This window comes from Paenibacillus planticolens (genome assembly GCF_013141725.1).
GTDB classification, from domain to species: domain Bacteria; phylum Bacillota; class Bacilli; order Paenibacillales; family NBRC-103111; genus Paenibacillus_E; species Paenibacillus_E planticolens.
Genome location: NZ_WHNZ01000007.1, coordinates 346,029 through 403,699 on the forward strand (window position 1 = coordinate 346,029; position 57,671 = coordinate 403,699).

36 protein-coding genes (2 of these 36 cut by a window edge) are annotated in these 57,671 nt (G+C 46.4%); 14 read left to right on the forward strand and 22 right to left on the reverse strand.

Features of this window, described 5'->3' with window-relative positions; all coding sequences use genetic code 11:
* The 8 genes from GC097_RS02105 to GC097_RS02140 all read right to left on the reverse strand — a co-directional run.
* Positions 1-2,360 carry the 5' portion of a glycosyl hydrolase family 28 protein gene (locus GC097_RS02105; RefSeq protein ID WP_171681683.1) on the reverse strand. Its footprint begins 1,426 nt before the window's first position, so only the first 2,360 of its 3,786 coding nucleotides appear in the window; its start codon is at positions 2,358-2,360; its stop codon lies off the left edge, out of view.
* A gap of 340 nt (positions 2,361-2,700) precedes the next feature.
* Complete coding sequence (locus tag GC097_RS02110; RefSeq protein ID WP_171681684.1) at positions 2,701-4,065, reverse strand: hypothetical protein; 1,365 nt, start codon at positions 4,063-4,065, stop codon at positions 2,701-2,703.
* A 4-nt stretch (positions 4,066-4,069) separates the two neighbouring features.
* Positions 4,070-4,624 carry a sigma-70 family RNA polymerase sigma factor gene (locus GC097_RS02115; RefSeq protein WP_171681685.1) on the reverse strand — a complete coding sequence of 185 codons (555 nt, stop codon included), beginning with the start codon at positions 4,622-4,624 and terminating at the stop codon, positions 4,070-4,072.
* A gap of 146 nt (positions 4,625-4,770) precedes the next feature.
* Positions 4,771-6,447, reverse strand: a complete 1,677-nt coding sequence (locus GC097_RS02120) for an ABC1 kinase family protein (protein WP_171681686.1) — start codon at positions 6,445-6,447, stop codon at positions 4,771-4,773.
* Positions 6,448-6,452: 5 nt separating this feature from the next.
* On the reverse strand, positions 6,453-6,749 hold the full coding sequence (locus GC097_RS02125; protein ID WP_171681687.1) for a phasin family protein: 297 nt from the start codon (positions 6,747-6,749) through the stop codon (positions 6,453-6,455).
* 100 nt (positions 6,750-6,849) lie between these two features.
* Positions 6,850-7,617 (reverse strand): stalk domain-containing protein, encoded by a 768-nt coding sequence (locus tag GC097_RS02130; RefSeq protein WP_171681688.1) that lies wholly within the window; start codon positions 7,615-7,617, stop codon positions 6,850-6,852.
* A gap of 25 nt (positions 7,618-7,642) precedes the next feature.
* Positions 7,643-9,262, reverse strand: coding sequence for an S-layer homology domain-containing protein (locus GC097_RS02135; protein ID WP_171681689.1), 1,620 nt, complete (start codon positions 9,260-9,262; stop codon positions 7,643-7,645).
* A 186-nt stretch (positions 9,263-9,448) separates the two neighbouring features.
* A complete protein-coding gene (locus GC097_RS02140; RefSeq protein WP_171681690.1) occupies positions 9,449-12,883 on the reverse strand; it encodes a glucuronyl esterase domain-containing protein in 3,435 nt (1,144 codons plus the stop codon).
* 285 nt (positions 12,884-13,168) lie between these two features.
* Here GC097_RS02140 and GC097_RS34905 point away from each other — a divergent pair, with 285 nt between their 5' ends.
* A complete protein-coding gene (locus GC097_RS34905) occupies positions 13,169-14,365 on the forward strand; it encodes a sensor histidine kinase (protein WP_171681691.1) in 1,197 nt (398 codons plus the stop codon).
* A gap of 17 nt (positions 14,366-14,382) precedes the next feature.
* Here the strand turns inward: GC097_RS34905 and GC097_RS02150 are convergent, their stop codons facing one another.
* From GC097_RS02150 to GC097_RS02170, 5 genes are all read right to left on the reverse strand, one after another.
* Complete coding sequence (locus GC097_RS02150) at positions 14,383-18,156, reverse strand: hypothetical protein (RefSeq protein ID WP_171681692.1); 3,774 nt, start codon at positions 18,154-18,156, stop codon at positions 14,383-14,385.
* 192 nt (positions 18,157-18,348) lie between these two features.
* Positions 18,349-24,375: a glycoside hydrolase family 3 N-terminal domain-containing protein gene (locus GC097_RS02155; RefSeq protein ID WP_171681693.1), complete on the reverse strand. Its 6,027-nt coding sequence runs from the start codon at positions 24,373-24,375 to the stop codon at positions 18,349-18,351.
* Between the two features lie 139 nt (positions 24,376-24,514).
* Positions 24,515-27,298 carry a glycoside hydrolase family 3 N-terminal domain-containing protein gene (locus GC097_RS02160; RefSeq protein WP_171681694.1) on the reverse strand — a complete coding sequence of 928 codons (2,784 nt, stop codon included), beginning with the start codon at positions 27,296-27,298 and terminating at the stop codon, positions 24,515-24,517.
* A gap of 435 nt (positions 27,299-27,733) precedes the next feature.
* A complete protein-coding gene (locus tag GC097_RS02165; RefSeq protein ID WP_171681695.1) occupies positions 27,734-28,609 on the reverse strand; it encodes a cation diffusion facilitator family transporter in 876 nt (291 codons plus the stop codon).
* A 360-nt stretch (positions 28,610-28,969) separates the two neighbouring features.
* Positions 28,970-29,158, reverse strand: a complete 189-nt coding sequence (locus tag GC097_RS02170; RefSeq protein WP_171681696.1) for a hypothetical protein — start codon at positions 29,156-29,158, stop codon at positions 28,970-28,972.
* Between the two features lie 506 nt (positions 29,159-29,664).
* On the opposite strand from GC097_RS02170, the gene GC097_RS02175 reads away from it, so the two are divergent.
* From GC097_RS02175 to gerPC, 4 genes are all read left to right on the forward strand, one after another.
* The gene (locus tag GC097_RS02175) at positions 29,665-31,089 is read left to right on the forward strand and encodes a DNA/RNA non-specific endonuclease (RefSeq protein WP_171681697.1); all 1,425 of its coding nucleotides are present in this window, start codon (positions 29,665-29,667) and stop codon (positions 31,087-31,089) included.
* 734 nt (positions 31,090-31,823) lie between these two features.
* Positions 31,824-32,042 (forward strand): spore germination protein, encoded by a 219-nt coding sequence (locus tag GC097_RS02180; protein ID WP_246293881.1) that lies wholly within the window; start codon positions 31,824-31,826, stop codon positions 32,040-32,042.
* A gap of 13 nt (positions 32,043-32,055) precedes the next feature.
* Positions 32,056-32,238, forward strand: a complete 183-nt coding sequence (locus GC097_RS02185) for a hypothetical protein (protein ID WP_171681698.1) — start codon at positions 32,056-32,058, stop codon at positions 32,236-32,238.
* A 47-nt stretch (positions 32,239-32,285) separates the two neighbouring features.
* On the forward strand, positions 32,286-32,657 hold the full coding sequence (gene gerPC / locus GC097_RS02190; protein ID WP_171681699.1) for a spore germination protein GerPC: 372 nt from the start codon (positions 32,286-32,288) through the stop codon (positions 32,655-32,657).
* A gap of 362 nt (positions 32,658-33,019) precedes the next feature.
* Here the strand turns inward: gerPC and GC097_RS02195 are convergent, their stop codons facing one another.
* The 5 genes from GC097_RS02195 to GC097_RS02215 form a co-directional block, all read right to left on the reverse strand.
* A complete protein-coding gene (locus GC097_RS02195; RefSeq protein ID WP_171681700.1) occupies positions 33,020-34,231 on the reverse strand; it encodes a macrolide family glycosyltransferase in 1,212 nt (403 codons plus the stop codon).
* Between the two features lie 211 nt (positions 34,232-34,442).
* Positions 34,443-36,038 carry a DUF5050 domain-containing protein gene (locus GC097_RS02200; RefSeq protein ID WP_171681701.1) on the reverse strand — a complete coding sequence of 532 codons (1,596 nt, stop codon included), beginning with the start codon at positions 36,036-36,038 and terminating at the stop codon, positions 34,443-34,445.
* A gap of 190 nt (positions 36,039-36,228) precedes the next feature.
* Complete coding sequence (locus tag GC097_RS02205) at positions 36,229-37,383, reverse strand: AAA family ATPase (protein ID WP_312875595.1); 1,155 nt, start codon at positions 37,381-37,383, stop codon at positions 36,229-36,231.
* Between the two features lie 156 nt (positions 37,384-37,539).
* Positions 37,540-42,924, reverse strand: a complete 5,385-nt coding sequence (locus GC097_RS02210) for a glycoside hydrolase family 2 TIM barrel-domain containing protein (RefSeq protein WP_171681702.1) — start codon at positions 42,922-42,924, stop codon at positions 37,540-37,542.
* A 450-nt stretch (positions 42,925-43,374) separates the two neighbouring features.
* Positions 43,375-44,565, reverse strand: a complete 1,191-nt coding sequence (locus GC097_RS02215; protein ID WP_171681703.1) for a cohesin domain-containing protein — start codon at positions 44,563-44,565, stop codon at positions 43,375-43,377.
* Between the two features lie 341 nt (positions 44,566-44,906).
* Between GC097_RS02215 and GC097_RS02220 the strand changes: the two genes are divergently transcribed.
* Positions 44,907-45,533 (forward strand): C40 family peptidase, encoded by a 627-nt coding sequence (locus GC097_RS02220; RefSeq protein WP_171681704.1) that lies wholly within the window; start codon positions 44,907-44,909, stop codon positions 45,531-45,533.
* 59 nt (positions 45,534-45,592) lie between these two features.
* Here the strand turns inward: GC097_RS02220 and GC097_RS02225 are convergent, their stop codons facing one another.
* Positions 45,593-47,008: a glycoside hydrolase family 18 protein gene (locus tag GC097_RS02225; protein WP_171681705.1), complete on the reverse strand. Its 1,416-nt coding sequence runs from the start codon at positions 47,006-47,008 to the stop codon at positions 45,593-45,595.
* Between the two features lie 190 nt (positions 47,009-47,198).
* Between GC097_RS02225 and GC097_RS02230 the strand changes: the two genes are divergently transcribed.
* The 3 genes from GC097_RS02230 to GC097_RS02240 are packed head-to-tail and all read left to right on the forward strand — an operon-like array spanning position 47,199 to position 50,476.
* Entirely contained in the window at positions 47,199-47,993 is a 795-nt protein-coding gene (locus tag GC097_RS02230) for a DUF6492 family protein (protein ID WP_171681706.1), read from the forward strand.
* Entirely contained in the window at positions 47,990-49,102 is a 1,113-nt protein-coding gene (locus tag GC097_RS02235) for a glycosyltransferase (RefSeq protein ID WP_171681707.1), read from the forward strand. Before GC097_RS02230 ends, GC097_RS02235 begins: the two co-directional genes overlap by 4 nt.
* Positions 49,103-49,135: 33 nt before the next feature.
* Positions 49,136-50,476, forward strand: a complete 1,341-nt coding sequence (locus tag GC097_RS02240) for a sugar phosphate nucleotidyltransferase (protein WP_171681708.1) — start codon at positions 49,136-49,138, stop codon at positions 50,474-50,476.
* Between the two features lie 160 nt (positions 50,477-50,636).
* On the opposite strand, the gene GC097_RS02245 is transcribed toward GC097_RS02240, so the two are convergent.
* Positions 50,637-51,590 carry an NAD-dependent epimerase/dehydratase family protein gene (locus GC097_RS02245; protein WP_171681709.1) on the reverse strand — a complete coding sequence of 318 codons (954 nt, stop codon included), beginning with the start codon at positions 51,588-51,590 and terminating at the stop codon, positions 50,637-50,639.
* A 383-nt stretch (positions 51,591-51,973) separates the two neighbouring features.
* Here GC097_RS02245 and GC097_RS02250 point away from each other — a divergent pair, with 383 nt between their 5' ends.
* The 4 genes from GC097_RS02250 to GC097_RS33825 are packed head-to-tail and all read left to right on the forward strand — an operon-like array spanning position 51,974 to position 52,551.
* Positions 51,974-52,075 carry a sporulation protein YjcZ gene (locus GC097_RS02250; protein WP_171681710.1) on the forward strand — a complete coding sequence of 34 codons (102 nt, stop codon included), beginning with the start codon at positions 51,974-51,976 and terminating at the stop codon, positions 52,073-52,075.
* Between the two features lie 48 nt (positions 52,076-52,123).
* Positions 52,124-52,234 carry a YjcZ family sporulation protein gene (locus GC097_RS33815; RefSeq protein WP_216625613.1) on the forward strand — a complete coding sequence of 37 codons (111 nt, stop codon included), beginning with the start codon at positions 52,124-52,126 and terminating at the stop codon, positions 52,232-52,234.
* 47 nt (positions 52,235-52,281) lie between these two features.
* On the forward strand, positions 52,282-52,392 hold the full coding sequence (locus tag GC097_RS33820) for a YjcZ family sporulation protein (RefSeq protein ID WP_216625613.1): 111 nt from the start codon (positions 52,282-52,284) through the stop codon (positions 52,390-52,392).
* Positions 52,393-52,440: 48 nt separating this feature from the next.
* Positions 52,441-52,551 carry a YjcZ family sporulation protein gene (locus GC097_RS33825; protein ID WP_216625613.1) on the forward strand — a complete coding sequence of 37 codons (111 nt, stop codon included), beginning with the start codon at positions 52,441-52,443 and terminating at the stop codon, positions 52,549-52,551.
* Positions 52,552-52,631: 80 nt separating this feature from the next.
* Here the strand turns inward: GC097_RS33825 and GC097_RS02255 are convergent, their stop codons facing one another.
* The gene (locus tag GC097_RS02255; protein ID WP_171681711.1) at positions 52,632-54,593 is read right to left on the reverse strand and encodes a glycoside hydrolase family 127 protein; all 1,962 of its coding nucleotides are present in this window, start codon (positions 54,591-54,593) and stop codon (positions 52,632-52,634) included.
* 144 nt (positions 54,594-54,737) lie between these two features.
* On the opposite strand from GC097_RS02255, the gene GC097_RS02260 reads away from it, so the two are divergent.
* Complete coding sequence (locus tag GC097_RS02260; protein WP_171681712.1) at positions 54,738-55,631, forward strand: AraC family transcriptional regulator; 894 nt, start codon at positions 54,738-54,740, stop codon at positions 55,629-55,631.
* 100 nt (positions 55,632-55,731) lie between these two features.
* Here the strand turns inward: GC097_RS02260 and GC097_RS02265 are convergent, their stop codons facing one another.
* Positions 55,732-57,671: the end of an alpha-L-arabinofuranosidase family protein gene (locus tag GC097_RS02265; protein ID WP_171681713.1), read on the reverse strand. 2,653 nt of this gene lie beyond the right edge of the window; 1,940 of the gene's 4,593 nt are visible here — the last part of the coding sequence; its start codon lies beyond the right edge, outside the window — the gene reads right to left on this strand; the stop codon is at positions 55,732-55,734.

Consider the following 57,671-nt stretch of genomic DNA (forward strand, 5'->3'; position numbering starts at 1 on the left):
TTGCGATTTTTGTCAAGTACGGCAAAACTGAGCGCACTTTCATTCGCACTTACAACGTTATTGCCTAAGTTCTCAACCGTTAGTCCGGGACTAGCGGTTATTAACTTGTTCGCATCGTCAACGTCCGTAACAAAATTGGCAGATGAGCCTTTCTTCAGGCTGATGACGATGTCGTTTCCATTTTTAAATTTACGCACCTTGAATACCTTGACATCCATGTTATATTTGTCATTGGCAATCGCCACGACGGTAACCGTATGCAGACCAAGAGGCACTGGAACAGATGCAGTGAATTTAATCCTGCCATCTACAGCGGTTTCAAATTTTGTATCCGTAGCTTTGCTTGCCGTTTTGTCAACCGTTACATGAACATCTGCACCGTTAAGGAAATTTGCCTTTTCGGTGTCTATGTAACCGACTACTTCAACGGAGTCGCCGCTCGTATCCACATCATTTGTAATCCCTTCCTGCAGGACACTGCCGCCTGCTGTTACGTCGTTTACCTTTACATTTTCGAGATTGAATACCCTGCCGTTAATGACGACGTTGTCGAACACCAAATTTTTGACACGCCCAACGCTCATCACGTTCGCTATACTTTCAACACCGCTGGCGTTCAACGCCACACCAGTGAATACGCTATCTTTAATAAACATGTTTTCTACCGGTTGACGGTCCACTGTAATGATGTCGATTCCTTTTTTCGCCTCGATATTGTTATCTCCGACAGGAGGCATTGAAGTTGTGAAGTTTGTTATTCCAATATTTCTTATGACCGGCGTATAAGGTCCCGTATCGCTGGTATCCTCATACGTCATTTCTGCACGAATAATGGATTGTCTGGATTTATTGACGCTGCTGTTTCTCAAATAAATATTTTCAATGACTCCTCCGCGCAGTGCACTAGTTTTAAATCGTAGCGGATAATCGAGTTCATCGCTATCAAAGTAATTGCCTTCAATGAAAATGTTTCTGATGCCGCCTGACATTTCACTTCCCATCGTAACGCCGCCATGACCTTTCTTGAACACATTGTTTCTAACGATAATGTTTTCGCTCGGAATGTTGATGCGCCGGCCGTCGCCGTCTCTGCCCGACTTGATGGCAATACAATCGTCCCCTGTGTCAATGACGTTATTTTCAATGATTACATTCTTGCTGGACTCTGGATCGACACCGTCATTATTTGCAAGTTTGCTGTTGATTTTCAGTCCTCGGACCATGACGTTTTCGGATAAAGCCGGATGAACTTCCCACATTGGCGAGTTAATAATGGTCAAATTTTCAATTAGAACATTTTTACTTAAATAAGGCTCAATAAAGCACGGTCTAAGCGTGGAAATACTATCGTCCAATATGCGCTGCTCGGCCGGTATTCCCGCGTCGCCCCATCCAAAGAGTGTTGCTCTAAGCGTTGCTTGGTTAAGCCATCCGAAACTTCCGGTTTTCCATGGAATCCAATTGTAAGCGTCTGCCTGTCCATCTAATGTGCCTTTGCCAGTAATCCCGATGTTTTCCTGCCCGAATGCATAAATAAAGGGAGAAAAGTTCATGGCTTCTACGCCTTCAAAACGGGTCTTTACCAATGGATAAAACTCGTTCTTCTTGGTTCTGACAAATTTCACCGTTGCGCCTTCTTCAACGTGCAGATTAACATTACTAAGCAAATGAATGGCACCTGTATAATAAGGTTCTTTACGCGCGGGAACAACAACACGGCCGCCTCCGTTTGCATTCGCTTCAGCAATTGCTTGCTTGAAAACTTCCGTGTAGTCGGTTACGGTTTGGAATTGAGGGTTTGATTTGGAATTGGAGCCTGCAATGTAAAATTCCTCTTTAATTTCTCTCAGATAAGCAGCATACTTAACATCTGTTATCGCATAATCCACATTTTTAAATACAGGAATGTTTTCTTTTACAGCGTTCTCAATCTGTCTATAAAGCGGTCCGTCCCAATACCCATCTTTGCCCTCTTTCTTAACGGATACGATCTTGTATTCGCTAGTGTCGCTTACATCCTCAGCCGTTACTTTAAGAATATCGCCGGTGGCTAAGGCATCAGACGCTTGTTTGGCCGCACCTGCAGCGGTTTCGACAAGTTTACTTGGATTTGAGCCATCAGCTGCTCTTATCTGAGAAGTCAATTGATAGACCGTTGTTTCATCGGCAACTAATATTTCATGATCTCCCTGTGAAACGACCTCAATATTTGGCGCTGCGCTTGCTTTTACAACCGTTGCCTTGGAGTTGCTTGCCGCATATGTCGCCGAAAAATTGGAAGCGCTACCAAGAATCATCACGAATGAAAAGACCGCTGTAAACGAGATTCTAGAAACAAACCTGCTTTTTTTACTTTTCAATGTTCCATCGACTCCTTATCATTCTCGAATCTCATTATGCGTTAAGCTAATATTCCGTAAATAATGCCGCAGCACTCAGAAAATCTTCACCTCCTATGGTGGAATACACAACGAGATCTTTCTAAGCTCTTCCTAAAAAAGAATGTTTGATACAAATTGTATCTGCACTCTTCTGATTGTACTCACATCCTTTAGAATGCGTAATATAAAATCTTTTCAAATATGTTTGAGATTTTTATATATATATATCCGCAAAAAAGAATCTCACCTCCAAGAACGATGTCTTGGGACGAGATTCGTCGTAGCATTTTGACGCGGTTTTTCAAGGAGACGCACACATTTATCGCAAATCACTCAAAATCCAAGGTCCTTTAACGACAATTTGCGGTTCACCGATATAAAAGGTAATTTCTTTCTGTCCAGGCTTGACATCCAGCCATTCGGATTCCACTGCCCACGTCTTCTCGTTCAGTTTGGTGCTGTAGGACAGACCGACGCCATCCTTCGTGAAAAGCCGGTAATTTTGCAGCGTTCTCTGCAGGTTAGTATCAAAATGAGTATCCACTTCAAAGCGCACACTATCGGCATTTACGCGCTCCACTCGGGTGAAGTCTACGGGGAATCCGGCTAGTTGGCTTGTTACATGAATCTCTTTCGTACCTTCTTCGGGCACCGGCAGGGTAACTTTAACATGCCCCGCTCCAGGATCCACAATCCGAATTGCAGGAATGGCAAGCTGGTAATGGTTCGCTCCGTTCGGATTGTCAAACAGCAATTCGCGCGGCTTGACGAATCCGGTGTCCTTCTTTATCGGCACTGATTGACCTTCATCGTCCGTCAGTTGAAGCTGCAGTCCTTCTGCAATCGGCTCTTTGCCATAAGAATCAACCGTCTGACGTCCAGGCAATTGAGCGAGTAAATTTACTTTGCGGCTGCTTCCGTCCAGAGGGGTCACGATGGAGGTGATTCGAATGCCATTCTGGATGTCGCTCGAGCCGAAGCCGGCAAGATCGTCCGCTGTCTTCGCCTTCGTCAGATGCAGCTGACCGATGATCGTATTGTCAAATCTCAAAGTAGCGTCTTCAAGCCCTTCATATGGAATCTTGCCATCAAAATAATACCCGGCCTGCCAAGGACCGCTGCCTCCCCATGAAGCATTGCTCTGCTTAAATTCAAACTGCCCTTGCTCCGTCTCCAGAATGATACTCTTTACGGCCACTGCAGAAACTTTATTGCCGCTCAAAGAGATTTGTCCGCCTGACCCCTGAATGAGCACTCCCTCCAATGTGATCTCACCGTTCTCTCCAGTGAGCCCCACCGGCTTTGGTAGCACATAAGCCGTTTCTTCGGGAGCCTCGCTCTGCTGTACGAAGCCGAAACCCGGGATAAATTGCAAAGCTTTCTTCAATTCGGCTCTGACGCCTGGCGAGAAGGAGATGAAAGCTGTACTCAGGATAACAGCTGCGCAGGCGGCAGGCAGCCATTTCCGGCGGGAGGCCTTCTCGTAAGGAACTACTTTTTTTAAAGGCTCCAGTGATTCCTCGCCGATATCCAATCGGGCGAATGTCCGACTCTTGATTCGCTGCCATGCGGCTTCTTCCACTCTCTCCTCCGCGGACGGATCAATTTCCTCCATGCCTTGTAATTCCTTCGGATCCAGCCGGTCCATCCATGCGAAAATAGGTTTATCTTCATTTTGAGCCATCCGTTTACTCCAACCTCCCTTCGCCAAGTTTAGCCTTGAACATTTTGCGCAGCCTGTACAGTCGGTTTTCCACCGCTTTGCCGGTCAGGCTCAAGCCCCTCGAGATCTGTTCCACCGATTCGTAGTAAAAATAGCGCCGGTAAAAGATCGTTCGGTCCGGTTCCGGCAGATCATTTACCAAAGCGATCATTTCTGCGGAGGCTTCCTTCGTGATCACTTTGTCTTCAACGCTCGCCCCATCCGCCACTCGGTCCTCGAACGGCCCCGCTCCAGGCCGTCTCAACAGTTTCCGGCGGGCGTCGAGCGCGGAATATTTGGCGAGGATCAGGAGCCAGGTCCGAAAGGAGCCTTTTTCCTCATCATATTCGTCGATACGCCTCCAAGCCGCCAGGAAGACGTCGCTTACACATTCCTCCACATCTTCCGTCTGGCCCGCCCCCGCCAAAATTCGGTTGACGAGGCCATAAACCCCGTTGCCGTATCTGTCCATCAATCCTTCCAGTGCTGACGGTAGGCGGCGGCGCAAGGCATTCGCCAGGTGCTGATCGTCCTCGTTCATGACCTCTCCCTTCCAATCATGATATGCTTCCTAAGTATAACTACGTTGCCGGAATCTGAAACCCCTCAAAATCATACTGAACCGTTTAATTCCCCGGAAATAAAAAAAAGACCGGACACTAGACCCGATCTTTTCGTCCTATTCTGCTAAAATCTGCCCGATTTAAAAATCGACAACAGCAGCCAGATCATCATCAAAGAAGCGACCACGAATCCAACTTCAATGGTTGGCACGTTAAGCAGGAAATTAGGCTTCCGGCCAACGATGGAAGAACCAACAATGAGGCCCATCATAATCAAGCTGAAGGAAAGGAGCACGATGCTAAACGTGATCCGGTTTCCGATGCGATCCAGCTTGCGCAGGATATCATCTGCCTCAGAAACGCTGACGTCCAGGTGCATCTTCCCCTTTTTTATCAGCGAGATGAGCTCTCGGGACTGTCTTGGTAAATTCACCAGCATGTGCCCGTAATCCGTTATATCCTTGAAGATACTCGCAGTCAGATTCTTCGGGCGGAATCGTTCCATCATCAATTGAAGACCGAACGGTTCCGCTAACTTTACGATGCTGATCGTCGGATCCAGCGTTACGACAACCCCTTCAATCGTAACCAACGTTTTCCCTAAAAGGATGAAATCCGCCGGCACGCGAATATGATACTTGTACGCCACCTCGAACAGATCGTTGACAATTCCGCCCAAGCTTACCTGACTAAGAGGGACGCCGTAATACTGCTCTCTAAGCCCCTCGATGTCATAATGCAGCTCCGCCATATCGATATCCTCGTCAATAAACCCGATCCGGTAGATCGCCTTAATCACCCCGTCGGTGTTCTGACGCATAAGCGCAATGATTAGTGAGGAAAAATGATACTTCATTTCCACCGTGAGCCGACCCACCATGCCAAAATCAAGAAAAGCGATCACTTCGCCCGGCAAAATGAGAATGTTCCCAGGATGAGGATCCGCATGGAACAATCCATCCACGAAGATCTGATGAAACAACGCCTGAATGAGACGCTTGGCAATACGGGCTCGGTCATACCCTAAGGCCAGAAGCTGATCCTCTTCATACAAACGGACCCCTTCGATATATTGCATCGTAATGACTTTCCTTGAGCTGTACTCGCTATAAATCTGAGGCACATAAATATGGTCTACATCCTTGAATTGTGCGGCTATTTTCTCCGCATTCCTCGCCTCTTTGGTATAGTCCAGTTCACTTATGAGCGATCGACTGAATTCTGCAATGATTAGCTCCACCTGAAGCCGCCGCGCCCAAGCAAAGCGACGTTCGGCAAGCGCAGCCAAATCCGCTAAAATTTCCAAATCCGTTCGGATCGATTCTGCGGCTTGGGGACGTTGGATTTTGACAGCCACGTGCTCTCCTGTGCGCAATACGCCACGGTGCACTTGCCCAATAGACGCCGCTGCAAGCGACTCCACCTCTAAGTGGCCAAAAACGGCATCGATGCTTTGTCCCAGTTCCGCCTCGATTGTGTCCTGCACCTGATTGTAAGGAAAAGACTTCACTTGATCTTGGAGTTTTTTCAACTCCTTAACAATATCTTCCGAAAGCAGATCAGAACGGGTACTCGCGATCTGTCCCAACTTAATGAAGGTAGGGCCGAGCTCTTCAACGACGTTCTTGATACGCAACCCCAGCGTCTTGCGATCCACATCGTCCTCCACGCGAAATCCTCTTAGCGGGATTCGCAGACGTTGCAGCAGATCCGACTCCTCCACCAGGAAACCGAAACCGTGGCGAACCAGAGCGACAACAATATCCCGGTATCGATGCAACTGCCGTATCCTTCTCCTCATAACGACTATGCCTGCGATTTCTGTTCCATTTGGTCGATGCGCAGCTCTAAGCGCTTGATATCATCCTCCGTCGCCACGTGCAGCTCATCCAGCAGCTTTTGAAGCTGTGCGCGGACGATTCGCTTAAGATCTTCCTGCTGCTCTTCGCCCCTCTGAATTAATTTGGAAACTAATTCCTTCGATTCACTAGGAGCCACTTCTCCCTTTGCCACCAGCTCATTCACAAAGCCTTCCAGCTTTTCTTTGGTGGCAACCGTGATTCCCAAGCCAAGCGAGAATGCGTTCTTGATCCAATCATTCATCTTGCCCACTCCTCTACATATCAACATTAGGCTATATGATTTCCAACAGCTTCCATTGATATGTATGCGGAGCAGACAAGACATTTTGAAGCCGAGCGATTTACTTGATTATTGTCCCACTCGAACTGTTTCCAGCGGCAGGATCCCCATTATCAAAAAAGGATGTGTCTAATATTCTCGCATAAATATACGGGTTTAAATTATGGCTTTGCACATGAAGTTTGATTTTTTCGAGGCCCTCTACATTAAACATAAGACGTTTGACATCGTCATCAGGACTAACGCTGTGCATTTCCAAGACAGTTGAAGCTGCACTTCCCGCAGTGTCTCCCGCATTATAAAGCGAAAATTCCACGTCATACTCACCTGGACTTATGACAGCCGCATCCAGGACGAGCCGCTTGTATTTACGGTCAAGGGTGAAATAAGCGTCCCCATATTGGTCAATCTTTAAAACCTCTTGGTACTGTTTATCTTTTACATTCGTTTCTTTAGGGTCTTTGGTTGGAATCGCGTAGATGTTGTCAATTTCCATCGGCATTGCGAAAATCGGCGTCTTTTCACCCGGTTTGCCTCCAATGTAAATCTTTTGATTAGCAGCATCGTAATCGATCGGTATTTTTAACGCTTCAGCCAGAGCGCGGACAGGCAAATAGTTGTTCCCATTGTAAAAAATCGCTGTCAGCGGTTTTCCATCTTCGTCTCTGGGCTGCCATAGCTCTCCTTTCAATACAAACGATACGCCCCTGTTGAAAAACGCGTTGATCGGCTCCAAATTAGCCGCCGCATAAGCGGAACCAAACGAGCTAACAAACATTGCAACAACAACGAGCATGATTCTAACCGCTTTCGATTTCTTCACTTTCATTCTCAATGAACTTCACCCTTCCTTCTCATTTTTTGACTTTCAACATACGAACGATGGCCGAGGCGGCTTCCGCGCGGGTGGACAGCGCCTGAGGTGCGAATTTGTTGTCCGGAAGCCCGCCGACAATGATAATGCCGGTTTCTGCAGCTTTGGAGACAGAAGGATTTGCCCACGGCGGAATGTCGGCTGCATCGGCAAAACTGGTTGGCTTCGCGTTGTCCGTACGAAGGCCGGAGGCCCGAATGACCATCGCAATCATTTCAGCATGTGAAATATTCGCGTTCGGCCGGAACGTAAGGTCATCATACCCTTCTATGATTTTGAGTTTGACAGCCTTTGACACAAATTCTCGCGCCCATGATCCTATTTGATCCACATCCGCAAAGTTCATCGTAGTGTCGTCCGCCACAGCTTGCGATTGCAAAGCTTTCATCAGCATGGTCGCAAACTCCGCGCGAGTGACATTCGCATCAGGTTTGAACGTACCGTCCGGATAACCTGACACGAAACCGAGAGCCACCGCTTCCATGATCTCCGCGTTTGCCTTATGACCCGCGATATCTTTAAGGATGGCCGGTTCCGGTGTTTGTGTTATCAACGTGACATTGACATCACAACTATCGCTTAGACTCTCGCTTTCCGTTTTCACCATGATTTTCGCCATACCCGGCGATTTGGCCGTTATACTGCCATCATTGTCCACTACGGCAATTTGGGGATTATTGCTGCTCCATACGATTTTCTGATTTCCTGCGTTAGTGGCAGCTACCGTTAATTTTTCCGTTTGTCCCGGTTTTAGCTCGATTGAATGTTTATTCAGTGAAAGACTGGCAATGGCAATTTTGTCAAAGTCGATGATGTTCAGTTTGAACTTATTAATGATTTTGGAATTCGGATCGATTTCCGTCTTGTCCGGAACAATAACGTCTGGTATGTTCGGGGAAATCTTTACTTTATCCACGATACTTATTGGAACTTTGGTTTTGACAAGCTTATTAAATATTGATGGCTGAAGTTCTTCAGGTAAATCATATTTGTCAATCACCATAGACAGCGAGTAATTATAAAGCGTGCTTTTATATTTGTCCGTCTGATTGTCAATATAGCTTAGAGGACCTCTGTGATCCATCGTGTTGTTTACGTAAAATGTTTTGGTTCCATCCGGACCATAACGTGTTATCCGGTAAGACGATTCCATGTTGGAGTTGTCATTCCATGTCAGCTCAACCGTTCCGTCATCCTTGGGAGTCACGTTGATATCCGACGGATCTGCGGGCTGTAAAATTTTATAAGGACCACTGCGCATTTCCGAATGGGTATTTGATCCAAATATTGGAATATAGACCACGTCGAGACGTATAATAGCTGATGTTAGCTCCGGATCAATAGGCAGCCTGAAACACGAATCATTTTTACAATGATACATCGGATGCCAAATTCCGCCATTATCAACGGAGTATTCAAAAGACGGGATGGAAACGGTCCCTAATCCGAGATCCTCCTCAAATAAAACGCCATATTCTTCTCCAGCAATTAAATAGGATTTGCCACCATTAAAAACCATAAACCGCAGGAGTTTGGCCGCTTCCAGTTCCTTCATAGGCCACATGGTGTACAGCAGCATGAAAGCAAAAACGAAAATCATTGTCTTTCTTGCAGCACTCCTCCCGAATCGAACATTCTTCCTCACAAGCTTTCACCCTTCCGTGCCTAAGATAAGGCTTTAATTAAAGTTCACTTCTAAGATGATATTAAAGCAGTCAGCGTTTCATGAGCGTTTCAAATCTTGCAAAATTGAAAAGGAGGGCAGGTTATCCTGCCCTCCAAATGATTATTCGAGAATCTTCCTTGCCACGAACGCAAGGTCGTTAATATCAATAACACCATCGCCATTGATATCCGCAATTTTCGCTTGATCCCAATCCGGATCGCTATTCTTCTTACCATAATATTTCGCCATGATCGCCAAGTCTCCGATGGTTACTTTACCGTCTCCGCTCAGATCTCCCGGAGTTCGAGTGATAACCAAGGACTTAAAGGCTTGCAGCGCTGCATTCAAATCAACTGCCGCTTGATCCACTTGCTGCTGCGTCGCTGATGCGCTGCCGGCTACGGTGTTCGCGCTGTCGATCGCCGCTTGCAAGGCTGCCTTCGATCCTGCCGGATATTGGCCGATACCGCTGCCTTCTGTCGCTGCATTGAGCTCCTCTTGCGCTTTGACAATAATATCGTTCAACGCCGTTTTGTCGATGACAACGATGGCTGAAATTGTTACGTTGTGGGAGACTCCATCTACTGTCGTTTCCGCCCCATCACTGCCTGATACAACCGCATGGGATAATGCGATAGCCGTTTCAGAGGAGGAAGAGAGCGATTTTGCTTTAAAATTCAGCTTCAGCAAATCACCGCCGGAATTTACCGCATCGACGGCTCCCAAGTTTGCCGCAATAATCCGGACTTGACCCAACGTTTCTTTTTGGCCTACAATCTCGAATTTATCCTTTAGGGACTTCGCAGAGACAAACTCTACTTTTTCGGGGTCAAAAGTAAAGGTCAAATCTTGCGCATAGATACTGTCTGTTACATGACTTAATCCATAGGTTAGGTCAAATGATGCACCGGCAAGAGCATTCGTAGCCCCCGCTAAAACCGCATTGAGACTATCCGGAGTTGAGTCCTTGGGAAATTCGTAGTAGTACCAGCCGTTAGTGCCGTTAATGCCACCCTTGCCGCCGGTGATGGTGTTGAATCCACCCCAATAGTAGTCGTATGGGCTTTGGGTCTGACCGTTGGAGACCTTCAGCGAGTAAGGGTCTGTGTTCAGTCTATCGGCTTCCGCGTCGGTCAGCGTTTTGCTGCCGTAGAAGAAATCTTGCAGATATTTGCCTTCCACTGTGGCACTGGCAGCGCCATGGGGGTCTCCGCTGGACACATAGTTGCCTGTATTGAACTTGACAAAATCGTCGCCATTGACGCCCAGCGTCTTGTAAACGCCCTTGGCGCTGCTGAGGCTCATGTTGTCGGTCGTGGAGCCGTCGTTATAGTCATTGAGATTCGTATCAATGATGATTGCGCGATTCGGTGCAAGTGTAGCCACCAGTGAAGTTTGGTCAAATGGCAGGCGGCTATAGTCGCCATAAGCGTAAGAATTCTCCTCGTGCTTATACATGTGGCCGTAGGGCAAGAAGTGACGGAAAAGCTCGGTCTCACGCGTACGGTTATGGCGGTAACTGTTACCCGGGCCTTCAGTGCCGTGGGCGATCACGTTTTCGGCGCCAGGGTTGTTATTGCTGAACATGGTGTCTTTGAAGTTGTACTCCTGGCCTTGCGCGTTATAACGCCAGTTAGCTGGGCCAGTTGCGCCTGCGCCGCCGGCAACGATCGCTTTTACCCGCTCATCAAAGACGCCAGCCACAAAGGCATACTTGCCATTGATGGAGAAACCTTTGGTGACCGCGCGGGTCGGGTCAATCTTAGCAGCCAGAGCCGGGTTGTTGGCAACCGCCAATTCCAGTATGTCCAGATAGGCCGAAACCGCAGTGGCGTTGGCCATTATGACGCTTACGTCAGCGGTAGTATTGTTACGCGAGTAAGGGAAGAGATTGTAAAATGTGCCGCTGCGGTTGGGGTTGCCCCACGCTAAATCGGTACGTACGCCATCCGCTGCCCAGTTGGGAAAGCTAATATTGGCGATGCCGTTAGCGGTCCAACTGCCTGCGAAGGAGATCGGAGCGGCTTGACCTTCTGGGACACCAGCGGTAGGCATGGTAATGCTGATCGTCACGTTTTGCTCAGTGCCGCCGGTAAAATTGACGTTTGTAGGCGTCACCTTCGCCGTGACGGTGGCGTTGCCGGTGCCGGCGTAGCTGTTCGTGACGAGGGAGACCTTGTAGTCCACATCCAATTTGGGCTTGTAACCATACTCATAGAACTGTGCCAGTTCCAGAATCTCCTTCTTGCGCTGGGCCCACTCCGCTTCGTTGGTTACCATGCCGCCCGTGCCCTTGTTCTTGTCAAAGAACTGCCAGACGTTGGGCAAGGTGTTCACAGCGGGCAGGTCGTGGGGATCCGGGTACTTCGTGTTCCCCCATTTCAGCCCGGCGAAAGCTTGGACGACCTCCAAAACGGCGGCTTCCTTCTCTGCACGGGTGGCGGAGGGGCTGTTTTTGATCGCGTTATATGCGGCTTTGGCACCAACCATACGGGCCTTGGACTCGGCAGTCCATACATTGCTGCCGTCACCGTTATTCGCATCGACCGTTCCGTTGCCCGATCCGCCGGGGTTGTTCTTGGAGTTCCAGAAGCGAATATCCTCCTCGGCGCGCCAGCCACTGTAAGCGAATTCCGTCTTATTGTCCCAGCCGGACAGTGTGACCTCACCCCAATCCCGGTTTCTTACGCGTTCGGAGTTCGGCAGATTGGAGCTGCCCTCGCGCCCCGCATAGTATTCGGATTTGCTCCAATAGGTAAAAGAAGCATTTTGATCGTAAATGCCAACATCCAAGCCGACCTGCGTGCCATTGGTCAGCTCGCGATCCCAGTCGTCGCCCCAACCTTCCATTTGCAGAGCCATCTCGTAGGTGTAGTTGACGCCCGGGCTGTTAGTCTCAGCGTTGTACCCAGATGATTTGAAAGCTTTCAAGCGTGTCGAATAGTCTTGATGGTTCGGGTTGAAGAAGGACCCTAGGGAAGGAATTCCGGTATTATAGAACGAGGACACCGAAGCGGCGTTCGGACTTGCACTCAGGAAGAAAATGCCCTGGGTATCCGTTTCCATGCCCCACTTGTCGTTGAAGACATCCAGCGTGACGAACAGGCCGTCCATGGCGGGCGTATAAGTGGCTGCGCTCCAGTTCGGGGTTCCAGTGTCGGATTTGGTAGTATCGCCGGTTACCTCCACCAATACGTAGAGCACCGGGCCGTCCCACATGAACCGCAAGGTGCCTTCGGTTGTGGCATCCGGAGCGGTTGCCGTCATAGCGGTGTTGTACTTATTTCCAATCCTGTAAGGAGTGGCGTTGTCCCAAGCCGCTTCTTTGATGCCGTCCACCACGATCGGGTTAGCGGTAAACTTGGCATTGCCCTGAGCCCTGGGTGAGGTGATTTTGAGACTCATGTTGTTGCTGCCGGTCGGCGTATACCGTTCTGTAACGTTGGTGTTATTAACGAAGTTCTTGTCATCCCGCTGGTTATACGGATACTGGTCGCCTGGCGAGGCAAGAGCCGCGGGTGCTGTCATGCCGAACAACGTCGCCATAGTCAGCATAGTGGTAAGAGTTCTGCTAAATCTAATACGTTTCTGCATAGCATTTCCTCCTCTTATAGATATAGTAGAATCATGGTTATGACATCGATCAACCGCTCTCTACTGATGTTAAATCTATCATAAGCATGTGCAAACGGAATTCATTTTCTTTGGCATTTCACTATTAATAATTACAGATTTCCGCGCACACTCTAAAATGCAAAAAAGCCGCGATAGTCGCGGCTTTTAATCCAGTAGCGTTAATAGCTTACATGTAGCAGGAATACATAAATTAATAGAGAAATAGTGAAAATCAACTCTGAAAGTTGGATGATTATGCAGCGAAATCAGGAGAGCCTTAGTTCGTTATTAATTTCTTCCATCCCGAAAATCTTGGAAACGCATTTCGATGCGATCAGAAACCAAAGTCATGCAGCAAACATGTTTGTTCAGACACAGCAAGAATTTTTATTTACGAGTATCACAGAGATCCAGACAGGTATGATCCATGCCTTATTTATGACGGCTCCCAAATATAGGGACTATTTGGTTTCATCGCAAGCACAAGGATTTGAGCAAGGAACATTCACAGCTAGAACTTTAGGCGAGCACGACCAGATCGTTTTGGAAATAAGTAAAAACTTAAATCTAACTTCTCAAAGCATCTTGATTGCCATAATCGAGCAGTACGAGGAAGATGCTAGTAAACGTGTGTTTTTAATCAACCGCTTGATGGAATGTAATTGGAATCGTTTTGCAAGCTTTACTCAAGGCTATCTGGCAAGTAAAGAGCAGCAGATTGATCATTTACACTCGCAAAAGGTATCCGTAATGGGACAAATGGCAGCAGGCATGGCTCATGAGATACGGAATCCACTAGCGTCGATCAAAGGATTCGCTCAACTTGCTAAGCACAGACTTCAGCAGCCGGTAATCAAGGTAGACGAACTGACTCACTATCTTGATTTAAGTATTAATGAAATAGATGCCTTAAATAGATTAGTTACGGACTTCCTGCTGTTGTCGCGAAAACGCGATAACACCAAGCATGACGACTCAGTTGTCGATGTTAAAGAGGTTTTACAAAGAGTTATCGGTATTGCAGAACAGATCGTATTAAGCGATGAGATCCATCTTTCAACACATATTTCCGAGCAAGAATTATTCACCTTTGGCGACGCTTCTCAACTTGAGCAAGTGTTTTTGAATATTTTGAAAAACGCAATCGATGCCATGTCGAATACAAATGGTGCCATACAAATTTGGGCGGATACAGCTGCTAATCACATTTTCATTAAAATCTCTGATAATGGGACCGGCATGTCGAAGGAAACATTGGACCGGATCTACGAACCATTTTTTACGACGAAGGAAAACGGTACTGGCATAGGCTTGTCTATTTGCAAACAACTGATTGAACGCCATAACGGCAGGATAGGGTACGAATCTGAAATTGGAAATGGAACCGCCGCAACGATTACTTTGCCAAAATTTAATTCATGAAGTTCTGATTTCTCACCTTACTTGCTGCTAAACTTCAATTCGTAATTCTGTGTGGGAACATTGAAGGTATAAGACTTTTCCTCTTCCGTACCGTGCGTAATTTGATGCTTTTGTTCATAATCTGCCACCATTTTTGCGGCTACGACTTTACTTACGCCTAATTCTACTCCCCATTTATTCATCAATTCATCGACAGCTGCATTGGTGGATTTTGCTTTGAAGGCGACGTCGCGTGAGGCTTGCTTTAGCGTCAGATTAATGACCTTATGGCTCTTGCCAACGGAGTAGGATTCAGGGGTTAGAATATCGATTGCCGGCAGATAAAACGTTTCATCCAGAATCACGATCGGTGTCGTTGCGGCTCGAACAATTTCAGCGTCCAGTACGGGTTCTGCATCCGAAAACGTAATTTTTTGGCTGTGATAGGAATTCACTTTAGCTGAGGCGATGACGAATTTTTGTTGAAGTACGTCCCGGACATGCAGAATAAATTCGCCGGGAATAACCTGTCCGTTGTAACCTTGCGTCTTGAAAATAATTAACTTATCTTTGACCGGATTGCCTGCGAGAGATTGGGCCGCCGCTTGATAGACGGGTTCGCGCTTCGATGGCGGCAGACTTTTGGCAGCCTCGGCTTGCTGCTTAGCAGCCTCCACAGTCGCTTGTTTGGCCTCTGCTTCCGCTTTAGCCGCATGCGCCTGCGCTGCTTTCTGCGCTTCTGCTTCTATCGCTTTGCCTTCTACTTCCGCCGCCGTTTTATAGATGCCAAGATCATAATCTTTCTGCTGTTTATCTAAATTCGATTGATAATTTTTTTGAATTTCTCGCGCTTTGTTAGCCGCCTCGGCGATATCGATCGTATTATCGGATAGCTTTTTCAAGAGATCCGCAACTTGTTGTTGGCCGGACATATCCCGGAAAATATTGGGTGTGCCAAGAAGATTTAGAGCGGCTGCTAGGCCTGTAGGATCTGGTGCTGACGTTGGATTCACGATATTCACTAACGATTGAGGAAATGCTGTCGGAGTTGGCGTAATGACTTGTGGTTGAGGTTGAACAGCCGTGATCGGATTGATATCTGGCGCAGCGAAAGGAATCGGATGCTCTTCCCACTTCCAGAAGCGGGTGTTATCGATCTCTTCTGACACATTGCAGTGGCCGAGCTTCCCTTCGGCAAACACGCCGCGTGTCGGGAGCGTGATCAAACGCTCGCTCCTCACGGAGGCAAGCGCGATTCTCTCCATGATTAATTCTCGTTCATGTTCATTAAACTGAGCGAGTTGATTTGTGGCCCATTGAATTTGATTCGGATCGTTGCTGTTAAGCGCAACGGCAAGATCGACGACAAGCCAATCCTGTATTTTAGGTTTCTTTGCCAAAGGATATGCAACATAGCTTCCGAATACTTCGAGCGGAGTCGGATCTACTATGTCCGCAAATGCTTCTTTTTCCATCTGAAGCGCGATCGAATTCGAGTCGTTTCCTAACAAAAGTAAACGATTATAGTAAGCGTGGTTACTATCAAAATGATCTTTTAGCTTTTTGATCGCGTAAGTTTCTTCGACTGTTAAGCTGGCCTCGGGGGAAAGAACCGGTGGAATGGAGGATGGACGCGGCCCGGGACGTTTAATATACGTCATCGTATTCGAAGAACCGTTCGTGGAGAAATAATAATCGACGTCGGCGTTTTCAATTAGCGGAACGACTCCTCCAGCGAAAAATCCGTTCACATGCAGGCGATCAAGTCGCCATTCGTCCGTATCGTGCAGAACAAACTCAAAGCCGACCAAATTCGACCAAGCAACCGGCACGTCCGGTTTAGCGATAAACCACCCCATCGCCGTATCGTTTAGGCGCTCTCCGGTGTCCACATTATCTGTTACTGCTCCCTTTTCCCACAAATGAAGCAATGGCCTGCCTACGTTGGCGCCATCCCAAGTAATTAAATTAACCATCACAAGTTCATCCGTCTTATCACGTAAACCTTCGGCCGTCTTAACGCCGAATTCGAATAAGCCGAAAGTTAAATCGCCTTCCCAACCCGCTGCCTTCTCAGGTGCCGGTGTAATATTGTTCACCTTTTGGTATTCGCGGATGGCTTCCCTTTTTTCAAGCGCATCGAAAGCGGTTTTTAATTTAGGATCCAACAGTGCAGGTTCAAGTTGGTTCCGATACGCAATTAAAGTATTGTCGTCAAACTTATCGATTTGTTTCGGAAGTTTAATTAAGAGCGCGGGGCGTCTTCGCACCCATTCGACCGTAACGCGAAAATGCCGAAGCACTTCATAATACAAAATCGTTAACGTGTGGCTATGATTGTAATTTGTAAACGTTCTCGTCTGGATGCTTTCTTTCTCCTCTTGCCTGGCTTGGATAACGACGGTCGAGTTCAGCTCACGCTGAGCTGAGCTTGCTTGCGAAAAACTGTCGCTCAAGCGCTGAATGTTCTCCGCTGCGAGATCTCTGCTTCCATCGCTGGTAGCTGTTGAGCCGCCCATACTCCAAGTATCGCCGACGGCCGCTCCGACATCAAGAATCCCCATATCGAACGAACCTGTTCCCCCCGACGAGTGGGCCGCTCCTCCCATAAACAAAGAGCCATGCTGAAGTTCTTTCAAACCTGCTTTCATCGTTTCCGTAATTGTGCGATCCCGATGCGTTTGATGAAGCAGTTGTTCGTTTAACGTCGTATTTTCGTCGCGCTTGGTCAAGCTGTCCCACGACCAGTCGATAACCGCAAGCTTAACCGTTTCTGCAGGTGCGAGTGGCAAACTGTACAATAATTCCCCTAAAGAATGACCGAGCGAATACCAAGACACCTTGTATTCGTCGATGTATGCAGGCTTGCAATTCACGGGAACATCGAATCCTTCCGGCGCATCCGTCAGACGAACGACCTGTCGCAGCACAAATTGTTGAAGCGCCATATTGCTGGGCACTAACGAATCGCAACCGTCTTCTCCCACGAGCGTTTTGGGACTTGCAGCAAAAGACGTCGGCGATAATTGCCAGTCCGTTAGCGAGGGGTTTTGAAGCGATCGGGGGCCCATGTTATTGAAATGTGCAAGCATTTCAGGCGAATTAACAGATAAGCGGGCAACGATCGCATTCATCGAAAATCTGGCCTGGCTTAAAACATCGAACCGTTGTTCAACGCCGTACGGATACACCAAAATAGCGGTTTTCGCAAGTAAACCGGGATCGGTGCGGCGCAATTCAATCGCTTCTGACAACAATTTCTTCACTTCAGGCTGCAATCGTCTTAAATCGAAGGATACATAGCCGACATGGTCCGTCGTAAGTACGCCGAGCGGCTCCGCCCAAATCATGCCCCTATCTTCGGGTTGTTCCACTAGCATGAGGCCAATTCGAAGCGCGTTGTCTTTCAAAGACGCAGCTATCAAGGATTTCAATTCCGATTGCGGTATATCGTCAAATCGGGCTGCATTCACGGAGTTCAGAACATCTTTAAAGACACCTATCAAGAAATCTCGGATGAAGCTGCCATCTTGCATTTTCACAGAATTGAGACTGACAGCAGCGATCACATCGACAAGAGCCTGCTCTGTAACTTGAACGATGAAGTTGCGACTCGCTGTCGATATTTGCGAATCCACCTGCAATAGCGAGTAGATCATCGGCTCCCTGAATTTCGTATTCGGCGGGAGAGCCGGCTTCACACGCGGGATCGCAATTTCTGCATAAATCGGCAAATTCGATGTAGGAAGCCCCGTGTCGGGATGCGTTATGAATAGGCTTAGATGACTAGGGAAAGAAGAAAACGTTACCATTAAAATTTGCTCCTTTTCAAAGTTTCAAATTAACCCCAAAATGAAGAGTCAAATCCATCATAATCGTTTTACCTTAAAAATTGTGTCAGGTTATATCAGCAAAAATGAAGAGATCCTCTGTCATTTTGTCGAATAAAAAGAAGCCTTGTCGGGCATGTTATCCCTTCAAGGCCTCTCATCTTCCTTCAGCTTTTATTCCAAAATCGCACGAGCTACGATAGCAAGATCTGTAATGTCGACTATGCCGTCATGATTGACATCCGCTGACTTGTACAGATTCCAATCTGCATCTGCCGACGTTTTACCGTAAGCAGCCGCAACGATAGCCAAGTCGCCAATGCTGATTTTGCCGTCTCCATTCGTATCGCTCGGTGAGCCTACAATTACTGAAGCTGTAAACGTTTGAATCGCAGTATTAAGATCCGTTACCGCTTTTTCCACCTCAGCCTGGGTTGCTGCCACATTGCTCAGCACAACATTCGCCGAAGTAATCGCAGCTTGCAGAGCAGCCTTCGCTGCTGTCGGATATTGGCCAGGTAGAGTTCCCTCCACAGCCGCATCGTACTTGCTTTGTGCATTTGCAATCAAGGCACTCAGTGCTGTTCTGTCAACTACGTTAATTTGCAGGTTAAGAGTAGCACCAGCGATTTTCGTTTCCTTGCCTTGACCATCAGCCACTACAAGCTTCGACACCTCAATGGAAGCGACCCCTGCCGCTGCTTCTGGCCGTACTTTGAACGTCAGTTTCATCAAATCTTTATTCGGCGCCGATTGGTAATCGCCCAAATGTACGCCAAGCAAGCGAATTTGACCCGGTTTGGAAACGGAATCGACGACGATAAACATGTCACCGTTTAATGATACCGGAGTTGGCACAAACTCCAGTTTATAGGTATCATACGTTACGGTCACGTCTTGAGCGGTAACTTCACCAATGATATGCTCAAGCCCGTAAGTAAAGTCCACTGTCATGCCAGTCGTAGCACTGCTCGGGCCGCTTAACTTCGCGGTTGCCGGCTGCGGCAATACGCTAACGGAAATAGACGCTTTCAAATTATTCGGATTGGTAACACCTTCTACCGCTGCCAGAGTTCCACTCAGCGTGTATACGCCAGCTGCATTACCGTTGTAATCGCCTTTGTTCCATTGAACAGGAATAGCTTTAGTTTCATTATTACTCAAGTTGACTGTTGCTGTTGCCGGTAAGCCCAACTGCTCAAAGCCCGTTCCATAAGCAACGCTCAAAGGCTGCGGCTGAACAACAGATACAATCGTAGAACTAGGAGCAGGCACTTCATAAATAAACTCAACATACTGGAAGTTTGCATTCAAACCATCGAATTTCATATACACATTTTGTGAACCCACTGCTTTTGTTTTGTTAACGAAATTGGTTGCAGCACCGACGTAGGTATCCAAATAAGGATTATTCCCTGTTTGCTTGGTACTGGCGATGCCATAATTCCCCCATGCAGCGGTAGACTTTTGATTAAAATTAATGCTCGCAAATTCATTATTGAGCACGAATGATCCGCCACTGTATACATCGCCATAGGCTCTTCCTTGCGTCGTTGCGCGTTTGGCCGGAGTTCCCGTATTATCAGCTTCGGTATAGAATCTGAAATATGGCGTTGAGGCGCCTTCACGAGAATATTGAATTCTAATTTCAGCAAGATTCGTTAAATCAATTTTGCCGAAATAGACGATGTCATTGGAATTCACGTAACTCATGGCATCCGTGCCGCTTTCAAATCTGAATCCGGTGTTCGATGTGAAAATCCATGGCGCGTTGTAAGGATAGATCCGGATACCGTTTGTTATTTTTTCAGTAGCTTTTGGAACCACATCTTTCGGCATAACCGAAGACTTCAGATCGGCTACAGCAGCCTGCAGCTCAGCGATTGCATCGGCTACTACCGAGTCGTTGATCGGCTCAGTCATAACACGCTTGACGTTGTCTAAGATCGTGTTGAAACGCGCCTTTTTGTAAGCGGTATACACGTTCATATCCAAATTCTCAGCAGCTCGAATCGCATCTGCTAATTTTGAAGTGTCCACACCATCCTGCTTGAGCTGGAATTTTAACCAGTTCAAATCGATACCGGCACTTTCAAACACAATCCTTAAGGTATGATCCCCTTTGGAAAGCGCGACATCCGGGATGTTAAACGTAGCCCATTCTCCTTTAGTCGTCGTGATGTCAAATGTCCCCAGAAGCTTGGCGCCATCATAGAGACCAAATGACATTTGGGCCACCTCGGACTGGCTGGATCGAATGCGGGATGTGATCTTATAATTGCCTGCTGTCGCAACATTCACATTATATGAGATCGCTTCTCCCTTAGCAGTATTTGTATAGCACAACCCTCCGTCTACATCATTACAGGAAACCGGCGTGATCACCCGGGTAATCGAAGCAGATTCTGTTTCTGCAACCTTCAACTTGGTATTAAGCCCAATAGTCGTCACGCCTGCAGATACATTGTCCGTATTGAAACGAACATAATCATAATCCGCATAAAATGGATCGGTAAGCGTTTGACTTCCATTCGATGCTAATAACCCGAATTTCGGATTGGCATAGTCCGCCGTTGTACTTCCTAAGGAAATATAATTGACGCCGTCCGCGCTGACATAGCCTGAATAGACGTTGCCTAATTTTTTCAATCGTAAATATAGTTCTTTCTTGTCGCCAAATACATTGGTAATCTGACTGGCCGAAAGCGATCCGATGCTCACTGGCGTTGCACCGCCGGATTCCTTGACCATGCCGATTATTTTACCTGAGCTGTATTCATACTTCACCCAAATATAATTATTATTGTCCTGTGAAGCGGTGATGCCGAATCCGTTATAGTTCTGATTAGGAGCTTTATTAATGTTAACTTTTACTGTCGCATCCCAGTTTCCAAACGCTTCCTGTTGGAAATAGTTTTTCAGGTCCGCATGATCGGTCCAGAAATCGCCTCTTTCCCCTATGATTCTTAAGAAGCCAGGGTTAGCGGTTAACGACCAGTTGTTCTTGTTTTCACTGTTGGTCGCCGTTTCTTTATTAATCGTCCATGCGCTGTTTAAAGTCGTGCTAGTAAACTCATCGCTCTGCGGCAGTTTACCGAATTGAATGACATAGGTATTAGCCTGATCAGAGCTTATCGCTTTGATAGATACTCTTCGGTTCGCTGTATCCACCGTAGCAGTCGCTGTTACGCCTTCATTTTTCTCAAAAGTAACTTCAGGCAGGCTTGCTACACTGTTGAGACCCACATCATAGCTGAATCTGGTTTCTCTGAAGCCATCAATCGGTTTACCGTCAATCGAAATACTTTTCAAATAAGCATAGGTTGGATTATCAAAAATGGGCTCCAATCCTTCTTGAGAGCTAAAGATAACCTTGTAAATTCTTTGCTCTCCGCCAGCGCTTGCCGTAATGACCGCCGCCGGTCTGCCAGTACTCGCCTGAACAACATCTACAACTGCACCATCTGCAGCAGTTGCTTTAACTTCAGGATATTGTGACAATACCGAGTCACCGAACGCTTTATAATCCAATTTTAACGAATTGAAGTTTTTAATGTTCTTACCGCCTACCGTAATACTGCTGAGTCGCGGATCGCCAATCTTGGCAGTGTTAACTCTAAACCAGTCTTTACCCGGCGTATAGTCAACCTTGTATTCGATATTCGCTGTTCTTGCGAAAGCAGGAGATTGCATCAAGAAACGGCTGATATTTTTTGCAGAACGCTGCAATTCTCCCAAGGTAAGGCTGCCATTTGTAAGAGATGCGACGGTATTGAAAGTGCTATTATTCCGGTTTTTCTGAGTTTCAGCATAGCCATCGGGGATAACCATGTAAATATCGTTCTGAGCTCGAACCATCGCTTTGCCGTTAAGTTCATCATAACGATTCGTAGTAGCATAAAAGCCTTGATCTTCACTCAGCTTTGCCCACCAGTCTGTCATCACAATGCCGTCAAAGCCCCACTCACCCCGAAGGATTGTTGTGTTCAAATCGTAGTTGCTTGAGGCCCATGTTCCGTTTACCGGACCGTAGGACGTCATGATGGAACGTGCCTTGCCGCTTTTCACAGCCATTTCATAACCTTTTAAATAAATTTCACGAAGTGCTCTTTCCGAGACAAGACCATTGGCAAGATGACGTGCTGATTCTTGATTGTTTGCTGTAAAATGTTTCAAAGTAGGAGCCGTGCCGTTCTGTTGAAGGCCTCTCGTTTGTCCGATCGCCATCATCCCTGTTAGCAAAGGATCCTCGGAGAAATATTCGAAGTTTCTTCCGTTTAAAGGGTTTCTGTGGATATTGATACCAGGACCCAGTAATGTATCGATATTGTTAAGGCGCATTTCCTTGCCTAGGTTGAAAAATAACCGCTCAACTAACTCGATATTCCAGCTGCACGCAAGCATCGTACCGTTTGGAAGGCTCGTTGCTTTTTGTGTATCGGTTTCCATGCGGATACCGGATGGGCCGTCTGCCGCACTGTCGATCGGAAGGCCGAATTTCAATAAATTATTCGTAACGCCGCCGAACGCCGCTGCGGTTCCTGCGGTTACTTTAGGGCTGGACATCCCTTCCCCTAGAATAATCGATGCTAGATCATTATTGCTAAACTGGGCGATAAACTCATCCATCGTCACTTTTTTATCATATACGTCGACTAATTTATAACCTTTATTGGCTGTTTGCGGGATAGCTGCAGGAAGATTATCCTGAATTCGTTTTGCCAGATTGATCGTTCTTGTAGGAACGGCTTCGTTCACGCTGTTGAAAGTGCCGTCACCCTTCTGAGTGCCAGGTTTGATGCGATTAAACGCTTTCGTAGGCGCTAGTGCTTCCTGGAGCTTCTTAACAACTTTTAACTCAGCAACTTGATAGGCACCTGCTTTTACAGAATCCCTTACGCTATTTCCTACATAAATGTTATAATCGCCTGCCTCAAGAACATAAGAGGAAACGTTGCCCGTAATTCCGCTATCATCATACGAAGCCATATCTTTGATATCAAAGGAAATCGCCATTTGCTGGGACTGCCCAGGCTGTATGATGCCGGTTTTTGCAAAAGCTCCTAATTGTTTAGCCGGTTTGCCAAGCTTTCCTTGTGGCGCTCCGTAATAAACTTGAACAACTTCCTTGCCAGCTACCTTACCGGTGTTGTTTACAGTTACATTTACGGTAATTTCTTGGTCGCTGCTCTTGATGGAATCCGTAGTTATCTTAAAGTCGGTATACGATAGCCCAAACCCAAACGGATAGAGCACCTTATCCGGAGCAAAAGTTTCAAAATAACGATAACCTACATAAATATCCTCAGCATAGGCATTCTCGGTTTGGCTGCCAAAATTAGCGGTGGAAGGATAGTCGGCAAGCGTCTTTGCAATCGTATCGCTCAGTTTACCGCTTGGCGTTACGTCACCTGTCAGTACATCGGCAACAGCGCTTCCGCCTTCCATACCGCCTTGCCATGCATAGACGATGGAGGCTTTCGGGTAATTTTTCGCCCATGACATATCAATCACGTTCGCAACATTGAGAACGATAGCTAATCGATCAAATTTAGCATAGACCTGATCAAGCATAGCAACTTCAAGATCTGTCAGCCGGTAAGCGCCTTTCTCGTCCTTGTTATCCTTGTCTTCCCCGGCTGTGCGTCCGATAATCGCAATCGCCGTATCGGATTTCGCTTTTGCCGCATTAAGGATATCGGCAGTCAACGGCATTTCTGCTTGCGACCACGGCTCAGCCGCCCATCCGCCGCCGCCATCGTCAAATGGATGTGTTTTCACCCAATCCGTATATACTTTGGCTAAATCTTCGTTGACATGTACACTAGGATTATTGCGCAAGCCCTCTAGAATCCCGTTGACATAATCTACTCGGACAGCACCGCCGGAACCAGTTCCGGATTTATAATAATGTGTTTGAATACGCCCGAACACTGAAATGTTTTCACTCTTTTTGATTGGCAATACTTTTTCAATCTCATTAACCTGAGAGCCCGCTACTTTATAATCGGGATTCTGCAGCAAAACGATTCCTTCGGCAGCTACTTGTCTAGCCACATCGGGCAAGCCCGGAAGCGCCTGCGCCGAAACAGGCGTGTAGCTCTGAGGTGCGATGATGGATGCCACCATCACAAAACTAAATAACAATTTAAACCAACGAGCGGCTAACATTTTCTCTTGCTTCTTCATTAACACATTCATTCCTTTCCTCTCGCTTGTTCATAAAAAGCGTTGCCAACTCGGCGATATCCATCATGTCAACCGGATACGACAAGTTTAGATGCTGGTGGTAGCTAGAGCAGCCTGCACGAGGGCAGACTGCTCTCCCACCATAGAACGTTTACTGCAGAATCGCTTGTGCCACGATAGCCAGATCTGTAATGTCGACTTTGCCGTCTTTATTGATATCCGCAGCCTTGTACTTATCCCAATCCGGATCTGCCGACGTTTTACCGTAAGCAGCCGCAACGATCGCCAAGTCGCCGATACTGAACACGCCGTCACCATTCATATCGCCTGGTGCAGCAGTAATAACGGAGGACGTGAACTTCGTAATCGCCGCATTCAGATCCGTTACCGCTTGCGCGACTTCATTCTTCTTCGCTGCCGCATTGTTCAGCACGACTTTTGCCGTGTTAATCGCAGCCTGCAGAGCATCCTTCGCTGCCGACGGATATTGACCTGGAAGCGTTCCTACAACAGCAGCATCGTACTTGCTTTGTGCACTATCAATCAAAGCACTCAACGCTGTTTTATCTACTACGCTAATTTGGACGTTGAAGGTCGCGCCGCTAAGCTCCGTTTCCACGCCTCGCTCATCAGCAATCACAACGCCCGATACCGTTACGGCACTGCTTGCCGATTCAACCGATTTCGCACGGAATTTCAATTTGAGCCAATCTCCGCTAGCGCTATGATTACTTCCCACGTTAGCTACGATAAAGCGAACTTTACCTGCGGAAGCTTTCTTGTCAATAATTTGTGCTCCCTCTTTCACAGGGCTCGCCGAAACGTATTCCAACTTCTGCGGATCATAGGAGATCGTAACATCATGCGCGTAAACTTGTTGAGTTACATTTTTTACACTGTAGGTCAAATCGAATTCTTGGCCTGGAATCACTTCAGTGTCACCAGATAATGCAGTGCCCGGTCTCGTTTGGGCATAAGTCATGCCATATCCAAGCGGGAATAACGGGTTGCTCTTGTCTTTCGAATTGATCTCAGCAAACGTGCGAGGCCATGTGTAAGGCAATTTGCCTTGGAAATCGTAGTCGCCGAAAACAACATCGGCAACGCCCGCGCCTTCGGACCCTGGAAGCCATGCTTCAACAACAGCATCCCAGTCAGCAATATCGTTCGTAATTACAAGCGGTCTGCCCGATACAAGAATAATAACTACTTTCAAATTCGGGTTAGCCGCTTTTGCCGCCTTCAAGTTCGCAACGATGCTCGCATCACTGGATGCGCCGCCTGTTCCGTAAGTCAGGTTCGTACCTGTACGGTCTCCATTACCTTCCGCATATGGATCTTCCCCGATAACAGCAACGGCAATATCATGACCTGCTGTAGCTGTAGCTCCGGTTTGATCCCAATCCACGGTTACACCTGGACCCGCTACTTGCTTAATGCCGTCCAGAATGTTCGTTCCTTTGGTCGCTACGTTGGCGTCGCCCTGCCATTTGATCGTCCAGCCGCCAAGTTGATAGCCGATGTGATTGGCTTTATCGCCAATAACGACGATTTTCTGCGATCCATCTTTTTTCAATGGAAGTACGTTACTAGTGTTTTTCAACAGAACGAGAGATTTTCTAGCCGCCTCGCGAGCAAGGGCAGCATGGTCTGCGTTATAGATTACGCTCTCCGGATTCGTCACGCTGTCCGATAGCGGCTGCTCGAACAGTCCATTCTCGAACTTGACTCTGAGAACTCGGGTAACGGCATCATCAATCCGTGCCATCGATACATCGCCAGAGCCTACCAATGATTTTAAGTTGTTGATGAATCCGACCCAGCCGCTGCCTGCGCCAGAGTTAGCTGTCGTATTCCCTTTGGCGGAAAGCATGAACATATCAACGCCGGCATTTACACTAGCTTTAACTTGTCTTTTATAATTGGCTGCACCACTTATATTATTGCCTTGATCATCTACTACGATTTGTTGAATAGCGTCATAATCCGACACGACAAAGCCCGTAAAGCCCATTTGGCCTTTCAGAACATCTGTAATCAGATGTGTGTCAGCGTGTGATTTCAGTCCGTTAATACCGCTGTAAGTGATCATTACGTTACGAGCGCCTGCATCAACCGCTTTTTTGTAGTAAGCAAGGTGCGGAGCCAAATATTCATCTTTGGCTTGATTCAGCGTTTTTCCTTCCGGTACCGGAATCGTGATGTTTCCAGTATTTACACCGTTGTCCGTTAAGCCGTCTCCAATGAAATGCTTGATACTGGCGACGATTTTTTTGCCTTTCAAGAATCCGTTATCTCCGAGATCGCCTTGCAGCCCTTGGACAGCAGCGACTCCGAGCTTACCTACGATTTGCGGATCTTCGCTGTAGCCTTCATACGTTCTGCCCCAGCGAATATTTTGAACGGCGGAGATAACCGGAGCGAAAGTCCATTGTACGCCCGTCGCCCGCACTTCTTCCGCTGTTGCGCTTCCGATCCTTTTCACCAAATCAGCATCATTGGCTGCGCCCAGCCCTACGTTATGCGGAAACATGGTCGCATTCGTCAGATTGTTGTGTCCGTGAACAGCATCGACGCCATAGATCATCGGAATGCTTAACCGAGTACCCAACGATTGATTTTGGAAATTGTCGACCATGGTTTTCCAGGCAGCTGCCGTATTTCCGGTTGGAACCGATCCGCCACCGCTTAAGATCGAACCTAAGTAGTAGGTTTTGACATCATTCGTTCCCAGGGAAGCCCGTTCTGCTTGGACCATCTGACCGATTTTTTCATCCAAATTCATTTTACCCAGCAAATCCTGCACCCGCTGCTCGATGGGCATATTCGGATTTTTGTAAATCTCCACATCAGCGGCTGACGCCACATTGGCGACATTAAAGGGTAGTAAGGACAGCATCATAACAGAAGCAAGATAGGACCTCAGTTTCTTCATCTTAGTTTCAAATCCTCCCAAATGTTATTGGAAAAGCGACTAAAACAGAAGCTTTTGAAAATATCATTTCAACCGGAATCGGTTATCCGTATCACCCCTCTCACGAATTTTGTGATACATTTTGTAACATTTTGGATAAAGCGAAAAAATAAAGCGCTTTCGTTGTTTATTATGTACTTATGTTGCAATAATTAACATTCGAAATCCTCTTATTTTGTATAAATATTCTACTCACTTATAACTAATTATACCTGCGAATTCAACGATAAAAATGCGCAAAATCAAAAATTCGATTGATTATATCTCCAATTCACGCTTTTTTTGCGGTTATTGTTCATTCCAGCAGTCCGTTTTGCACGTGTTGCAAAAAACAAAAATGGGGCAAAAGACGACATCATCGTCCCTCCCCCAATACTTGTCGAATCGTACTCAAGATTATACACCCGGCTCATAATGAACATGAACTTCATATACATTGGATAATTTTTTCAACTCATCTTCAACCCTTGTCGCAATTTCGTGGGCTTTTTGAAATTCTAAATCAGACTGAATGAGCAAAATAACGTCGATTACCGCATTACTGCCATAATTTCTAGCTCTAATTTCCTTTACATCTTCTACGCCCTCAATACTCAATACAGTATCTTTATATAATTCTATTTTTTGTTCATCAAACCCGTCTGATAAATGATGTGAAGCTTCCCGGAAAATATCCCAAGCCGTTTTACAAATAATAAAACCTACTAGGATCGCAGTGAGCGGATCAAGCCAAGGCATATTTAATTGAGCGCCAATGATGCCAACTACGGTTCCAATACTCACCAGCGCATCCGCAATATTGTCTTTGGCGGCAGCCATGACAGCTTGGCTATTGATTTTGAGCGCAAGCTTTTTATTGTAACGATAAACAGCATACATCACGATTGCACAAAAAACTCCCGCCCAAGCCGATATAAGATCCGGTGCTTGCTCTCTACCATGAAACATAGAAATAGCAGCCTCAACTAGTACTTGTAGACCAACTGCCATCATGATAAAAGAAGCCGCAAGCGAGGCTATTGTCTCAGACTTCCAATGACCATAAGGATGATCTTTGTCAGCTGGTTTTTGGGCGATTTTCAATCCAACTAATACGGCAATAGAGGCCACGATATCTGTCGCATTGTTTAATCCATCGGCTTTTAATGCTTCTGAGCCAGCTGCATAGCCAATTATTAATTTAATAGATGATAAACAAATATAGGCGATTATACTAACGATTGCGCCGCGCTCACCCAACTTCAAATTATCAAATCTCTGCTGCTGATCCATTCTAATGCAATTCTCCTCTCAACCCCGTTTATGCTTTCTTATACTACAGCCGCTATTCATGTGGGTCTAGAGAAACGTTTTTTCACTTGGTTTAAATAATGAGCATGTGTAAAGACATTTGGGTCTATGAAAACTTGTTGCTCTAGGCAAAACAAAATCATCATGACGATCCTGGCAGAAATAACTAAAAAAGCTGTCCCATAAGTAGATTCTTGAGGATTGATTTACGAAGAAGGCGAGGACGGTGATCAGGGGCTGCCGGATCGCCAAGGCTAAAAAGCAGCAATAGAAGCAAAGAGCAAAGGAGTTAAGCAGATACAATCCGCTTAACTCCTTTGCTCTTTTTTCTTCGCATGTGCGTTATGGATTTCTAAGAAAACGGGTTCTATTGCTGTATTCTTCACCGCGTTTGAGGATGGAAGAAGGATGGGATTTCCGATCGCCAGCCACCATATTCAACATATCGTAGCTTTTCGCGGAGAAAACATCCCAAACTCTTGAAATATACATGTCCAAAGCAATAAATGCACCAAAGATAGCTGCAATCATTAGGCAAAAAAGAAACATAAGAAGCATCCTCCCTTTCCTGAAATGCCGAAGTTGTTTTGGTTATTTTTAAAAAATGTAGATAAAACCGACCCAAATACGTGAAAATAATTTCATTATATTAGGCACAAAATTTCACGCTACTAATTATTCACTTCAATAAAAAGTAAATGAAGAAATATGTCCCAAATATAGGCGGAATAAGGTTATACAAAGATTTTCGCAAGGAAATATTAACAAAAAAAATATTTTACATCGATTAAAATATCGTTTATATTGTGGAAGTAAAGCAAATGTCAACATGTACATTTACAAAGATTCACTTTTTCGCACTGTTGGTGGTTCGACTTGAAAGCGCTTTCCAAAAATACAGTGTAAATTTTGTATCTTGTAAATTGCATCTAGGGGGGATTCATAGCCACTATTTATGATCCGTATTTGATTAAAGGCTGGGTTCAAAGTAAGGAATGTTTTTGTTAGACAAATTTATTAAAGGGAGAATGGGATTAATGAACAAAAAAATTGCAATTTTGTTATCTGTGTGTTTTGCATTTTTCTGTGCTGCAGGAAATTTCTTCACCACGCCTGTACAAGCAGTTGCTACATCGCATGTTGTTATTAGTGAAGTTTATGGCGGTGGCGGCAACAGCGGTGCGTCGTACAAAAATGATTTTATTGAGATCTACAATCCTACGGATTCCAGTATAAATTTGTCTGGATGGTCTGTTCAGTACGCTTCCGGTACTGGCTCGTTTACTAATATCACCAATTTATCGGGCAGCATTGGCGCTCATAAATACTTTTTAATCGCTGAAGCAAGCGGTGGTAGTGGTACTGTTAACCTGCCGACTCCTGATATTACAGGCACGATTAACTTAAGCGCAACCGCCGGAAAAGTTGCATTGGCGAAAGTGACGACCTCGGTATCCGGATCAACGGATTCAAATGTTGTAGATTTTATTGGCTACGGTTCTGTAAATGACTCGGAAACTTCCCCAATTGGCACACTTTCCAATACGACGAGTGCAGCACGTAAAGATCTTAACGGCGGAACAACACAAGGCCAAGGCAGCGGTTGGGACACCAACAATAATGCAAACGACCTCTACATTACAAGCAGCATAAATCCTCAAAATTCCTCAAGCAGCGCGGAGCCGCCGTTATCAGCCCCACCAAGTGATGATGATAATATGGCATTAGGCAATCCAAGCGGTGCAACCAGCGTTATAACCAATTCCAATAATTATTTGATGATTAAAACGCAATATGCTTTTTCTTACAATAACAGCAAACACGAACCTAACTGGACCAGTTGGCATGTGGGAGCGTCTGATCTTGGCAGTGCTCCAAGGCAAGATGATTTCCGCGCAGACACAACATTGCCGTCAGGATGGTATCAGGTTACCGCGAATGAATTTTCGGGTTCAGGATTTGACAGAGGACATATGACCCCTTCTGCCGACCGTACATCTTCTGTTGCCAACAATTCAGCAACATTCCTAATGGATAATATGATTCCGCAAGCGCCTAATAACAACGAGATTACTTGGGCTAACTTGGAAAATTACTCACGCTCTCTTGTTACGGCTGGCAACGAGTTATTTATTATATCTGGAGGTTACGGAAGCGGTGGTACTGGATCCAATGGATACAAAACTACGGTAGGAAACGGTGTTGTTGTACCATCGAAGGTATGGAAGATCGTCGTAGTATTGCCTAACGGAAATAATGACATTAGCAGAATAACAACTTCAACCAGAGTAATATCTGTTATCATGCCAAATGATCAAACGGTTAATAGTCAGCCATGGGGCTACTACCGTGTAAGTGTAAAAGATATTGAAGCTTTGACTGGCTATGATTTCCTTTCTAACGTACCGACTAGCATCCAAAATGTCATTGAAGCCAAAGTTGATAATGGACCTACCAGTTAATATGAAAGTTGCCCTACTACATAGTTAAACTTTTAGATTCATAGATTGTCAAAAGGATCGGTGGAATAACTTCCATCGGTCCTTTTCCATTTTTGCATACAATAAAAATAATAGAGTCAACCCCAAAAGGTCATTGGGAACCTATCATAATCGGATGTCTGATGGAAGCAGTTCTAGTATGGGTGTACCTAAAAGGATTATCCTTTTCTAGAGGAAAAGATTTGGTCGACATCTTGCATGGAATGCTGGCGAGATGGGGTACAAGGCTGCTTCTCTTCTCTTCCCTTTCCTTCTATTTCTTATTTCTCATACAATCCTGCTCGTTCGTCACCAAATTTTCAAAATCAACATTATCGTGCTCGAACAAACGCCTTTGTGGGCAACATCGTTGATTTATACGATTATTAAAGGCAAATATTCTTGGAAACGGTCAACATTTCAGACCATGGATGACCGAACAACAGCTAAAAGATTGGAAAAACACCTGGTTTCCGCAGAGCGAACAACAAGTTAACATTAAAGTGAATGTGCGTGACAATATCGACTTCAAAGAGAAGATAAAATAGTCATCGATCCCGGATGCAAATATCCGGGAGCAATTCGAGACACAGATGCCCAGGCAAATGAATACACTACATCACGAAGAGTAAATGAAAGGGAGTGGGCATCGGATTTGGACGGAGATCGGGTCCAATTCGCAGCTTTGCGTTTACACTGCCCAAAGGATGAGCTTTATGCCAAACGTGTTTAACATCTTTAACATCAGGATCAACGAAGTTGCAACTGGCGGAGTCGTCAATTTCGGTGACAACCTGCTGCGCGGAAATGCGGCAAATTCCAAAGCAGTCGGCGGCAACACAGTCATCGGGGACGCCACATCTTCCGTGAATACGGACCGAAACAGCGTTCTGGATCCGGATATCATCGATCAAGGAAACAGCAACCTCGTATAGGAGAGCGTTAGCGATGAACTTTTATATTAACCAGATTAAAATCAACTCCATCGCCAACCTGGGTTCTCTCAATATCGGCTGCAACATTTTGTCGGACAACAAGGCGACGGAGATTGCGGAAGGCGTTCATGAGAAGACGACCCCCGTGGTTCCGGAAGAAGAGTTCATACCGCCCCCACACCCTGTAGTCCAATAAGTCGGGGCTGTTAAGTTAAATCCTTGCAACCTGAAGGAGGCGGCATTATGTATGATGCAAATGCTTATATGCACTCCTGGATATGTCGTTTCGAGCAAAGGATCGCCATGCTGGAGTCTAAGCAATACGAGCTGGAGGCGGAAAATCAACGCCTGAAAGATCAGCTGGATAAACAGCTCAAAGAGAAGCTGAACGATCAGACGGCCAACCAGAAGCAAACACCGCCTCCGAATATAACGTACAAAATTCAGGAACTGCATGTAAACGAACTGAAAGGTACACTGAACATCGGTCTGACCTCCACTGCCTCCCCCGAACAATTGCACAGCATGATCGAGAAGATGAAAACCGATCAGGGGCATACTGCTGAAAACATATTTTTTTCACAGGATACGGAAGCCCCTGACAAGCAAGTGTGAACGTCAATTTGCCCCGACCTGACGGCAGGAGCAGATGCGCAGTTTTTGTCTATGCTAACGGACTGAGAGGACCTTATTCGATGGAATAGAAGTTCTTCGAACATGCAACGGACATCAGCGCTGTTACTTGCCCACTTGGAGACTGATTTCTCCACGAAATTGGCAAATAAGTCCTCTGATGTCCGTCAGGAGAGAGATACGACGCTTTTCGCGAATATAACGGCCGCTGTGTCTGGCGTGATGAGAAATAGGACTCCTTTACCGAATCGGGGATATATTCAAAAAACACGATTTCATGAAACGGTCGGAACCCACTATCCATTTTCACCCCATGCTTAAATGTATGGGTTTTATTTATTTATTTATTTATTTATGCCGGCAGCTTTCTTAAATTCGAAGATCTCATCAACGGCTTGATGATACCCACCTGATTTTTGAAGGGATTCCCTGATATTGGAAACGGCAATCTGATAAGATGAATGGCTTAACACGTGATCTACGGGATCACGCAGTTGATTGGCGGTCAAGCTCTGCATTTGGAGTGTTAGGCCTGCTCCGAGACTGGCAACTTGCCCGGCAATGACCGGCTGATCCGCGCTTTGCGGAATTACAAGCAGCGGAACCCCGTAATAGAGACCTTCATGAACACTGTTCATGCCACCATGTGTAATAAATAATTTTGCGCATTGCAGAATATCCGTTTGTGGAACATAATTTTTTACGATAAAGTTTTTAGGAATTTCGCCTAAATCAGCAATATGGGTTCTATTCCCCACCGACATGACAATCGTATGATCCGTGTCCCCCAATGCCTCCAAACAAAGCTTATAGAAATCAATGGCTTGGTTAAAGACTGTACCTAGTGAAATGTAAATTGGTTTTTTCCCATTCATTGCCGCCGTATAGTCAAAATTATCTTGCGTTAATCGCGGAGTGATGGACGGACCTACAAATTTATACGTTTGGTCGAAGGCTTCCCCATAAGGTTGAAACTCCCTTGTTGTATAAACGATTGTAAGCGGTGCAGGATTACAAAACACTTCATATGGAGAAAGGATCTCCGCATCGTATTTTTCCTTCACCATTTCTGTCAGGCTTTGAAATTTATCGATTACAGGTTTACCTATTTCAATAGGGACTGTTTCAGAAAATTGTTCCAGCATGGCATCTACCGATACTTTGGTCTGCGCAAAAGAAGTACAAGAGTTGATTGCGGGAAGCTTAAGCATTTGAGCAATCAAACGTCCACAACCAAACATGGAGTCATGGATGACGTAATCAAAATGCTCATCTTTGATCTGTTCAAGAACGCTAGGAATGACGATATCTGCCGTTAGCAAAAGACCGTTGATTCTCTGGAGCAAATAATCTCTTCCACCTGAGATAAAGGCTTTAATAAACTTTTGATCGTCAAATGTTCGGACTGAAGCCCCCGTCTTCTCCAATCGCTCCCTAAAAGCCTCTATAGAAAAGTACACGACCTCTTCTCCACGCGAAACAAGCTCTTGCACCACTCCAATCGTTGGATTGATATGCCCCTCTGATCCGCCATTAATGAATAAAACACGTGCCATTTCTACCGCTCCTTTCGTTACTCGTGGGTACTATCATTCACAAATAATAATCTTAGCACACATCCCTGGCATGATAAAATTTGTATTGCATGAAAAAACCAGGGGTCGTATTGTGTTTTTTTCTAATTTTAGAAAAAGGTTAACCTGAAAAGAAAAGCTGAATGGCAAGTTATCTTGACATCCAGCTTTTTATATTTCTCGTTACATACGATTATTTGTCCGTTAAAGATATTGTCTGTATGCCATTTCCGCCAGAAGCAGCAACGAGAATCCCGTCGTCGGACGTGAGGATACGCGCGACAGGTTCCGCCACTTTTAGCAGCAGCCGGCCTGAACCGTCCAGCACTACGACGCCATAGTCCTCGTTTTCGCCAAGGCGGCAGACGAGTTTTTTATTTAACACCTGCACTTCAGCGACTGGCGTTGTCCATACGCGCGGGTCTTCTCCTTTCGGATCTGCTTGGTACAGATCGAAATGGTTTGTTTCGTTCTTGGATGTGTAATATGCATGACTGTCGATGCTGCCAAACCATGACACCGCATGGTCGGAAAGTTTCATTTCGCCAGTCCCGTCCAGTGTGGAGGAATATAATGCGTTGTCTTCGTCTTTTACATAGTATAGCTTGTTATCAATAACCCGGAACCCGCTGACGCTCGAGTTGACGATTTTATCGGTTTTATTTGTTTTCAGGCTGATTTTGTAAATATGATTGGCGTCAGAGCTGCTGCGTGAAGCAAGCACGAACACATCGTCTCCCCTAACGGCGAGGGAAGTAGCCGTGTCATTTCGTACTCCTGACGAGGTAACGTTGAACGTAACAGCGTACTTTAGATCAGGGTCGCCTATACTCTTGCCGTTCGTACCATCGTGACCTGAGGGCGACAAATACAGGTTGCCGCCTTCGAACGCCGAAGCGCCTAGAGAGATGATTAATGTTCCGTACGGCGTATCGCGGAAATCGAGATACCCTTGATGCAACAGCTCTGCTTTCCCGTCATCACCGATTTGCACGAACTCATCGTGACCCATAATGCCTCCCCCGAGGTGATAAGTAAACCACAATGTGTTGCCACGGATTTGAAAGGTTAACTGCTTTTGCAACCCTTCTGAGGTTTTGATGTTATACGCGTAAATTTCTTCCTTGTCAGACGGCTTCTGCACGGGAGCCCGATAAACGTGGTTCGTCGTTTCCGTCGTTTGGACAAAATAATAGTACCCCTTGAAAAGGGCCACATCATTCTCACCAGCATATGCAGGAAGGCCGACCGATTGCATCTGTGGGTTATGGGACTGAATGGACAGGCCGTCCGCCGGATCCCATTTGTAATCCCAGCTAAACTGATCATGCGCAAACCTCCAAGTAAGGGGGAAATACGTCACGTCCCGGAAGCTGAGGAGCGGGTACTCCTCCTTGGCGTTGTCGATGGTCTGACCGTTCACGGTAATAGCCGACGCAGGCACCTCCGCGCGGTAAGATGCCGCATTGCGGTGATCCGACTTGTAAGCGGCATAGTCCGACGCTACCAGCCCCTGAGAAATCCGCAGCCCCTCCTGCTTGGCCCAACTGGCTTCCAGCCCCAGCAGACGAGAGTCGTACCAGGTCATTGGGAAGTACGTAATGTCCTTAAACACCAACAAAGGGTACTCGCGATAAGCGTTTTCCACCAAATGTCCATTCAGCTTCACCTTAAATTCTGGAATCACTACCCTCACATCCGAAGCATTGGCGTGCGCCTGCCCGGCCTGGGCCAGCATTGCCAAACTTAGCGGCCCGATTAGTGCAAATACAGCCCATTTCTTCTTCAATACCGCTCCACCTCCGTCACATCAGTATTACAAATATTGGACGGTTTTGGAGCGGGAAAGTTGCAGCACCCCATTGGCAAAAGATGTCCCCAATAAAAGAAACAACAGCAGCCTTGGACACTAAAAGTCCCAGACTGCTGCTTTATATGAGCTATCGTTTTCAATCGTATATGCACCCGAATTTCTCTTGTTACTTGCTGCTATGAGCAACCAGTTCATTCAATGCTAGCTGTATTTGCACTTGAAGTTTCTCTACCACCGAAAAATTCGTCGCTGCTACATAGAAGGACTTAATTTGAGAATCAATGGCCTCAGCCAACGCCAAGTGGGAAGTGGCCTCCTTCATTTTAGCCGAATAACGTTCTTTAATAGCGGCTATTTCGGTTGCATATGCTTCATCTGTACCGGGGGCCATTGTGAGCGTATACATATCCAAAATTTCATCCCCTTCTCGATCAGGGAAGTATTCGTGAGGGGCGGTGCTGTCAAAGATGGCGGTGCTTAGTTTTGGGAAAATCAACATATCAAGGCTGTTTGGATCGAATCCGCAATGAAATATTTGAACTTCGATTCCATTCTTTTCGGCAGCGGAGGCGAGCTTTTTTAGCAATGTCGACTTGCCGGATCCTGGTCTGCCTTTGATGAAAATCCGCCGCTCCAACTGAGCTGTCAATCTTTGAATAAAATCGTAAGCCCCCCGCGGTGTCGCAGCTCCAAAAAACAAATGACGCCCAATTGTTTGTGTATCGTTTTCACGATCAGCGCAAAATTGTTGAATCAAATCCTGCGTAATCTCGTCTGCCTTGATGAAGTCCATGCTCTCGATATAATATTTTTCCCACTCGTCATGAATCCGCAACGCGGTTAAGAACGTTTCATAGGCATTTGAATAGGCATCTTCAAGCTTGCCGCTAAGGTCTTCAATTTTAAATTGATGTTCTGGAAAAATAAGGCGGTTGTCAAGGGCCTCACAGAAATCGATAAAGATGATTTCACCATTCTCGTTCTCCGGAATTCCGTCGCTGACTCGCCCATCAACAACACCAACCTTCAATTCCGTTGAGATGATACCATCCAGTTCATCAGGACGAAGCGGCGAGTGAAAGCATTGTACATGATGGCCTTTTTCCATCAGACTATCCGCCAAGCTGCGAATAACCGTTGATTTTCCCGTACCAGGGGGACCCATAAGAACAAATAACTTTTTCAGCCCTTGAAAGGCGGAACTGTACAAGAAATGGGCTCCGTGAGCGGTGTTGCCGCGGGCAAAGTAATGAGATGCTTGTTCTATCAACCTGAAACACTCCTTTGTGCCTATTCTTAACGCAAAATTCACGGATTCCACGAAGTTGGTTAGAATAAGCAGATGTGGGATAAATGCCTATGCTTCTGTATATTCCAGGTTGTGATTAAAGGTGTTATTTCCGGCAAAATAGCGTTCTCCTACCTCCAATATAGAAAAGGAACCCGGCAACCGAAGTTGCGGATCCCTTTTTTACAACTACTCCATGATTTTTCTTGCCATGTAGGCCAGATCTAAGATATCGATTTTGCCGTCCGGTACGAGATCTGCATACTTGTAGAGATCCCAATCCGGATCAGCGGACGTTTTGCCGTATGCTTTGGCAACCATAGCCAGGTCACCGATTGAGAATTTGCCGTCACCGTTTATATCGCCTGGAAGGCTCGTATTGACGGACGCTTCGAAAACTCGGACTGCCGCCGTCAAGTCATTCGATGCCTGATCCACTTGCGACTGGTTAGCATTCGCATCGTTCGCGACAGCACTTGCCTTCTGAATCGCAGCAAGGAACGCCTCTTTCGCTGCAGCTGGATATTGTCCGTTGCCACTTCCCACGACAGCCGCATCGTATTTGGTTTGTGCGCCAGCAATCGCTGTGATTAAACCATCTTTGTGAATCTGTTCAATTTGAACTCTATACTGGTTACCAATAACGTTCGCTTCTGCTCCTTTATTGTCGGCAATGACCAAGGCGCTTACAGAAATATCCGTGTATGTTGCTTGCGTAACCGTTTGATCTTTAGCTGTGAACGCTAGTTTGAGCAAATCCTCGCCAGATGGAATGCTGGTGCCAAGGGCTGCCGCCAACACTCTGAGTTTGCCCGGCTCTAGCTCCTTTTTCGCAACGATGTCTACATGATCTAGCTTGGAGGCAACATCATCGAGAATAACCTGCTGCGGATTGTAATTGACGGTAAAGTCAAGCGCATACACGTTTTGTGTGACATTGTCCAATCGCAAAGCAAGGTCAAACGGCTGGTTAGCTTTTACCGAGCTTGCACCGCTAAGAACAGCAAAAGGGTCTTTGCCTGGAATGAGCTTGGCATCTGCCCAGTCTCCATGATCCTCAGCGTTACCGTCGCCATTATCGCCTACGACCAACTTCAGTTCTTTTACGCCTTTAACATCCAGGTTAATCGCTTTGGAAACCGTCGTAGCTCTCATCAAACCGCTATCGAAAGCCTTGACGCCATCCAGGAACACCTGGAACACAATCGTGTTGTTCACTCCTGTGCCGCTGACCTCTTGGTCAACGCCAACGACCGCTGAGAAGGTTTCATAATTTTTACCTGCCAGGTTATAAATGATTTCGGAATTCGCGTGCGTGCCGATACCCTTTGCATAGGTGACTGTTCCTGACGGACCTCTCAAACGAATCGGATTGCCGTCGATGCTCAAATCCTTCTTGATCGAGGACCAACCGACAGTTGCGCTTACCCAATCCATGTTGCTCAAATAATGATCGACCACATTGAATTGAATCTCATATGTCTTGGTGATAAGACCGTCTGCAGAGGATACCGTAATGACGGTTTTACCGTTTACATCTGCAGCAGGAGTCACCTGCACTTTTACCGTGCTGTTGGATGCTTGCACGTCAACCGTCGGCACTTTGTTATTGCCGCGCAAAACATTGTACGTGTAACTTGTTTTCTCCGGATCGAATCCGTCCAACGCTTTGCCATTTACTTGGATGGATTTCACCAGATTGATCGTCGTCACGGTTTTGCTCAGCTTCATCAAATCCGTCGTATGAGCGGCAATCGGTCTGAGCGTATAACTGTAACTATAGTCCTTATCCGACAGCAGCATATAAGGCGCATGAGGCTTAGCTCCCCAACTGTCGTCACCGCCTACGCCCATTTGCTTGTAGTTGACGCGAAGCGTGATGTCATCGCGGTGAGTCGCTTGATACGGATGTGCCGGTCCATCCAAATCATCCGGCGTGTAGTGAAGCGCGTTAGCCTCAATGACCGGAGCTCCGATTGCCATCAGACCCGATCCATCGTCGTTCGTCAGCGTTACCCAACGCACATCGGTTTTATTGCCCGTTTCCGAAGGCTTGATGTAAGGGAAAAACTGCGCTTCCACAGTGCTGCTATACATCCCGACATCGGAACCGGAATTTCTGTCCTGATAGTTTTCATTTGGTCCGCGGCCATACCAGGTAATATGCTCAAATTCTTGCGGAATCGTCAGCATATTTCCGATCTCAGGAATTTCCGGAAGCGATTTGGCGCCAGGCTTCAAATAGTTGGACACCGTGATGTCGCCGTTGCCGAAGATGGTATAGGACGTTTTATAGGAGGAAACCGTCGTCGTCGGCAGCGTTCCTTCCACGTCGATGCGTACAATTTTGTCTCCGATTGGGGTGACAGTTGCTTTGGTTACGCTTCTGTTTTTACCGGCATTTTTCCAAGTTGCGGTTCTGGCAGGCTCGCCATTGCCTTTGTCGTTATCCGTCGGCGCTCTCCAGAAGTTAGGTGTCGGACCTTGTTTAATCAAGTCTTTGCCCTGATACTTGAACGTATCGATCGTACCTGTTGATTTGTTGAAATTGATCTGCATATCGGTCGTATTAATCGTTACTTGCGTTCCCTGATCCTGCACATCCAACGCCGGCAATGTAGAAAGATCGACGGACGGTTGATTAGGAGCATTCAGCGCAAGGCTTAGCTGCTGACTCGCGACTTCGTGACCTTTCTTCGCCCACAGCGTATCCGACTTCAATTTGAAGCTGAAATTCAGCCAGTATTCAATGCCAGGCTGAGCTGTAGGTAGCGTGTAAGGAACCGTGATTTGTTTCGTCGTCAAAGCCGGTATATCCAAATTGTCCAAAGTGCCCTGCTGAATGACCTTGTTATCCGCTCTTAATTCCCAACTTGCATCGTAAGCGTTGACATTGGTGAACAGGAATTCATTTCGTACATCGACTTTGCCTTTCGCAAGATCTGCGGCATTCACAATAATGTTTTGATAAACATGCTTCACTTCGGTAAGCTCCGGCTTCGGCGTGCGGTCTGCCAAGATCAGACCATTGGCCATAAAGTTGTTATCATTCGGACTATCCCCGAAGTCTCCGCCGTAGCCTAAGAATTCGTGCTGCTCAAGAGGGCTTGATTGAGCGTTCTCTTTATTGAAATCCTGCCACAAGACAGCGGATGCATCCGCGGTGCGCGTATCATCGTTAAGTTCTGTCAACGATAAGGCACGGTTGTAAACGCGGACTTTATCGAAGCTCATTTTGGAAGTGCGGCCTTTCTCCTTGTCTGTGCCGATGGTAAGCGGGAAGTTGTTGGAACCGAAGCTGCCTGTGAAAGCTTTCGTTGCCACGACAGTGCCGTCCACATAAAGCCTCAAGTTCGTTCCGTCATAGGTGCCGGCAACATGATGCCAGTTATTCACCCAGTTCGCGGGCAAATTTGCGCTGGCTGATGTCCAGGTGCCACTTTTATAAACGAATAATTCCAATTTGGTTGTACCAGCCATTTTCAAAGCGAACTGCGTATCCCCTTTGGCAATGATCGGACTGTCCGAAATATTGGATAACGGTTTAACCCAGGCTTCCAACGTGAACGGTCCGGTGATATTGTATTTCGCATCGTTCGGCATCGTCACGGTAGCACTTCCTACATCCTTCGGCTGAAGAACGCCGTTTACCGCACCATCATTGTCAATAATGGTTCCTGTGTAATCAGCTTTATAAGTTTCGCCCGCGTCAGTCAAATACAATTTCTCGGCCGGCGATTTCATGCGTACCGCTTGATCGGCCCAATCCCAAATGAATCCGCCCTGGAGATTCGGATACTTTTTGATCATATCCCAGTATTCCTGCAAATTGCCGGTACTGTTACCCATAGCGTGGGCATACTCACACATGATATACGGTCTTGGGTCGCTGCTCTTGGCATACGTTTCCAAAGTCGAGACAGCCGGATACATGTTGCTGACCATATCCGTTACGGTCTTATCGTTGTACCCCTCGTAATGAATCGGACGGGTAGGATCGAGACTGCGGATATAATCGGATTCCGCTTTAAAATCGCTGCCGGAGCCCGCTTCATTGCCTAATGACCAGATGATGACGGAAGGATGGTTTTTATCCCTTTGGACCATGCTGTTAGCGCGATCCTTTATGTTTTCCACCCATTCAGGCTTGTTGGTCGGAACTGTGCTTCTGACGCCATGCGTTTCCAAATTGACCTCATCGAGCACATAGAGACCGTATTTGTTCGCCAGATCGTACCAGAACGGATGGCTCGGATAGTGAGAGGTACGAATCGCATTCATATTGTATTGTTTCATTAATTCGATATCTTCGATCATCTGATCCAGATTGGTCGATTTCCCCGTATCAGGGTTCGTATCGTGACGGTTTACACCTTTAATCATAATTGGCTTGCCATTGAGAATCATTTGCTGCTTGCCGCTGCCATCGGACATCGTCTTGAGTTCAAATTCCCGGAAACCGACGCGTGTACCCGCCGTTTCGATTAATTTGCCGGAAGGATCTTTCAAGCTCAAGACAAGCGTATACAGGTTCGGATCTTCTGCCGACCATTTCTTAGGATTGGCAACTAGTTTGGAAGAGTTGACCTGAACCTCAGAGTTGCCGCCAAACGCTGTTTCCATTTTGACAGGTTCAGTAAATACCGGCTGCTCGTTGGCGTCATATAGCATCGCCTCTACCGTATGATTGGCCGGCGTAGTGCCGTTGATATAATTTTTGACGTTTACTTTCAGATTTAGCGCAGCATCCTGATAGGAAGCATCCAAATCCGTAACGACGCTGAAATCCCGCATATGAACCGAAGGCGTGCTGAAAAGAAACACATCCCGCTGAATGCCGCTTAACCGCAGGGAATCCTGGTCTTCGAGCCAGCTGCCGTCCGACCACCGATAAACTTCGACAGCAAGCGTATTCTCGCCGGCCTTCAGATACGGGGTAATGTTAAAGTCTTTGGGTGAATAGCTATCTTCGCTGTATCCGACTTTTTGGCCGTTAATCCAGACGTAGAATGCGCTTTCAACACCTTGAAAGGAAATGAACGTTTGCCTCCCAGACCAATTGTCCGGAATCGTAAATGTGCGCTTATACGATCCTACTGGATTATATTCCGTAGGAGCGACAGGCGGCTGAACATTGGTGGAGTTGCCATTGCCCCAGAACGGATACGTAATATTCGTATAAATGGGGAAATCATAGCCTTGGAGCTGCCATTCGCCAGGTACTTTAATCTGATTCCATGAACTTGTATCATAGCTATCCTTGTAGAAATCTAAGGGACGGGCATCAGGATTCTTCGCGAAGTTAAATTTCCATTGGCCGTTGAGAGATTGGTAATATGGGGACAGATGGTCTGTCATTGCAGATATCATATCCGCTCCGTGCAACGCAGAAGGCACATCGCCATACGGGATAAACGAGGCATGTGCAGGCTCACGGTTCACTTGGAAAATATCCGGATTGTTATTCCATTCCGGATAACCGTTTGCAGGGGCAGCAGATGCGCCTATAGCGCTAAAGCTGTTGACCGCCAAAAGGAGCATAAGCGTCAACGATATTTTCTTTTTCCACTTCATAGATGTCCTCCAAATCGATTTCATTAGAATATAGCCGTCTCATCGAGGGAATAACTTATGTTGTCTAAGCGGTTGACGGCGCTTACAAAAAAAGAATTTCGAAACGAAATGTATCAATGCGGACATCCGTTATTCATTCATCCTCGGACACCTCCCTTCCAAAAGATGATTGTTGAAACAAAATAGTATCAATCATATTCATAATAACACAATGAATTCCAGAACCTACTTAAGAATACTCCTATAAACCTTGAAAATTCTCATATTTCCATGATAATAGCGATCAAACTGTTGTGCCATCGATGACTTCTGTTCCGATACTCCATGTATCATTATATCCACGCCAACTTGCAGCGTCATGACGAAAATCAATAGCAAAAAATCCTGATCACGCTAAGAGCAAATTTGCGCTTAGTTAGTGACCAGGATTTTATGAACACCTATTCGATCCTAGTTTGCGGCTAAATACTCATCCAGGATGATTTGGGCCACAGCAGCCAAGTCAAGGATGTCGATAACCCCATCCCCGTTAATGTCACGAGATTTGTACTCATTCCAATCCGGGTCGTTGCTTGTTTTGCCATAAGCCGCTGCGACAAGGGCAATATCGCCGATGCTTACTTTCTCATCGCCGTTCACATCCCCTGGAATACTTGGTTTGTCAGGATTGACCGCACTCGCAAAGGTTTCCAGCGCCGTCGTAAGGGCAGTTACCGCAGCATCCACGTTAGCTTGTGTGCTCGACGAGCTGTCGGCAACCGCTTTAGCGGCATCAATAGCTGTAAACAAAGCAGCTTTCGAACCTGCCTTGTATTGACCTGGAAGTGTGCCTTCCACTGCACCGTCATGCTTAGTTTGCGCTTGCGCAATCAGATCAAGTAATGGCTGTTTGTTTACTGGAGCGCTTTGAATCACGATTTCACTATGATTTTCAGCGTTCAAGGAAGTCTCTACACCTTCACCGTTAGAAACGACTACGTTCGTTAATTGAACAGCAGCTGTTCCAGGCTGTGCATTAGCTTTCACTTTCCAGTGCAGCTTGATCAAATCTCCATTTGCCGCATTGGCATTCTCTTCTCCAAGAGAGGCTGCAAGGATGCGCACTTTACCTGTTTGCTTGGAGATGTCGACAACGGAAATCTTGTTCTCTTTGAGTGAAACGGCTGAATCAAACTCCAGCTTATCCGAATCAAAGGTTAATGTAATATCCTGTGCGTAGATCCCTCCTGCAACGTATCTTAAGCCATACGTCAGATCAAAGGATCCGCCTGGATTGACGGTTGCTGTTCCGTTCAAGACGGCTGCAGGCTTCTCTTCCACATTGCCGAGAATCGTGATGAGGATTTCACCTGTATAGGTGGTGCCATCCGAGGCAGTCGCAATAACTTTCACGATGCCCGGCTTAAGTGCAGTTACGACACCGGTATTACTAACGGCTGCTTTATCCGTAGCGCTTCCGTTCAATTCCGTTACCGACCAATTGACCTTCGGATAACCGGCGGCCAAGTTAATCGTATCCCCTACCTTCAGGACAACACTGACATCAATACCTGCAGCGCCAGCGGCATCCGCGGATTTTGGAATCGAAATTAGATTGAGGAACACAAAAAGAGCAATAATGGCTAATCCGACTTTTTTCATATGTTTTCAACTCCTTACAAACCTTTGTGTTTGAGCGTACTCATTTCCAGCGTGAAAGATTCATAACATCCTTAATTTTTGAAAGTTAGTTCCTCCTTTACCGTTGCACATTGCTGATCAAGTGACAAGGTGTAACATATAATTTACTATATGCTACGTATTGTATCACGAGATTTACGGAATGTCACTACAGCGTTTACAATCCCTATTTCACGAGATTTCTAAGCTTTCGGAGACATCCATAATTTACCCGTATTCTCTAGCATTGCGAGTCTGCTAGAATAAAAAGCACGGTGGAAGAAAGAACTTTCAGACGAACGAAATCTTCTAGGAGGTAACGAATGAAAAAAGTTATTCTTACATCAGTAATCGCGGCTAGCTGTTTATTTGGTGGAATCGCTTATGCAGCGCCATCCAATACTTACATAGCCACGGATGCAGATACATTTTGGACAATTTCCCAAAAAACCAACGTTAACATTACAGCACTTATGGCAGCCAATCCGCAAGTTAATCCGACTAATATTTATCAAGGCCTTGTTATTCAGCTTCCTGCTGCCGCTTCGCAGAAGCAAAGCTGGGAGGCCAAGGCGGATGCGATCATCGCAACCGGCATGAAGCAGCTCGGCACACCGTATGTTTTTGGCGGCAGTACGCCTGGCATCGCTTTTGACTGCTCCGGCTTTGTGCAATACGCCTTCAACCAAAATGGCTTCAATCTGCTTCACTCCGCATCGTTAATGAGTCAGATGGGTACGCCCGTTGCTAAAGACGAGCTGCGCAAAGGAGACCTTGTTTTCCTGGAAGGGACCTATACCAGCGGTGTTTCCCATGTAGCGATTTATCTTGGTGATAACAAAATCCTTCAAGCAGGCACTATCGGAACGAGAGAAGTCAAAGTAAGTACGTTGTTCGGCACCCCTTATTATGATTTGCACTATTGGGGCGCTCGCCGTCTCATTCCATAACATCGATAAGCCAAACAGCCCTTCCAAGTAAATTGGATAGGGCTGTTTTCACGCCTGCGTCATAGGAGCTTGCGAACATGGAAATTATCTTCGAGCAGCGGCCAGTTTTGCGGGAACGGATAGCCCAGTACCCAATAACTCACTCCTCTTAAGTTATAGGACGTAACGAGGTTGAACTTGGCTTGAGTACTTCTCGCATCCTCAAACCAAACTTCATGTGTACGCTGCTTATCGTCGGCATATCGATAGTAAGGGGTCTGCGACACTTGATCGTATTTGATCTCCGCTCCATGTTTGATAGCGCGACGCACGGCTTCCTGCATACTGAACGTTTCAGCCTGCTGTCCTTTGACGTGTGGGAGCAGCCAATCGCGTGCGTAAAGCTGGAAACCCATAAATATTTTCTTTCTCGGGATGACCGTGACTGCGTAGTCAAGAACGCGCCGTATTTCGTTGATAGGCGATATGGCCTGAGGAGGACCGAACCGGTAGCCCCATTCATACGTCATGAGGACGACAAAGTCCACTATCTCTCCGTGCGCTGCATAATCGTGGGCTTCGTAAAGCAGCCCCTTTTGTTCAGAGCTAGTTTTGGGGGCAAGCGCGGTTGAGACAAAAAAACCTTTCTCATGAAGCCTGAGGACAGCCAGTCGAAGAAACTGATTATATGACTCACGGTCGCTTGGATACACATTCTCAAAATCAACATTTAAACCGCGGTAACCTTTGGTTTCCATGATCGTTATGATATTGGTCAACAGCTTATTTTGAAGCTCTGTGCTGGACAAAATGGTATGGGCCAGCTTGGAGCCGGTTTCCGTTGCGGAAAAGTTGGTGATCGACATGACCGGTACAACACGCTTATCGTACGCGGCGGCAATAAGCGCCTGATCATCTGCCGGTTCCAGAGTCCCATCATCCTTCATACGGTACCCAAAGGGACATACGTAAGTTAAATGTTCTCCGTCCTCCCGTACTTGCCTTGCAGCTGTTTCCCCGAAAACGTTCGTATAAGCGTTGACATCGATGGTCATTTTCTGCTTTTCCGGAATTTTCAAAATTTGACCTGACGAAATAAGATTCGCATTCGTAATCCCATTCGCCTGTGAAATGGCCTGCATAGAAACGCCGTAGTGGTGAGCGATGGCCCAAAGAGTCTCGCCCGGCCGTACGGTATGGCGCAATACCGGAATTACTAATACTTGCCCCGGCCTCAGTTGCCCGACATCGCTTATTGAATTTGCCTGGGCAAGGGCCTCTACGCTTATGCCATAGCGGCCGGCAATCGTCCCCAGACTGTCTCCTGACTGCACCACATACTCGGGGTAAGGCTCCGGAATAAGTAACGCTAAGCCGATTACTAAATGATTGGGGTCCTCCAACCCGTTAACTGCAATTATTCGATTGATTGAAACCCCATATCGCTCAGAAATCTGCCACAGATTTTCTCCTTTTTGCACTACATGGATTTGCACGGTTTTACCTCGCTCTCACATTAATTTCTATAGTTACATTATTCCGCTAATGTCTATAGCGAACTAGGCGAATGTCACCTCTTATGCCTTCTGGGCTTACTTCTGTGTTTTTTTTAATCCCATTTAACCCATTCCTTTTCATTCTCCTGACATAAGATAATCCATACATTTAATTTGTGGAGATGAGCAAATGACAACCCCTATTGATGTGTTAATCCCAGCGATTGAGAAGGATCTTGGGACACTCCCGCTTGTTATTGATGCAGTCAGGAAACATGTGAAGCACCCTATTAGAGAAATCATTATTGTGGCTCCTTGGAAGCAAAGAATTATTGATCTTTGTTCGAAGAAAGGATGCCGATTCGTTCATGAAGATACGGTTCTCCCGATAACGAAAAAAGACATTCACTATGAATCCAAGTCCTGGGATCGGTCTGGCTGGCTTTATCAGCAGCTGCTAAAGCTAGGCGGCGATAAGTTGTGCTCGTCAAAGTACTACATGGTCATTGATGCCGATACCGTACTCATTCGTCCGCACGTCTTCAAGGTTGGTAACAAGACCGTGTTTTACTGCAGAAATTGGAGTCAAGGCGAATATTTCAACACGTACAAAAAATTAATGGGAAGAAACCGCTCAGCCCGGCTATCCTTCGTTACCCATTACATGCTGTTCGAGAAATCAAAAGTAAAGCAGTTGAAACAAACGATTGAGTCTAAACATAACAGAAGCTGGTACTCCGCGATCATGAGAAGCATGAACAAAACGAAACAATTTGCTTTCTCTGAATTTGAAACGTATGGAAACTTCCTTTATGGATCTGCGCCTAACAAAATGATTTTGAAGCCCGCAATGAATAAAAGCTTACATTTAAGCACGAACCAAATCTCACATGCAAGAATGGCTTCCCTGGCAAAAACATACAGGTCCATTTCCTTGCACAAGCGTAAAGGCTATCTTAAAACCATTAAGTCGATGCCCAAATGAAACCTTATTCTGTAGTCTGGAAAGGACCTGTTCACAGAACAAGCGGTCTCGGCCGTGCAAGCAGATCTTATATACGATCACTAAAACGGCAAGGTGTTGCGGTTAGCGTAAGTGCTACCAAGCATCCCTCCAAAGGCAAAAAGGCGCTTATTTTTCACTACATTCCTACCCGCATGAAATGGAAGATCGAACGAAGCCGTTTTGACCCTATCCTGTTGAATACCGTTTGGGAAACAAGCAAGACTCCCAAAGGCTGGCTTCCTCATATGAATAAATTCGATGCGGTTTTTGTACCCTCTCAGCATAATAAAAAAGCACTCAAGCATAGCGGCGTCAAAGTCCCGATTTATATTGCTCCACATGGCGTAAACACCAAGGAGTTTCGTCCGAATAACAAAAAGTTTCATTTGCCGGATGCGGCGGGCAAGTTTACGTTCGTATCTGTCTTCGGCTTCCAGCATCGCAAAAATCCAGAAGGCTTGCTAAGGGCCTATTGGGAAGAATTTTCGTCTAAAGATAACGTTATTCTTGTTATCAAAACAAACGGATACGCCTCTTATGAGAATGAGAAATGGATTAAACACAAAATATCGCAATACAAAAAAAGACTGGGTATCCGCAAAAATACAGCCCCTGTGGTCATTATCGGCAGGCGACTCAGAGAAAGCCAGCTGAAAGGGCTATATACGCTCGGTGACGCCTTCGTCCTCCCTACCCGCGGCGAGGGTGTCGGATTGCCCTTTCTTGAAGCGCTGGCGAGCGGCGTGCCGGTCATCGCGACAGGTTGGGGCGGGCAAATGGATTTCCTTACACCCAACAATTCGTTCCTGATTCCTTATCAGCTGAGGAACCCGTCCGTAAGCATGAAAAGTCCGCATGCCATCTCTAGAAAGTTCAGCCATCTGTTTGCGCAAAAGGGACAACAATGGGCGGAGCCGGATCTGCACAGCTTAAAAAAGATTATGAGGAAAGCGTACGAGAATCCCGGGCTTTGTAAAGCAAAAGGACGCCAAGGGAGATCCGATATGTCTCATCAATCATGGAATCGCGCCGGGGCGTTAATGAAGCAGGCGATTGAACGTGTCATTCGCTCCAAGAAAGAAAGATGAAGGGGGATGCTTCCCAAGAAAGGAGTATTTGGCTTGCGTATTGTACTATTGTGCGGGGGATCTGGAAAAAGGCTTTGGCCTTTTTCCAACGAGATTCGCTCTAAAGTGTTTCTAAAGCTCTTGAAATCCGAAGACGGTGTCCTTGAGTCGATGATTGAACGAATATGCAGACAATTGGATGAAGTGGGACTGCTTCAATCCACTTGTATCGTGACTCATCAAAGTCAATTGGAAATTACGCGGAACTATGTTGGTGAAGGCATCCCTATCCTATGCGAGCCTTACAAAAGGGGTACTTTTTCAGCCGTCGCTTTAGCTGCAAGTTATCTTCATGAGAACATGCACGTGGATCCGAGTGAAACGATTTGTATTCTTCCAGTGGATACTTATGTAGATACCGCGTTCTTCCGGCTGCTTCACCGCTTTCCCGATGTTCTTGAACATTCTAAGGCAGATCTTGCACTCCTCGGAACCAAGCCTAATGCGCCATCCAATCAATTCGGCTATATTGTTCCGGTTCAGCCCAAAGAGAATGATGAATATTCTTTCGTCCACCATTTCATAGAAAAGCCGGATGAGCAAACGGCCAGTCGCTTAATCGAAGAGCAAGCGATGTGGAACTGCGGTGTATTTGCATTCCGCTTGAAATTCATGATGACGTTTTTGAAGGATAAGGGACATCCAGTTCAAGTGGAGAATTGGCTTGCTGCTTACGAACATCTTGCCAATGCAAGCTTCGATCGGGAAGTCGTTGAGCTCACGAAGCCTGCGGTTGTAATGAGATATGAAGGAAATTGGAGCGACCTGGGGAGTTGGACGGCGTTAAGCGTTCATTTCGAGGAAAGTGTTATCGGATCCGGACGTATATCGGATGATTCCGCCAATACCCATCTTATTAATGAACTTCCCTACCCCATTGAAATTATTGGCATCCCGGATATCATTGTTGCGGCAAACTTTGACGGCATTTTGATCGCTAACAAGGATAAAGCCAATCTGATTAAGGAAAGGCTCGCGCAAACACCACAGATTCCAATGTATGTAGAGAAAAGTTGGGGTTCTTATCGGATCCTGAATTATTGGAAAAATGAGATGGGAATCGAAGCCATGATCAAAATCGTGAAGTTCACCCAAGGAAAGTCTACAAGTTATCACCAGCATCTCCAGCGGAAAGAAATGTTGACGATTTTGTCTGGCACCGCAGAGATCCTCATGGAGGAAAAACGGTATCGGCTGTTGGCGGGCGATGTATTACAAATACCAGCAGGCCTCAAACATGGCATCAAGGCCGTTACTGATCTTGAGTTGCTGGAAGTCCAGTTAGGTCATGAGCTTGCACAAGAGGATACGATTCGTTTTGCAGTAAATTGGTAGAATGTTATGCTTCTGCGGTCAAAATAGTGGGAAAATTCCCCTATAATTTGCCCGCGGAAGCTTGTTCAGCTCCATTTAGCCGGAAAAACTCCCTCTATTTGCACCGATTTCGAGAGACTCTACGAAATCCGGTCAAATTAACGGGAGTTTTTCCTTTTATTCAAGAGGAACCCGAAGATTTTGCACGACTATTCCACTCAGCTACGACATCTGTAATGCCAGATTGAATCGTCGGGAATTGATAGGAAAACCCGGCCTTCTTCAATTTCTCATTAGAGAAATTAGTATGGGATGTCGCATATTCGGTTAATACCGGCCCAAGAAGCAGCCGGCACAACCAGGTAGGAACATATCGCTTTTTCTCCCGCACCTTTAGTGCTTCCGCGGATAGTGTGGTAATATCTCCGCTCCTAATCGGCTTATCGTCTACGAGAATATAACTCTCCCCCGGCTGCCCTGCTTCCAACAAGAAAAGAAAGGCTCTAGCGCAATCTTGTACATGGATAGGAGAAAATAGTGGATTATGCCCCTTCAGACCAATGACCGGCTTATTCTTTGCAAGCGGCTCCAGAAACAGCTGCGGGAACCAAGAATCCGCCCCGTACACTTGTCCGGGAAAAGCAGTAACAATCGGAACTCCTTTGTTGACATACCGTGGCAGGATATCGACAGAAGGCGAGATATAAGGCCCCCAGCCTTTAGGTTGAGATCGAAACGTTTCGATTGCTGGATCCCCTTCGCCAGCATCACCCAAATAACTGGTGCCCGCTATATATATCAGTTTTTTAAGCCGTTCCGCGTTGATATTATCCAGCAGTCGAACTGTCATGTCGTAATGCCCTTTTTGATAGTTTTGGGCGACCTTCGTTGTAACCTTTTTTCCCCATGTTGGCGGCGCAGCTAAGTGAATGACATACTCAGCGTCTGCCAGCTCCTTTTGCCAGTCACCCTCTTCCAGCAGATCGCCGACCAAGGTTTTTGCGCCTTTACGCTGTAGTTCATCGGCTTTCTTCGCGTCTCTTGTCAACACAGTAACTGGATAGCCTTGCTGCAGAGCCACGTCAACCGTTCTGCTTCCGATATACCCGGTACCGCCTGTAATAAAAATCGACATCTTTCTACCCACCTTTTCCATAACTATCACATATAGTTCTCCAAAAACAAATGTTTTCCTTTTTTTGTAAGACTAGTTTGCAAAATTTGGCGACAATTGGGTTACGCGGCTTGGTCCTTGTCGGTCATAGCGGCCGTTATATTCGCGAAAAGCATCGTGTCTCTCTGCTGACGGACAACAGAGTTCTTATTTGCCAATTTTCGGGATAAATCAGTCTCCAAATGAGCAAGTATCAGCGCTGATGTCCGTTACATTTCAATACTAGACTCCAAATCGCCTTGTCGAGCAATTAGGTAAAAAGATCTGATTATTTCGTCCAAGCATTTAGTTTAATAGGTTCGTACTCTATATAGTCATCACATTTTGAATAGGAGGTCATGTGAATGGGTTACACGGCTGGTTATGGGGTAGGCACTTCTTCAACAGCAATTGTTCTTGTTCTTTTCATCTTATTAGTTATTATTTTAACGGCGTTTAGTTTTTAATGAACTGAAAATGATATGAAATCAACTTAAATGAAAAGAGGAATTTGAATGGGCGTTGGTGTGGGAACAACAGGAGTAGGGTATGGCGGTACGAATGCAGCTGCAGTTTTGGTTCTATTCATACTATTGGTCATTATTACGATGACATTTGCTTGGTAAATGCGATTTCTGAGAATGATTATGGTTTATGAAAGGAGGAGCTGACTATGGGTGTTGGTGTCGGAACAACAGGCGTAGGATATGGCGGTACGAATGCTGCTGCAGTATTGGTTCTTTTTATTTTATTAGTGATTATTACGATGACATTTGCTTGGTGAATCTGGATTTTGGGAATTGATAACGGTGTAGGAAGGGAGGATTTGGATATGGGAGTTGGTGTAGGAACAACAGGAGTAGGATACGGCGGTACGAATGCTGCTGCAGTCTTGGTTCTCTTTATTTTATTAGTGATTATTACGATGACATTTGCTTGGTAATGGATTAATATTACCTTCCAAATAATGTGTTATGAATAATGCCCTCTCTCGTCCGTAGACGGGTGAGGGCTTTGGTTATTTTACTGCTCTTTTACCCAAACGGTCATTTCACCGCTCCCACGATTCGCCCATGCATAGTACGGGATAAACTTCAGAGCGACTTTGTTCATATAAGTCTCCGCATTATCCCGATATAGATGGTCTCCCCATCCGCTCGACTCCAGCCGTTTTCCTCGCACGTTGATGGTCTGAATGCCACCCAAAAGCTCATCTTCGAATCGCGTCTCATCCTCAGACTCTGTCTCTCGCTCTACAAATACGCGGTGCAGGGACGAACCGTTATCCGCCTCTTCCAAGCAATATACCAACGGTCCGCGCTGCAGCGCAACTTTCCCGATGTTTGCACGAACGTTAGGATGCCCGATCATCCTGCCGACTTGCATAGGCAGAACAAGCTCTACGCGATCTCCCGGCTGCCACGTTCTATTGATATACGCATAGCCATTCGTACAAACTTCCGCAAGTGAAATCGTTTCCCCTTGCACATGCAGCTTCGCTTCCCGGCACCATTTCGGGATACGCAAAGCGAGGGTGAATGCCACTTCCTTCTCAGTCTCAATTTGAAATTGGGCGAGACCTTCCCAAGGAAATTGAGATTGCTGAACGATCTTCACCTGCTGCCCCTCAATATCTACGGAGGCCTGGTTTCCAATATATAGGTTTGCGTAAACAGTGCGACCTTGGATATTGTAAATATATTGGCCTAAAGAAGCGAGCAATCGCGCAATGTTCGGCGGGCAGCAGGCACACCCGAACCATCCTTGCCGCTCTGCCTTCACATGGTTCACAGTGTGATTTTTACCGATGGCCTCGGGCCATACTTCCAGCGGGTTCACATAGAAAAACCGCTTGCCGTCCCGCGACATTCCAGAGATAACGGTGTTGTATAAAGCCTGCTCCATGACGTCGGCATACTCGCTATTCGCTTCGATCTGCAGCATGCGCTGGGCGAAAAAAATCAATCCGATCGAGGCGCAAGTCTCCGCATAGGCGGTATCGTTAGGCAGATCGTAATCGAGCGAGAACGCTTCACCATGTTCCATAGAGCCTATGGCTCCTGTAATGTACATGCGTTTGCTGACCATGTTTCTCCACAATCTGCGGCAAGCCTCGAGAAGTTCGGTATCACCGGTTGCCGCAGCGACATCGGCCATTCCCGTACACATGTACACGGCGCGAACCGCGTGACCCTCTGCCGTTTGTTGTTCCCGAACCGGTACATGCGCTTGACTGTAAGCTCGGTCATGAACGATGTCCAACATCGGAAAGTGTACCTTCATATTGCGTTTATGGAATTCCTTCTCATAAAAGCTCGGCTCTTTCCCTCTCTCGTCCAGAAAAAATTGACTGAGACTCAAATATTTTTCATTTTGTGTGACATTGTACAGCTTCACAAGCGCTAACTCAATTTCTTGATGTCCGTCGTAACCGTTGATTTGATCGGGTCCATTACCAAATACTTGATCAATGCAATCCCCCAGACGGCAGGCAACGTCAAGCACTTTTCGTTTTCCTGTCGCGTTGTAATACGCCACAGCTGCTTCGATGAAGTGGCCTGCGCAATAAAGCTCATGGCATTCCGCCAGATTCGTCCATCGGCTTTCAGGTTCTTTAAGTGTGAAATAAGTGTTCAGGTAACCATCCTTATGCTGCGCCTTATCGATGATGTCGATGACCTCATCGGCCAATTGTTCCAGCTCGGGATCTGCTCCGGTCTCCAATAAATAGCCCACCGCTTCGAGCCATTTCGAGACATCGCTGTCCTGAAATACCATTCCGTAAAATTCACCGGTTTCCAAACCAGCAGCAATTTTAAAATTTTTAATCGCGTGGCTTGGCGCCGCCCCTTCTACTCGGTCATTTAAGGCTTCCCATTGATAAGGCACGACGACTTCTCGAACCAATCGGATATAAGCCGACCAAAAATCATCCGTAATCTGCACATCTTTCAAAGATAAAGGCCTGGAGATGGATATGCTCATGAGTTGAATCCCCTTTACTATAGAAATAGGCTCGCTTTTGATTAGCGCTTTCATGAATATCATACATGGTGTAAGATGGTAATTATATAGCATTTTACAACCAGTTTTTTAAAAATTACAACCTTATCACAGGATGGTTAACCAATGAACTTTTCACCGGTTCTTCATTTTATTTCACCCCCCGTTCCTTACTTTCTTGATTGCGGACGTGCTATTTATCGTAAAGGTGAACAGCACATCAATAGGAACCAAATCGGCGTATTTGATTTGATTGTCGTGACGGACGGTTCCTTGCATGTTGGCGAAGGCTCACAGGAATGGACGCTTCAGAACGGAGATGCGCTCATCTTAAGGCCTGACGCGAACCATTACGGCACGTTGCCGTGCCAAAGTGAATCGAGTATTATCTGGATTCATTTCCAAACCTTCGGCGCATGGGAAGAATGCAGCAGTATGAAGGTATGTCTGGAAAATCGGAATACGCTCATCAACGATCATAAGCACAATGCCTATTTGCATCACAGTGAGGTATGTTCGATCTTTATTCCGAAGTTTATGAAACTGTCACAAAAAGCATTGGACATCCTGGATCAGTTTTTCTTGTTGGATGAAGAGCCGCGATCGCTGCGCAATTGGAAAAGGCAAACCGTATTTCAGCAATTCATGCAGCTGATCGACCGGGATCTGGCTTTGGCATCCGATGTCTCGGCGATCCATCTAGCCGAAAAAATTGAACTGTTTATTCGCCAAAACTTCGCCCAGAAAATCACGAATCCCGTGCTGCAGCAGGAACTCAACTATCACCCCAATTATTTGGCAAAATGTATGCTCAAAGTGTACGGCGTCACGCCGATGGATTACCTGTGCCAGTACCGCATCGAACAAGCGAAAAAACTCCTGATCCAAACGAATTGGTCGATGACACGCATCGCTGAGGAAGTTGGATTCCAGTATGGGTCCTACTTCTCATCCTGTTTCTCCAATCAAGAAGGTATCTCACCGCTTAACTTTCGGAAAAAGTTTATTAGAGCTACGTAATGAATGCAGAGGATCTGCGTCATATTCCCATAGCCGCCAAAGGGGCTATCCAGCAGGTCTCTTTGACCTTTTGGACAGCCCCTTTGGGTATGCGATCTAACTAATTTTGAAGCAACCAGTCATCGAGTATCATTCTGGCCACAGCTGCCAGAACCTCAATGTCAATGACGCCTTTATTATTAATATCAGCTTTTTCAATCAGACTCCAATTGGCATCCGTTGACTTCGTTCCGTAGTACTTGGCAATCATGGACAAATCATTCACTGTCACACTTGTTTCGCCAGGAATTAATGTAATCAATGCGCCCAAGTAAGTTTGTACCGCAGCATTCAACGTACTTACCGCTTCATCCACTTGACTTTGTGAAGCCGATGAACTGTTGTAGACGGCTTGTGCGCTGCTGATGGCTGCTTTCAGGACTGTTCTCGCTGCAGCCGGATACGAACCTATTCTTGTGCCCTCTTTAGTAGCGTCGAGTTTGCCTTGCGCTTGTTCAATCGCTGTGTTCAGCGCTGTTTTGTCTGCACTTTCCGTGATGACCGAGCTATTAAACAGAGCCAATGCGTTACTCAAAGCTGTTGCTGCCGCATCCACTTGAGCTTGTGTAGATGCCGGGTTATCATTTACGGCTGCTGCGCTGTTAATGGCCGCTAACAAAATGGCCTTCGATCCGACTGGATATTGACCTGGTTGCGAACCTTCAACGGCCGATGCATATTTGCTTTGAGCATTGACAATTGTCGTGCTCAACACTGATTTATCAACGGTTGGAGCCGCAGCTTTGATTTCAAAGCTATGCGAAGCGCCTTCAATTAGCGTACCTGCACCATCTTTGGAAATTTCAAAGTTGGTCACATACACGCTTGTTGCAACCGTTTCGCTAACCCTTTTTGCAGATGCGTGAACGCTTAACAATGGACCCGCTTCCTTGACTTCATTATTCGCGCCCTCGCTGACCATAAGCACCAGAATTTGGCCTTTGTCGGCTTTAATGCCGGTATCCAAAACCCGGAAATTAGGCTTCAGGGAACTTAAAGCTTGGTCTGCCAAGGACAAAGTGCCGTTGCCGTTCGTTTTTGTATCAAACTGCAGCTTGCTCGGGTCGTAGTTCAGCACCATGCTGAGCGTTGTGAAGCTGGTACGAAGATGGCTCACACCAATACTCAGATCAATAGGTTGTGAACTTTCAACAGAAGTTGGCCCTGTTATGGTTCCAGCCGTTGCCGCTGTTGAAACGACGGTGACATTCGCTTTGGCCTTTATGCTGGTCCCTGCAACAGTACCATTGACCGTAAACGTGCCGGGTTGTGCGTATTTGGATGCGTCAATAGCTTCCCAAACCACATTTACAGCTTCAGTCGTAGTGTCATTGTATAAAGCTGTAACAACAGCTGGCAATACAGGTGCTGAACCCTGTTCCGTTGTTACAGATACATCGTTAATGCTTGTAATTTGCTTTCCTTGATACATGGTTTGAACTTCCGTCGGACTCTTATCCAGATTGTAGATTTGGAAATCGTCCAATACACCGGCTTTTAAAGGTGCACCATCCGAATAACCACTGACGCCAATTAATTTAGGGTCGCTGGTCGCGGTAATGCTATTGAGTGCTCCCTCAACCACGACTTGCTGAGCTACGCCATTTTTGTAAATAGCGCCTTGTTTCGTAACAGAATTAAAGGTGAAAGCTACATGCGTCCATTCATTTAATGTGAAAAAGTTATTCGGTGTTTGAGCGACTTTGAACAGGTTTGTTCCGTCAAGCATCATGATAATCGCGCCATTCAAGGTAATGTACCAGCCTTGACCGGCATAATTGCCATTAGGTTTGAACCATGCGACGACTTGTTCGCCGCTAATACTGGCCGTTCGCTTAAACCAGAAGGAAACGGTGATATCAGCAGGCTGCAGGTCCCGGCTGGTTCCGGCATCAATTTTACCGCCATTCATGTTAATTGCCGACCCTTCATGACCCGCTGCAATCCAAGTCGCCGATCCTCCTGTGGTCGTCTTCAAAGTTCCGTTATTCCCTTTACTGG

Excerpts from the sequence above, each read along its gene's own strand:
- GC097_RS02110 (WP_171681684.1), bottom strand. The coding sequence starts at position 4,065 with ATGGCTCAAAATGAAGATAAACCTATTTTCGCATGGATGGACCGGCTG.
- GC097_RS02115 (WP_171681685.1), bottom strand. The coding sequence starts at position 4,624 with ATGAACGAGGACGATCAGCACCTGGCGAATGCCTTGCGCCGCCGCCTA.
- GC097_RS02120 (WP_171681686.1), bottom strand. The coding sequence starts at position 6,447 with ATGAGGAGAAGGATACGGCAGTTGCATCGATACCGGGATATTGTTGTC.
- GC097_RS02125 (WP_171681687.1), bottom strand. The coding sequence starts at position 6,749 with ATGAATGATTGGATCAAGAACGCATTCTCGCTTGGCTTGGGAATCACG.
- GC097_RS02130 (WP_171681688.1), bottom strand. The coding sequence starts at position 7,617 with ATGAAAGTGAAGAAATCGAAAGCGGTTAGAATCATGCTCGTTGTTGTT.
- GC097_RS02135 (WP_171681689.1), bottom strand. The coding sequence starts at position 9,262 with ATGATTTTCGTTTTTGCTTTCATGCTGCTGTACACCATGTGGCCTATG.
- GC097_RS02140 (WP_171681690.1), bottom strand. The coding sequence starts at position 12,883 with ATGCTGACTATGGCGACGTTGTTCGGCATGACAGCACCCGCGGCTCTT.
- GC097_RS02150 (WP_171681692.1), bottom strand. The coding sequence starts at position 18,156 with ATGGTAACGTTTTCTTCTTTCCCTAGTCATCTAAGCCTATTCATAACG.
- GC097_RS02155 (WP_171681693.1), bottom strand. The coding sequence starts at position 24,375 with ATGAATGTGTTAATGAAGAAGCAAGAGAAAATGTTAGCCGCTCGTTGG.
- GC097_RS02160 (WP_171681694.1), bottom strand. The coding sequence starts at position 27,298 with ATGAAGAAACTGAGGTCCTATCTTGCTTCTGTTATGATGCTGTCCTTA.
- GC097_RS02165 (WP_171681695.1), bottom strand. The coding sequence starts at position 28,609 with ATGGATCAGCAGCAGAGATTTGATAATTTGAAGTTGGGTGAGCGCGGC.
- GC097_RS02170 (WP_171681696.1), bottom strand. The coding sequence starts at position 29,158 with ATGATTGCAGCTATCTTTGGTGCATTTATTGCTTTGGACATGTATATT.
- GC097_RS02175 (WP_171681697.1), top strand. The coding sequence starts at position 29,665 with ATGAACAAAAAAATTGCAATTTTGTTATCTGTGTGTTTTGCATTTTTC.
- GC097_RS02180 (WP_246293881.1), top strand. The coding sequence starts at position 31,824 with ATGCCAAACGTGTTTAACATCTTTAACATCAGGATCAACGAAGTTGCA.
- GC097_RS02185 (WP_171681698.1), top strand. The coding sequence starts at position 32,056 with ATGAACTTTTATATTAACCAGATTAAAATCAACTCCATCGCCAACCTG.
- gerPC (WP_171681699.1), top strand. The coding sequence starts at position 32,286 with ATGTATGATGCAAATGCTTATATGCACTCCTGGATATGTCGTTTCGAG.
- GC097_RS02195 (WP_171681700.1), bottom strand. The coding sequence starts at position 34,231 with ATGGCACGTGTTTTATTCATTAATGGCGGATCAGAGGGGCATATCAAT.
- GC097_RS02210 (WP_171681702.1), bottom strand. The coding sequence starts at position 42,924 with ATGAAGTGGAAAAAGAAAATATCGTTGACGCTTATGCTCCTTTTGGCG.
- GC097_RS02215 (WP_171681703.1), bottom strand. The coding sequence starts at position 44,565 with ATGAAAAAAGTCGGATTAGCCATTATTGCTCTTTTTGTGTTCCTCAAT.
- GC097_RS02220 (WP_171681704.1), top strand. The coding sequence starts at position 44,907 with ATGAAAAAAGTTATTCTTACATCAGTAATCGCGGCTAGCTGTTTATTT.
- GC097_RS02230 (WP_171681706.1), top strand. The coding sequence starts at position 47,199 with ATGACAACCCCTATTGATGTGTTAATCCCAGCGATTGAGAAGGATCTT.
- GC097_RS02235 (WP_171681707.1), top strand. The coding sequence starts at position 47,990 with ATGAAACCTTATTCTGTAGTCTGGAAAGGACCTGTTCACAGAACAAGC.
- GC097_RS02245 (WP_171681709.1), bottom strand. The coding sequence starts at position 51,590 with ATGTCGATTTTTATTACAGGCGGTACCGGGTATATCGGAAGCAGAACG.
- GC097_RS02250 (WP_171681710.1), top strand. The coding sequence starts at position 51,974 with ATGGGTTACACGGCTGGTTATGGGGTAGGCACTTCTTCAACAGCAATT.
- GC097_RS33815 (WP_216625613.1), top strand. The coding sequence starts at position 52,124 with ATGGGCGTTGGTGTGGGAACAACAGGAGTAGGGTATGGCGGTACGAAT.
- GC097_RS33820 (WP_216625613.1), top strand. The coding sequence starts at position 52,282 with ATGGGTGTTGGTGTCGGAACAACAGGCGTAGGATATGGCGGTACGAAT.
- GC097_RS33825 (WP_216625613.1), top strand. The coding sequence starts at position 52,441 with ATGGGAGTTGGTGTAGGAACAACAGGAGTAGGATACGGCGGTACGAAT.
- GC097_RS02255 (WP_171681711.1), bottom strand. The coding sequence starts at position 54,593 with ATGAGCATATCCATCTCCAGGCCTTTATCTTTGAAAGATGTGCAGATT.
- GC097_RS02260 (WP_171681712.1), top strand. The coding sequence starts at position 54,738 with ATGAACTTTTCACCGGTTCTTCATTTTATTTCACCCCCCGTTCCTTAC.